Source organism: Flammeovirga sp. EKP202 (assembly GCF_014534745.1).
In the GTDB taxonomy this organism is placed as follows: Bacteria; Bacteroidota; Bacteroidia; order Cytophagales; family Flammeovirgaceae; genus Flammeovirga.
Map to the genome: position 1 here is coordinate 57,672 of NZ_JACVVP010000009.1, position 57,671 is coordinate 115,342.

Annotated in this window: 46 protein-coding genes (2 of these 46 cut by a window edge); 29 read left to right on the forward strand and 17 right to left on the reverse strand. The window is 33.5% G+C overall.

The annotated features are described in order from the left end of the window. The 4 genes from ychF to hemH all read left to right on the forward strand — a co-directional run. A protein-coding gene (gene ychF, locus IC221_RS07580) for a redox-regulated ATPase YchF (protein ID WP_188168378.1) crosses the window boundary here: on the forward strand, positions 1-382 show its final stretch. 719 nt of this gene lie to the left of the window's left edge; 382 of the gene's 1,101 nt are visible here — the last part of the coding sequence; the start codon falls outside the window, past its left edge; it ends in the stop codon at positions 380-382. Positions 383-524: 142 nt separating this feature from the next. Continuing rightward, positions 525-1,292 carry a GH25 family lysozyme gene (locus IC221_RS07585; RefSeq protein ID WP_188168379.1) on the forward strand — a complete coding sequence of 256 codons (768 nt, stop codon included), beginning with the start codon at positions 525-527 and terminating at the stop codon, positions 1,290-1,292. Between the two features lie 79 nt (positions 1,293-1,371). Then, a complete protein-coding gene (locus IC221_RS07590) occupies positions 1,372-2,577 on the forward strand; it encodes a hybrid sensor histidine kinase/response regulator (RefSeq protein ID WP_188168380.1) in 1,206 nt (401 codons plus the stop codon). Between the two features lie 138 nt (positions 2,578-2,715). Further along, positions 2,716-3,765 (forward strand): ferrochelatase, encoded by a 1,050-nt coding sequence (gene hemH, locus IC221_RS07595; RefSeq protein ID WP_188168381.1) that lies wholly within the window; start codon positions 2,716-2,718, stop codon positions 3,763-3,765. Positions 3,766-3,771: 6 nt separating this feature from the next. Here hemH and IC221_RS07600 read toward each other — a convergent pair whose 3' ends face one another. After that, positions 3,772-3,987, reverse strand: coding sequence for a hypothetical protein (locus tag IC221_RS07600; protein WP_188168382.1), 216 nt, complete (start codon positions 3,985-3,987; stop codon positions 3,772-3,774). Between the two features lie 127 nt (positions 3,988-4,114). On the opposite strand from IC221_RS07600, the gene IC221_RS07605 reads away from it, so the two are divergent. Further along, a complete protein-coding gene (locus IC221_RS07605; RefSeq protein WP_188168383.1) occupies positions 4,115-5,920 on the forward strand; it encodes a TrkH family potassium uptake protein in 1,806 nt (601 codons plus the stop codon). Positions 5,921-5,922: 2 nt separating this feature from the next. Then, on the forward strand, positions 5,923-6,660 hold the full coding sequence (locus IC221_RS07610) for a TrkA family potassium uptake protein (protein WP_188168384.1): 738 nt from the start codon (positions 5,923-5,925) through the stop codon (positions 6,658-6,660). Positions 6,661-6,666: 6 nt separating this feature from the next. Here the strand turns inward: IC221_RS07610 and IC221_RS07615 are convergent, their stop codons facing one another. Both IC221_RS07615 and IC221_RS07620 read right to left on the reverse strand, forming a co-directional pair. Continuing rightward, positions 6,667-7,935 carry a glycosyltransferase family 4 protein gene (locus IC221_RS07615; protein WP_188168385.1) on the reverse strand — a complete coding sequence of 423 codons (1,269 nt, stop codon included), beginning with the start codon at positions 7,933-7,935 and terminating at the stop codon, positions 6,667-6,669. Positions 7,936-7,957: 22 nt separating this feature from the next. Next, complete coding sequence (locus IC221_RS07620) at positions 7,958-9,178, reverse strand: NADH-quinone oxidoreductase subunit D (protein ID WP_188168386.1); 1,221 nt, start codon at positions 9,176-9,178, stop codon at positions 7,958-7,960. A gap of 266 nt (positions 9,179-9,444) precedes the next feature. Here IC221_RS07620 and IC221_RS07625 point away from each other — a divergent pair, with 266 nt between their 5' ends. Next, a complete protein-coding gene (locus IC221_RS07625; protein WP_188168387.1) occupies positions 9,445-11,310 on the forward strand; it encodes a DUF349 domain-containing protein in 1,866 nt (621 codons plus the stop codon). Positions 11,311-11,383: 73 nt separating this feature from the next. Here IC221_RS07625 and IC221_RS07630 read toward each other — a convergent pair whose 3' ends face one another. Beyond that, positions 11,384-13,417, reverse strand: coding sequence for a tetratricopeptide repeat protein (locus IC221_RS07630; protein WP_188168388.1), 2,034 nt, complete (start codon positions 13,415-13,417; stop codon positions 11,384-11,386). A gap of 464 nt (positions 13,418-13,881) precedes the next feature. Between IC221_RS07630 and ffh the strand changes: the two genes are divergently transcribed. Both ffh and IC221_RS07640 read left to right on the forward strand, forming a co-directional pair. After that, positions 13,882-15,252: a signal recognition particle protein gene (gene ffh, locus IC221_RS07635; protein ID WP_188168389.1), complete on the forward strand. Its 1,371-nt coding sequence runs from the start codon at positions 13,882-13,884 to the stop codon at positions 15,250-15,252. Positions 15,253-15,578: 326 nt separating this feature from the next. Next, a complete protein-coding gene (locus tag IC221_RS07640; RefSeq protein WP_188168390.1) occupies positions 15,579-17,576 on the forward strand; it encodes an LruC domain-containing protein in 1,998 nt (665 codons plus the stop codon). A 106-nt stretch (positions 17,577-17,682) separates the two neighbouring features. Here the strand turns inward: IC221_RS07640 and IC221_RS07645 are convergent, their stop codons facing one another. From IC221_RS07645 to IC221_RS07660, 4 genes are all read right to left on the reverse strand, one after another. Beyond that, entirely contained in the window at positions 17,683-18,069 is a 387-nt protein-coding gene (locus IC221_RS07645) for a methylglyoxal synthase (protein WP_044200822.1), read from the reverse strand. Between the two features lie 156 nt (positions 18,070-18,225). After that, complete coding sequence (locus IC221_RS07650; protein WP_188168391.1) at positions 18,226-19,506, reverse strand: hypothetical protein; 1,281 nt, start codon at positions 19,504-19,506, stop codon at positions 18,226-18,228. Positions 19,507-19,588: 82 nt separating this feature from the next. Further along, a complete protein-coding gene (locus IC221_RS07655) occupies positions 19,589-20,422 on the reverse strand; it encodes a hypothetical protein (RefSeq protein ID WP_188168392.1) in 834 nt (277 codons plus the stop codon). Positions 20,423-20,437: 15 nt separating this feature from the next. Beyond that, positions 20,438-20,902, reverse strand: a complete 465-nt coding sequence (locus tag IC221_RS07660) for a GreA/GreB family elongation factor (RefSeq protein WP_188168393.1) — start codon at positions 20,900-20,902, stop codon at positions 20,438-20,440. A gap of 165 nt (positions 20,903-21,067) precedes the next feature. On the opposite strand from IC221_RS07660, the gene IC221_RS07665 reads away from it, so the two are divergent. After that, on the forward strand, positions 21,068-22,477 hold the full coding sequence (locus IC221_RS07665; protein WP_188168394.1) for a lipopolysaccharide biosynthesis protein: 1,410 nt from the start codon (positions 21,068-21,070) through the stop codon (positions 22,475-22,477). Positions 22,478-22,504: 27 nt separating this feature from the next. Here the strand turns inward: IC221_RS07665 and IC221_RS07670 are convergent, their stop codons facing one another. Genes IC221_RS07670 through IC221_RS07680 form a run of 3 tightly spaced genes read right to left on the reverse strand, consistent with a single transcriptional unit; the run spans position 22,505 to position 24,858 of the window. Beyond that, positions 22,505-22,795, reverse strand: coding sequence for a YciI family protein (locus tag IC221_RS07670; RefSeq protein ID WP_188168395.1), 291 nt, complete (start codon positions 22,793-22,795; stop codon positions 22,505-22,507). A gap of 42 nt (positions 22,796-22,837) precedes the next feature. Continuing rightward, positions 22,838-23,332 carry a MepB family protein gene (locus IC221_RS07675; protein ID WP_188168396.1) on the reverse strand — a complete coding sequence of 165 codons (495 nt, stop codon included), beginning with the start codon at positions 23,330-23,332 and terminating at the stop codon, positions 22,838-22,840. 20 nt (positions 23,333-23,352) lie between these two features. After that, complete coding sequence (locus tag IC221_RS07680) at positions 23,353-24,858, reverse strand: MBOAT family protein (RefSeq protein WP_188168397.1); 1,506 nt, start codon at positions 24,856-24,858, stop codon at positions 23,353-23,355. A 191-nt stretch (positions 24,859-25,049) separates the two neighbouring features. Here IC221_RS07680 and radA point away from each other — a divergent pair, with 191 nt between their 5' ends. The 9 genes from radA to IC221_RS07725 all read left to right on the forward strand — a co-directional run bounded on the left by radA (position 25,050) and on the right by IC221_RS07725 (position 36,914). Next, positions 25,050-26,456, forward strand: a complete 1,407-nt coding sequence (radA, locus tag IC221_RS07685; RefSeq protein ID WP_188168398.1) for a DNA repair protein RadA — start codon at positions 25,050-25,052, stop codon at positions 26,454-26,456. Between the two features lie 5 nt (positions 26,457-26,461). Continuing rightward, positions 26,462-28,360 (forward strand): OmpA family protein, encoded by a 1,899-nt coding sequence (locus IC221_RS07690; protein ID WP_188168399.1) that lies wholly within the window; start codon positions 26,462-26,464, stop codon positions 28,358-28,360. 4 nt (positions 28,361-28,364) lie between these two features. Beyond that, positions 28,365-29,123, forward strand: a complete 759-nt coding sequence (locus tag IC221_RS07695; protein WP_188168400.1) for a hypothetical protein — start codon at positions 28,365-28,367, stop codon at positions 29,121-29,123. A gap of 106 nt (positions 29,124-29,229) precedes the next feature. Further along, positions 29,230-31,134 (forward strand): ABC-F family ATP-binding cassette domain-containing protein, encoded by a 1,905-nt coding sequence (locus tag IC221_RS07700; RefSeq protein ID WP_188168401.1) that lies wholly within the window; start codon positions 29,230-29,232, stop codon positions 31,132-31,134. Beyond that, the gene (locus IC221_RS07705; protein ID WP_188168402.1) at positions 31,101-32,246 is read left to right on the forward strand and encodes a hypothetical protein; all 1,146 of its coding nucleotides are present in this window, start codon (positions 31,101-31,103) and stop codon (positions 32,244-32,246) included. Before IC221_RS07700 ends, IC221_RS07705 begins: the two co-directional genes overlap by 34 nt. Beyond that, on the forward strand, positions 32,246-32,761 hold the full coding sequence (locus IC221_RS07710) for a GNAT family N-acetyltransferase (RefSeq protein ID WP_188168403.1): 516 nt from the start codon (positions 32,246-32,248) through the stop codon (positions 32,759-32,761). The genes IC221_RS07705 and IC221_RS07710 overlap by 1 nt, the downstream gene beginning before the upstream one ends. Before the next feature lie 11 nt (positions 32,762-32,772). Continuing rightward, the gene (locus tag IC221_RS07715) at positions 32,773-33,234 is read left to right on the forward strand and encodes a YdeI/OmpD-associated family protein (protein ID WP_188168404.1); all 462 of its coding nucleotides are present in this window, start codon (positions 32,773-32,775) and stop codon (positions 33,232-33,234) included. Positions 33,235-33,335: 101 nt separating this feature from the next. Then, positions 33,336-33,968, forward strand: a complete 633-nt coding sequence (locus IC221_RS07720; protein WP_188168405.1) for a hypothetical protein — start codon at positions 33,336-33,338, stop codon at positions 33,966-33,968. 207 nt (positions 33,969-34,175) lie between these two features. Beyond that, a complete protein-coding gene (locus tag IC221_RS07725) occupies positions 34,176-36,914 on the forward strand; it encodes a 4-alpha-glucanotransferase (RefSeq protein ID WP_188168406.1) in 2,739 nt (912 codons plus the stop codon). A 90-nt stretch (positions 36,915-37,004) separates the two neighbouring features. Here IC221_RS07725 and IC221_RS07730 read toward each other — a convergent pair whose 3' ends face one another. Together IC221_RS07730 and IC221_RS07735 are read right to left on the reverse strand one after the other, a co-directional pair. Next, on the reverse strand, positions 37,005-40,247 hold the full coding sequence (locus tag IC221_RS07730; protein WP_188168407.1) for a hypothetical protein: 3,243 nt from the start codon (positions 40,245-40,247) through the stop codon (positions 37,005-37,007). Positions 40,248-40,472: 225 nt separating this feature from the next. Continuing rightward, entirely contained in the window at positions 40,473-41,048 is a 576-nt protein-coding gene (locus tag IC221_RS07735; RefSeq protein WP_188168408.1) for a hypothetical protein, read from the reverse strand. A gap of 339 nt (positions 41,049-41,387) precedes the next feature. On the opposite strand from IC221_RS07735, the gene IC221_RS07740 reads away from it, so the two are divergent. The 5 genes from IC221_RS07740 (at position 41,388) to IC221_RS07760 (ending at position 46,065) form a co-directional block, all read left to right on the forward strand. Then, positions 41,388-41,897: an HIRAN domain-containing protein gene (locus IC221_RS07740; protein WP_188168409.1), complete on the forward strand. Its 510-nt coding sequence runs from the start codon at positions 41,388-41,390 to the stop codon at positions 41,895-41,897. A 36-nt stretch (positions 41,898-41,933) separates the two neighbouring features. After that, a complete protein-coding gene (locus IC221_RS07745; protein WP_188168410.1) occupies positions 41,934-42,575 on the forward strand; it encodes a YceI family protein in 642 nt (213 codons plus the stop codon). Between the two features lie 524 nt (positions 42,576-43,099). Next, the gene (locus tag IC221_RS07750; protein WP_188168411.1) at positions 43,100-44,236 is read left to right on the forward strand and encodes a DNA polymerase III subunit gamma/tau; all 1,137 of its coding nucleotides are present in this window, start codon (positions 43,100-43,102) and stop codon (positions 44,234-44,236) included. A gap of 65 nt (positions 44,237-44,301) precedes the next feature. Then, positions 44,302-44,916, forward strand: coding sequence for a hypothetical protein (locus tag IC221_RS07755; protein WP_188168412.1), 615 nt, complete (start codon positions 44,302-44,304; stop codon positions 44,914-44,916). 48 nt (positions 44,917-44,964) lie between these two features. Then, positions 44,965-46,065: a DUF4421 domain-containing protein gene (locus IC221_RS07760; RefSeq protein WP_188168413.1), complete on the forward strand. Its 1,101-nt coding sequence runs from the start codon at positions 44,965-44,967 to the stop codon at positions 46,063-46,065. Between the two features lie 94 nt (positions 46,066-46,159). On the opposite strand, the gene IC221_RS07765 is transcribed toward IC221_RS07760, so the two are convergent. Next, positions 46,160-46,633: an LEA type 2 family protein gene (locus IC221_RS07765; protein ID WP_188168414.1), complete on the reverse strand. Its 474-nt coding sequence runs from the start codon at positions 46,631-46,633 to the stop codon at positions 46,160-46,162. 368 nt (positions 46,634-47,001) lie between these two features. Here IC221_RS07765 and IC221_RS07770 point away from each other — a divergent pair, with 368 nt between their 5' ends. Then, the gene (locus IC221_RS07770; RefSeq protein WP_188168415.1) at positions 47,002-48,717 is read left to right on the forward strand and encodes a hypothetical protein; all 1,716 of its coding nucleotides are present in this window, start codon (positions 47,002-47,004) and stop codon (positions 48,715-48,717) included. Positions 48,718-48,722: 5 nt separating this feature from the next. Here IC221_RS07770 and IC221_RS07775 read toward each other — a convergent pair whose 3' ends face one another. Then, positions 48,723-51,158, reverse strand: a complete 2,436-nt coding sequence (locus IC221_RS07775; protein ID WP_188168416.1) for a PspC domain-containing protein — start codon at positions 51,156-51,158, stop codon at positions 48,723-48,725. Positions 51,159-51,420: 262 nt separating this feature from the next. On the opposite strand from IC221_RS07775, the gene IC221_RS07780 reads away from it, so the two are divergent. The 3 genes from IC221_RS07780 to IC221_RS07790 all read left to right on the forward strand — a co-directional run bounded on the left by IC221_RS07780 (position 51,421) and on the right by IC221_RS07790 (position 53,964). Next, positions 51,421-52,098, forward strand: a complete 678-nt coding sequence (locus IC221_RS07780; protein WP_223241326.1) for an FKBP-type peptidyl-prolyl cis-trans isomerase — start codon at positions 51,421-51,423, stop codon at positions 52,096-52,098. Positions 52,099-52,213: 115 nt separating this feature from the next. Further along, complete coding sequence (locus IC221_RS07785) at positions 52,214-52,654, forward strand: hypothetical protein (protein ID WP_044200773.1); 441 nt, start codon at positions 52,214-52,216, stop codon at positions 52,652-52,654. A gap of 182 nt (positions 52,655-52,836) precedes the next feature. Then, entirely contained in the window at positions 52,837-53,964 is a 1,128-nt protein-coding gene (locus IC221_RS07790; RefSeq protein ID WP_188168417.1) for a hypothetical protein, read from the forward strand. A gap of 230 nt (positions 53,965-54,194) precedes the next feature. Here IC221_RS07790 and IC221_RS29885 read toward each other — a convergent pair whose 3' ends face one another. Further along, complete coding sequence (locus IC221_RS29885; protein ID WP_188168418.1) at positions 54,195-55,103, reverse strand: DMT family transporter; 909 nt, start codon at positions 55,101-55,103, stop codon at positions 54,195-54,197. A gap of 124 nt (positions 55,104-55,227) precedes the next feature. On the opposite strand from IC221_RS29885, the gene IC221_RS07800 reads away from it, so the two are divergent. Then, positions 55,228-56,757, forward strand: a complete 1,530-nt coding sequence (locus IC221_RS07800) for a caspase family protein (protein WP_188168419.1) — start codon at positions 55,228-55,230, stop codon at positions 56,755-56,757. A gap of 62 nt (positions 56,758-56,819) precedes the next feature. Here the strand turns inward: IC221_RS07800 and IC221_RS07805 are convergent, their stop codons facing one another. After that, on the reverse strand, positions 56,820-57,671 hold the 3' portion of the coding sequence (locus tag IC221_RS07805) for an AAA domain-containing protein (RefSeq protein ID WP_188168420.1). 1,074 nt of this gene lie beyond the right edge of the window; only the last 852 of its 1,926 coding nucleotides appear in the window; the start codon falls outside the window, past its right edge — the gene reads right to left on this strand; it ends in the stop codon at positions 56,820-56,822.

Genomic DNA, 57,671 nt, shown 5'->3' on the forward strand with positions numbered 1-57,671 from the left:
AGCTATTGAAGAGCAAATTGCAGGTTTAGATGATGAGGACGAAAAAGCAATGTTCTTAGAAGAGTATGGCTTAACAGAATCAGGTTTAGATCGTTTAATTAGAGCTTCTTATGCATTATTAGATCTAATCACTTACTTTACAGCAGGTGAGAAAGAAGTAAGAGCATGGACTATCCGTAAAGGATGGAAAGCACCACAAGCTGCAGGTGTTATCCATACTGACTTTGAAAAAGGATTTATTAGAGCAGAAGTAATACATTATGCTGATTATGTTGAATACAAATCAGAGTTAGCGTGTAAAGAAGCTGGCAAATTACAAGTTGAAGGTAAAGAGTATACAGTTGAAGACGGTGATGTAATGCATTTCAGATTCAACGTATAATTAATAAAATACTATAAAGACCCACTATTGGAGTAAAAACCTGATAGTGGGTTTTGTTTTGTCTGAGTACTTATACAGCAACTACCATTTCAAAAATGGAACGGTGTTGGTATTAAAAGTAATTTTTGATTGAGTAATTAAAGTGAAAAAACTTATAATTCTCTTAGGTGTTGTAGTTGCACTACTGTCTTTGCTATTTTTTAATATAACTTTTAGAAAAAGAGTAGACTATAATGTGCATGGAATTGACATTTCCCATTATCAAAAAGATGTCGATTTCAAAGAAGTGGTCAATGATGGTTTTTCCTTTGTGTTTATGAAGGCTACAGAGGGTAAACATCTTAAGGATCGTCATTTTGATAAAAATTGGAAAGCAGCACATCAAGAGGGAATTATAAAATCAGCTTATCATTTTTTCAGACCAAAAGTGGACCCTTATGCTCAAGCAGATTGGTTTGTAAAGCATGTGAAATTGGGAAAAGGTGATCTGCCGCCAGTTTTGGATGTTGAAACTTTTGATGGTGTTCCAATTCATACTATTAGGGAAAATGTAAGTATTTGGTTAAACTTAATTGAAAAAAAATACGGTATTAGGCCAATCATTTATACTAATCATTCTTTTTATCACGATGTCTTCTATCATCGCAAAGCATTTGAGAAATATCCTATTTGGATTGCCGCTTATGGGAAAGTTTTCAAACCTATTTTGAAAGATGAAAGGAAAGATTGGAGTATGTGGCAATACACTGACAGAGGAAATTCACGTGGAATTGAAGGAGATGTAGATCTTAATGTTTTTCATGGCACCATTGAAGATTTGAAGCGAATGTGCATTCCCGGAAAGCATGAGGTAGAGGATTTAAAAATCCATATTCCGAAGTCATTGCCAAAAGTTGGGTATAGTAAGTAAAAAAAATATAATTTATTCGATTTACATCTATTTACTTTGTAATTTTGGCACCTAAGCGAAAAAGATAGAATTTATTTATATGGATAGTGTTCAAACGAAAAAGAGTAAACCAACAGTACTCTATGTAGATGATGAACAACAAAATTTAGTTTCTTTTAGAGCTGGATTCAGAAAGGTATATAAAGTGTTGATAGCGAATAGTGGAGATGAAGCCTTAGAAATCCTAAAAGAAGAACATCAAAATATTAGCGTAGTCATTTCAGATCAGCGTATGCCTAAAATGACGGGTGTAGAGCTTTTTGAGAACGTCAGAGAGTTGTACCCTGAAATCATGCGTATTGTTTTGACAGGTTACAGTGATGTTCAAGATATTATCAATGCCATTAGTAAAGGTGAAGTATACCGTTACATTACAAAGCCTTGGAACAGAGATGAGCTAATGGTTACGATTGATAACGCCATTGAAGCTTATAATCTTAAGGTTGAAAATAGAAGGTTATTCTACTCACTTCAGGAAGCCAATGAGAAATTGGAGGAAAAAGTGAAAAGTAGAACGAAAGCACTTCAAGTTCAAAATGAGGAACTGATTGAGTTAGATGGTGAGAAAAACCATTTGATTGGTATTGTTGCTCATGATTTAAAAAGTCCATTAAGTCAAATTGATGGATTGATTGAATTAATGAAGTTTGATATGGAAACATTCAGCTCTGAGCAAAAAGAATATATTTCCATGATTCAAGATTCTATTAAAAAGCAAGAAGAGTTAATTACTCAAATATTAGATCTCAATGCTTTAGAATCTCAAACCTCTAACTTGGCGATTCAACCTCTTGATTTATCAAAGCTAGTAAAAGAAGGGGTAGAGCGCTTTGAATTAACGGCTCAGAAGAAAGAGATCACAATTGAAGTTGATGCAGGGGAGAATTTGCATGCAAATGTAGATGAAACCTATTTTGGTCAAATATTACAAAACTTGGTTTCTAATGCTGTAAAGTTCAGTCCAAAGGGTAAAAAGATTAATGTTTTCATTCAAGAAGAAGAAGACAACCTGGAAGTTCATATTAAGGATGAAGGACCTGGTTTGAATGAGAATGATAAGAAAAAGCTATTCGGTCGATTCCAGAAGCTATCAGCAAGACCTACTGGAGGAGAGCATAGCACGGGACTCGGTCTTTCCATCGTAAAGAAAATGGTGGAAGATATGAATGGTACTGTTTCTTGTGAATCTACCTATGGAGAAGGAGCTGATTTTATTGTAGCATTTAAAAAAGTGAATGAAAATTAAAACTTTCATCACATATATAGGTTAGTTTAATAACAGTAGAATCTTTACTAAACAATATGATTTAGTAAAGATTCGTTTTTTATAGACATTAATCCACCTTTGATATATTGAGGTGGGTCATTTACTACATAACGACAAATGAAAAAAGGGGTATTACTAGTCAATTTGGGAACACCTGATAGCAATAATACAGGTGATGTAAGAAAGTATTTAAGAGAATTTCTAATGGACGAAAGGGTAATTGATATTCCTTTCTATAAAAGATGGCCATTAGTCAACTTAATTATTGCTCCTTTTAGAGCTCCGAAATCAGCCGCTGAATATAAGAAAGTATGGACGGAAAACGGTTCTCCTTTACTTTTTTATGGAATTGAATGTAAAAAGTTACTTCAAGAAAGGCTAGGAGAAGGCTATCATGTGGCTTTGGGGATGAGATACCAAAACCCTTCTATTGAAAGCGCCTTGAATGAGCTGAGAAAAAATGATATCTCTGAAATTGTTGTTGTTCCTTTATTCCCACAATATGCATCAGCTACCACGGGTTCTGTAGCTCAAAAGGTAATGGAATTGACACAGAACTGGCAAGTAATTCCAGATGTGAGTTATGTACAACATTATCACCGTCATCCATTATACATTAAGACATTTGCTGATATTGGAAATAAATATTTACGCTCTCATGACTATGACCATGTAATTTTTAGTTTCCATGGACTTCCTGAGCGTCAAATTATCAAGGCCGGTATTAAAACATGTTGTAAACTAAGAGGAGAAGGTGGAAAATGTAATCGCAAAAGTTACCCTAAAAATACCTTTTGCTATCGTTCAGCCTGCTTTGAAACAGCTGATCTAATAGCAAAAGAATTAGGTCTTTCAGATGATAAATACAGTGTTTGTTTCCAATCTAGATTAGGAAAAGACCCATGGATTCAGCCTTACACCGAAGATACCATCATCAATCTTACGAAGGAAGGTAAGAAAAGTGTCCTAGCTTTCTCACCAGCATTTGTTGCGGATTGTCTCGAAACAACGGTGGAAGTAGGTGAAGAATATAAGGAAGTATTTGAGGAAAATGGAGGAGAACATTGGCAATTAGTTGAAAGCCTTAATGATCACCCTATGTGGATAAAGTGTCTTGAAGATTTAGTAAAGGGTAATGAAGCACACGTTCCTGAAATGTTCGATTAGGAAATATTAACCCTTCCAGTCGACTTTAACTGATATATCTTTATGTTCTGATTTGAGGGCTAAAATGTGTTTTTTGACATTTTCTAATTGTTCTTCTGAAGAAAGTTCTTCTTCTACTGAATTGATTTCTTGTATTTTATCAATAAAGGATAAATCTTTCAATAACTCTTTAATGATAGATGCATTTTTATCATCTTTCACTGATACAATTAACTGTGTCATAATAATGAGGGATTTGTGAATTTTTTTTGTTAATCTTGAATTTATACGTTGTTTTTTAAACTCTGTTTAATGAAGACAATTATATTTAGTGAATAGACAGTTAAAATTCTTTAAGAAGATCTAATAAATGCCTGATAAACAGAAAATAAGATTGTTGAAGCTTGTCTTGACAATCTATAAAGTTGTTGTTGAGCAAAGGAATGTATGGATCAATAACCTACAGAACTGGTTAGAAAAACACAATCCTAAGATTGAATTACTATTAGGAATCGCCGCATTATCAACATTAATTTATACTCAGGGCTTTAGCTTAAATAAAGCCGAACTTGTAGAAGTGGTAAAGTATGATAGATGGATTGCCACAACATATGCGATTGTCATCCTGATAAAACTCTTCTTTTTAAAAGACAAGAAAATATTCATAAAGGAAAATGCAATAAATCTTCTTTTTATATTTTCTATTCTTGTGATACTAGTTGTCCGAGTATTCTTTATGGATAACTATCAAGAAGATAACGAGCATTGGGGATGGTCAACATATATTGTGGTAGTTCAGGTTATCATGATTGTCGCTAGTTTAGACTCACTAGCCAATAACCGTTCAACATGGTTATTCTTTACTGCAAATAGTACATCAATGATTGTGGGTTCCCTTCTTTTTATTATTGTTATGGGAACGGGATTATTGATGTTACCCGAAGCGACTTTACAACCAATTAATTGGGTTGATGCATTATTTACCTCCACTTCAGCTGTTTGTGTGACAGGTTTAGCTCCATTTAATATCAGCGAAGTATTTACATTCAAAGGACAATTGATCTTAATGTTCTTGTTCCAGATTGGTGGGTTGGGAATTGTGACATTGACAACTTTTATCGCCTTGACGATTCAGAAAGGAGTTAAAATTAGAGAAGAGTTTATGATTCAAGATATGGTTGAATCGGACAGTATTAGCTCTTCTGCAGATATTCTAAAGAAGATTTTTTATATCACTTTTACAATTGAACTAATCGGTGCTGTTGCATTGTATATTGCTTGGGGTGATTTAAACCTATCAAATACAGATCGCATCTTTGTTTCCATTTTTCACTCTATCTCTGCTTTCTGTAATGCCGGCTTTTCAAATTTCCCAAATGGATTACAGGGGAATGAATTCTCTACGGATTGGTTTTCAGGAACGATCATTATGTTGTTGATTATCGTTGGTGGTATAGGTTTCAAGACTTATAGTCAAGTTTTTAAGCGTAAAGAAAAATTCAAAAGAAACCTCTGTTTACAATCTCGTATTTCCATCAATGTAACAATCTTTTTGATTTTTTTTGGTGCCATAGGGTTATACATTACTGATTTTAATTTATGGAATAGTCAACCTGCATCGGATTCAATATTTCAGATATTTTTTACCAGTATTACATGTCGTACTGCCGGTTTTTCTGTAGTTGAGGTGGGAGATTTATCAGTAGGAAGTATTATGATGATGATTATGCTGATGTACATTGGTGGGGCGCCGAACTCGACAGCAGGTGGGATTAAGGTAACGACGGCCTACATTCTTTTGAAATATTTAAAGGCTCAAATAACAGGGCATAATCATGTGCATATAGGTTGGAATACCATTGAAGAATCTTCTATACGTAGAGCGGTCATTGTGTTTATGATGTCGATCTTGTTATCTTTCTTTGGTTTATTTTTGTTGGTAATTGCTGAGCCTTTATTGGAAACGGAAGATTTATTTTTCGAGTTTTTCTCAGCAATGGGTACAGCAGGGTTGTCAAGAGGTATTACTGCTGAACTTTCCATGTTTGGGAAATTGTTGATTGCACTTATTATGTTTTCAGGTAAAATTGGATTATTTACATTAGTATCATTATTAGGTGAAAATCATGATAACTTTAAATATCGTTATCCAGAAACATCAATTTTAGTTGGTTAGAAATGAAAAAGGTAGAAAAACGATTTGTATTAATTGGTATGGGTGCTTTCGGTATTGAAGTCGCCCTCACCTTAAGAGATAGTGAAGAAGACTTACTAATCATTTTACATAATGATTTTGAATCTGTAAGAGAATCAAAAGATAGTTTTATTACTCTGAAGAGGTTGAGAGAGATGGGCTTTGAATATCTTTACGAAACAGATACAACTAACCCATTAGCACTAAAAAAACACATTAAGCCTACTGATACTGTTATTTTATCACATGGTAAGAACTTTGAGACAAAACTATTGGCAATAGAGGCATTGAAAGAAATAGGTGTACATGAGATTTTTGCTCGTGCAACTCGAGATATGCATGCCAAAGTTTTGGGTAAAATGGGGATATCGAGAGTGATTTTTCCTGAAAAACAAGAAGGAAAGAGGTTTGCTTTGGAGTTGATGAATAATCAAGTGAAAGCAATGGACGAAGTGGCTCCTGGTGTGTACATTGTAGAATTGGACGTTCCGAAAGTGTTTCTAGGTAAGAGTATTAGAACTTTGAAATTTAGAGATAACTATCATGTATCCGTGATTTGTTTGAAAGAGAATTCACACTCAGTACATAAAAAAGTAGAGGAGCAAGAAGAAAAAGTCTTCATTCAAGACTTTAGAGATATTACACTTTGTGAGAATCATACACTAGTTCTAGCAGGAGCAAAAGAACGCTTGAAGCAGGTAACGGACCTTGTGGATCAATAAAGGTTTTTATGCAAATATAAGATGATGAGTTACGGTTTTCAATGCTTCATAAAACGTTGAGAACTGTAAATCCCTATCATAATGGTTTACAGCAGCTTTTCTTGATTGGGTTGATAAAAGTTGAAATTCTTGATCGGATAACTGCTGTAAAGTTTTAATATTGTTGGTCAATTGTACAAGGTCATTAGGTCTAGAAGTAAAGCCACATTGATGTTTTTGTACCAATTGTTCACCTTCCCCTTGGCCATGAAATAAAATAGGCATCCCTAAACTAAGACTTTCATACAATTTGGCGGGTAAAGTCCCTTTGACATATTTCTTCTGAGAAATAAGTGCTACATCATATTGCTTTACAACTTCAGGGACTTCTTTATAGTGGACCTTGGGATGTAAAATCACATTTTGGAGTTGATTTTTGATGATATAGTTCTTGATTTTATTTTTCTCTATACCATCACCATAGATGTGTAATTCGCAATTTAAAGCATCAAAAGACACTTTTTGAATGAGATCTAATATGCCATGTGCAACCCCTAAAACACCTGTATATACAATTTTTAATTTTTCACCTCTTTGTACATTTTTATGAGGATGAAAAACATTAATATCAGCACCAATTCTATAAAGAAAAACATCATTGAAGTTTAAATCTTGGATGTAGCTCTTTGTCTCATCAGATTGAGTAATAATAAAATCAGCTTTACTGTAATAAAATTTTTCAAGCCTATGCAAAATTTGATATGCGATAGAATTGGTTTTAATACTCCCTAAATCAACCATGGCTTGTGGCCAAAGGTCTGAAACATTAAGTACAAGTTTTACTTTTTGAATCCTTTTTAAAAGAATACCCAATAGAGGTAATGTGATAGGAGGTGTTTGAACGATAACAACATCAATTTGCTTTTTCTTAAGTAGGTTCATCGAAAAAAGCATACTTAATAGCATTGTTGTCATGCTTAATAGGCGTAATATCGCACTATTTTGTTGAGACGGTATTAGCCAATGCCTAAAAACGTCTATACCGTTGATCTTTGTGTGACGCCTTAACTTAAAGAAATCTTTACGTTGAAGTTTTCCTTTTGGATAATAGGGGTGAGAAGTCAAAACGGTGACGTTGTGTCCAATAGCATGAAAGCTTTCCGCCATATGCGCATACTGATGAGGTGCTGCTCCAAAATCTGGCGGATAGCAATGAGTGATAATACAAATGTTTAAGTCTGTATTATTACTAATGTATTCATTGATATTTTTAAACTTATTGGACTTTAATATCATTCTCTTTCAAAAATGACCAGTGTTAACGGTCTACTTCTCCCATAACAACATCAATTGAGCCAATTATCGCAATTAAGTCTGATAATAATACTCCTCTTGAAATTTCAGGTAAGACTGATAAATTACAAAAAGAACATGCTCTTACTTTTAAACGTTCAGGTATGTCAGATTTACCATTTGTTCTAAAGAAAAATCCTAACTCACCTTTTGGATTTTCAGCTCTGCTGTAAAAATCCATTGCTTTAGGTCGGATTTTCTTCGGAACCAAAGCTTGAGGGTCAAAATTACGATCTCTTTTGTGATCTGTAGTTAATTGTTTTAAACACTGTTTCATGATTTTTAATGACTCCCAGCATTCTAAAACCCTTACATTAGTTCTGTCCCAACAATCACCGACAGTACCCATTTTTCCTTCACCGATTGGAATTTCGAAATCTAATTCAGGATAAACAGAATAGCCATCTACTCTTCTCAAATCATGAGCTAGACCCGACCCTCTTAAAACAGGTCCCGAGGTGCCGTAATTAATAGCAACATCTAAAGGAAGGACACCTACATTAGCTGTTCTTTCTATGAATATTTTGTTATCAATAATAAGTTCTTTTAACTCCTGTAGCTTAGGCTCAAAATACTCAATAAACTCCTTGCATTTTTCCTCAAAACCGACAGGTAAATCATAATATAAACCTCCAATCCATATGTAATTGTACAACATTCTTGCTCCTGAAGTCCATTCTAATAAGCGAAGGATATGTTCTCTATCTCTCATCAACCATAAGAATGGAGTAAAAGCACCAATGTCTAATCCGTATGTTCCGATTGCGATAAAATGAGAGGCTAATCGGTTTAATTCAGCCACTAATACCCTAATATACTCAACTCGTTTTGGAATTTTCTCATCTATTCCCATCATTTTTTCAACACCCATGGCAAAAGCATGCTCAGAATTAATAGCAGCCATATAATCCATACGGTCTACGTAAGGGATAATTTGTTGAAAATTGAGGTTTTCGGCGTGTTTTTCAAAACAACGATGCAAGTAGCCTAAGTGAGGAACTGTATCTACAACATATTCTCCATCTGTTAATACTTCAAGACGTAATACACCGTGCGTAGAAGGGTGATGAGGACCTAGGTTGATCACCATTTCCTCCATTTTAAGTTTTGATGCATCGAATAAATTCTTTGAAGAATTAATTAGATGATCTTCTTGAAACTGATATTGAATTTGTCTTTTTTCCATATTTTGTTTGTCCTCAGATTTTCAAAATTGATAGATAAACATCAAAAATTCAAGAAAAATGAGAAGACCTTCCCTAATTCCATTAATAAAACTGTAAAATTGGGATCAAAATGATTGAATCATTATTATAAATAGCAAAAATGTTTAATTTTGTCCGAGAAAAATCTATCCCTTTTATGGGGTGTTTTTTGGCCAATGGTCCATCCTGCTCAATGATAATGGATGGTCAGTAGTATATATTGATGCACTTTTAACCGCTTTTTAAGATGGGTACACCACAAGATGAAACTCAGGCAAACGAAATCCAAGAATCTAATGCAGTTGAGAACACTGCTTCACAATTAGACGATGTCGCTGATATGGGTGATGACGTAGCAGATTTTGGTGATGATGAGTCTTCACAAACAGTTGAAGAAGAATTACAAGAAGATGTAGATTTCTCTAGCCACTCAAAAGAGGAGCTTTTAAAGGAAATCCAAAAGCTAGTAGGTAATTCTGATGTTGTTAAAGCTGAGAAAATCGCGAAGCAAATCAAAGAAGTTTTTGAACCTCTAAGAAAGGAAGAAGAAGCTAAAGCTCGTGAGGAATTCAAAGCTAGCAATGGTGATGTAGAAGGTTTTGAATATGCAGACGCTGACGCAAAAGCATTTTACGAAGCTTTCGGTACAATTAGAACAAGCCGTCGTCAACATTTTGAGCAAATGCAAAAAATGCGTGACGATAACTTAAAGAAAAAGCGTAGTATCATTGCCCAAGTGAAAGAGTTGATTGAAACAACTGATGACAAAGGGGTAATGAACAAAGTGAAGGAACTACAAGCTCAATGGAAAACAATTGGTGCGGTTCCTCAACAAAATGCTGAAGAAATCTATAAGACATATGGAGCTCTTTTAGACAGATTCTATGATCAAATGAGCATTGAATTTGAATTGAAAGAGTTGGATAGACAAAAGAACTTAAAAGCGAAAAAAGGTTTAATTGAAAGAGCTCAAAAACTTATTGATGTAGAAAATATCAATGATGCAGTAGTTTCTTTAAACCAATATCACGAAGAGTTCAGAAACATTGGTCCAGTTCCAAAAGAGGAGAAGGATAATATCTGGAATGCATTTAAAGAAATTTCAGATAAGATCTACGATAAAAAGAGAAAGCACGCTGAAGAATTCAAGAAAGTGTTAGAAGAAAACATGACATTGAAGCAGGCATTGTGCTTAAAAGTAGAGCCATTCTCAACTTTCGATACTGACCGTATCAAAGAGTGGAACGAGGAGACAAAGAAATTATTAGCAGTTCAGAAAGAGTGGGAAGCAATTGGTCCAGTTCCAAGAGAAGTGGCAAATGGCATCAACAAACAATTCTGGGCAAACTTCAAACAATTCTTTGCAAATAAGAACAAGTTCTTCGAAGTATTAGAAGCTCAAAGAGCCGTAAACTTAGAGAAGAAGAAAGCTTTAGTTGAAAAAGCAGAAGAATTAAAAGAATCTTCAGATTGGAATGCTACTGCTGATGCATTGATCGCTTTACAAAAAGAGTGGAAAGGTATTGGCCCAGTTCCTGAAAAATTCAGAGATTCTGTATATGCTGAATTCAAGGCAGCTTGTGATGCATTCTTCGAAAGAAAGCGTAACAAGCGTCAAGAAGAGTCAAAAGAGTTTATCGAAAACTTGAAGAAAAAAGAAGAGGTATGTTTAGAGATTTCTAAACTTGTTGCTGATAAAGCTGCTTTCGACCAAAAGTTATTGGACGAAAAAGCTGAAGCATTCTTCGCTATCGGTTTTGTACCTCGTAAAGAAAAAGATGCTATCGTTGACAAATTTGTTGCTGTAGTAGAGGAGTATGTAGGTAACTCAGAGGATTTAGACGAAAAAGGTAAGCTACAAGCATTGGCTACAGTATTCAATCACCTTCCAGGTGGTGGTAACCGTCTAAGAAACCAAGAGCAAAACATCAGAACTCGTATCAAAAACTTAGAGGATGATATTGCTTTATGGCAAAACAACTTAGCATTCTTTGCAAATTCTAAAACAGCGAACAAGTTGTTAGAGGAATACAACGTGAAGATTGATGAGGCAAAAGTTGAGGTTGCTAAATTGAAAGATCAATTGAAAGTGATCAGAAGCATGGAGTCTTAGTCTTTAAGATAATTCATATAAAAAAGGCATTCACAATTCGTTTTGTGAATGCCTTTTCTTTTCTAAAATATTATTAATTCATACAGAGATCTTCGTACTTCGATTCGATTTTAATTCCTAAAGCTTTCGCCTTTTGGAAGCCATTACAAGCTTTGTATTTATCTCCCTTTTGGAATAAAAGAGTTGCTTGAGTATAAAATAGCTCTCCTTTGATGTTTGAATAATCGTCTTTAAAGCCTTTTAATTGGCTAAAATCATCTGATTTCGCTAAAGCAATATCGATCTGAAGTAAAGCACTACTCACTTCATCTACCGATGCATATGCGATAGCTTGTTTATTTAAAACATCGATAAATTCCTTGTGGTTGCCATTAGCTTCATCAAAGCTTTTGATATATAAATCATATTGTTTGATGGCTTCAAAGTAATTTTCTTCTTGAATTTGAATATCGGCAATGATCAGATAAGCTTCAGGGTTAGTATCCGTATTTTTACTATCGACAGCCACTGAACGAGTCATGTACTGACTTGCGTAATTCATCGCTTCAGGTTGATTGCTGGCAGCAGTTACTTCGGTGGTTGTATTTTTCTGATAGGCATAAAGTTGTGCCATTTTTAAATAAGCATCTTGATTACCTAATGCAATTGCTTTTTTATAGTGAACTTCAGCCTTTGATAAATCTTGTGGAGTCTGGCATTTTCCATCTTTGTAAATATCACCTAAGTAAAGTTCTGCTTCAGCCGAATTTTGTCCAGCAGCTTTACTTAACCAATGGATGGCTGATATTTTTTCTTTTTTGTAATAGTATTTACCCAACATTAATTGAGCATCTAAATTACCTTGATTTGCTAAATATGTCGCATATTCAAGGTCGCTCTTGTCTAAGTACTTTGAGATGTCATATTGTTTTAAAGCGACTTTTGCCGAATAAACACCATGATTAGCAGCTTTCATGTACCACTTAATTGCCGTTGCTTCACTTTGTGCTACACCTTCACCCATAGCATACATATTGCCTAATAAGTACTCCGCAGAGTCAGAACCAACATAGGCAGCTTGTCTTCTCCATTTGAATGCCGATGTAGTACTTTTTTGGAGTGGGGGTGTACCATTAAAATATAAATCAGCAAGAGATAACATAGCAGGTTGATAATCTTGCAATGCTGCTCTCTGTAGAAATTCAACCTTTTTTAATTCATCCTCTTTGGATGGATTTGCTTTGTTAGCATATAATAAATAGAGCTCATATTGAGCCTCAGCGTCATTGTCTGCTAAAGCTTTATACTGAACGTAATCAAGGTTATTAGGATCTACAAAAGTTTTGACGTCCATTTTTGACAACAGTTGAATGGCGTCTTTATTATTATTGTTGGCTGACTTAAGTAATAAGGCCACTGCCTTTCTAGAATCTTTACTTCCTAAAAGACCATTTTTATAGAATAATGCCAATTCATATTGAGCTTCGGGATGATTTTTTTCTGCTGCTTTTGTCAGTAATTCAAAACTCTTATTAAGGTCTTTTTCTACTTCATCTCCGTTTTTATAGGCTAATCCTAAAGCGTATTCAGATTGAGCATTACCGCTGTTTCCTAAATACTTTTGATAAAAGATATCTTTATTCTTGTTAGAGTAAGCGTCAAGATCTGCTTCTTTCAACAGTTCTCCTGCATCCTTAAAATCTTGATCCCATGCTCTAAGTAAATGATAGATCGCTTGATCTTGGTCTTTCCCTACGATTTGACCTTTGAGATAGTATTTTCCTAAAATATAATGAGCTTCAGCATTTTTACCGTTGGCTGCAATGTTATACAGTTTGATAACTTCAGTAGTCTCACCTTTTGCTTCTTTGATTTTAGCTAAATGCAATGCGGCAGCAGGGTGGTTTTGGATCACCGCTTTTTCATAATATTGAGTCGCTTTTTTGATACTTTTCTTCTCAACCAGACCTTCTTCGTAAGTTAGTCCTAATTGGTACCAAGCTTCAGGGTCATTATTAAATTTGGCTTGCTTTTTTAATGACTCAACGTCTTGGGCGAAGGAACTAACAAATACTAAAGAAAAGAAAATTACAAAAGTATACAGATATAATCTACTATTATATATCATTATAGTTATGAATGTGATATTTCAGTGAATTTTGTGCTTTGTAGTGAGTTCTATTTGACTGACAAAAAAGATATACCATGTACAGGACAAAAAACACAAGCTATTTATTTAAGATTGACAAAAATAATCTTATACTACTATAACACAGATTAATTGTATTTTCTTGTATCGAAGACGAATATTTTTTCAATTTTTTGAAGATTATTTTTCATTCTACTTTTATGTATTGTTTATCGATGTTTCTAATCCGCTGATTTGCAGTGAAAATCAAAATATTCACTCTTTGGTGTTGTTTTTTGTAATTCCCTTATAATAAGGTAGCTAAATTATATTGAATAATGTTGATTTTATTTAATTCAAAATAATCATTATTGAAGTGGAGTATTTATTGTAATTGATCCCATTAAATTTTATTTTTGCAGACTAATTAGAAATAGTATTAATACAAGGAATTCATATAATATATGTTTGATAATCTTAGTAACAGGATTGATCGTGCCATTAAAAACCTAAAAGGTGAAGGTTCGATCAGTGAAATTAACGTTGCTTCAACTGTAAAGGAGATTCGTCGTGCTTTACTAGAAGCCGATGTTAACTTTAAAGTAGCTAAAGAAATTACGAATGAAATTCGTGAACAAGCTTTAGGAGAGAACATTCTTATTGACGTAAAACCAGGTCAATTATTCACGAAAATTGTTAGTGATAAATTAACAGAGTTGATGGGTGGCGAAATGGTTGCTTTTGCTCCACAAGGTAACCCGGCAACTGTTTTGATTTCTGGTCTTCAAGGTTCTGGTAAAACTACTTTTACAGGTAAGCTTGGATTAAGATTAAAAAAACAAGGTCAACAAGTATTATTAGTTGCAGCTGACGTTTACCGTCCTGCCGCTATTGATCAGTTGGAAACATTGGGTGAGCAAATTGGTGTTGATGTTTACACTGAACGTGAAAACAAAAACCCTGTAGAGATTGCTCAAAACGCTGTTAAGTTTGCGAAACAAAACGGTAAAAGCATTGTTGTAGTCGATACAGCAGGTCGTTTAGCTGTTGATGAGCAAATGATGGCAGAGATCGAAGCTGTAAAGAAAGAATTGAACCCGTCAGAAACACTATTCGTAGTGGATTCGATGACTGGTCAAGATGCCGTAAATACAGCGAAGACCTTCAACGATCGTTTAGATTTTGATGGTGTTGTTCTTACAAAGTTAGATGGTGATACTCGTGGAGGTGCAGCTCTTTCTATTCGTAGAGTAGTAGACAAGCCTATCAAATTCATCTCAACTGGTGAGAAACTTGAAAATACTTTAGATGAGTTCTACCCAGATCGTATGGCTCAGCGTATCCTTGGTATGGGTGACGTTGTTTCATTAGTAGAAAGAGCTCAGCAAGCTTTCGATGAAGAAGAGGCGAGAAGATTAAATAAGAAATTAAGAAAGAACCAATTCGATTTTAATGACTTATTATCTCAAATCCAACACATCAAAAAGATGGGTGATTTGAAGGATTTGATTGGTATGGTTCCAGGTTTGAACAAAATGGTGAAAGATCAAGAAATTGATTCCGATGCATTCAAGCCAGTAGAAGCAATCATTCAATCAATGACTCCTTACGAAAGAATGAATCCAGATAGCTTAAACCAATCTCGTAAGAAGCGTTTAGCAAATGGTTCAGGTACTTCAGTGCAACAAGTAAATAACTTGATCAAGCAGTTTGAAGAAATGCGTAAGATGATGAAGAAAGTAAACAAAATGTCTGGTATTCCAGGTATGAGTAATAAAATGAAAGGTAAAAAGAAAGGATCTTTACGTAGCCGTTTAGGTGGTAAAAAGAGATAGTTTTACCTCATTGTGATATTTAAGAACCACTTTAATTTTAAATTAGAGTGGTTTTTTTTGTAGTATGAAAACTGTATTTCTCATTTCTTACATTAGATTTTAAAGTGCTTTAAACCTTTTTCATGTGAAGAAATAAAAGTGAAGGGACTATTCGTTTGATTATTGTATTATTTCAATATACATCATTATTATTAATGAAATTTGGGTTATTAAATTACATTATTCTTTTTTAAGAAGTTCAAACTTACATAATTGGAATGAATAATACTTTTGAGGTGTTATGTAAATGCGTTTGTAAACATTTAAAACCTAATAGTTATAGCTCAATGAATATCCAATCCTTTATTAAAATAGGTTTGATATTATCTCTTATCGGATTTTCTTTTTCATGTACTAAAACTGTTGAAGAAGAAATCAATGACGATTTAAATAATGATCCAACCCCCCAAACTAACAGTAGCGTAGATGATATTGAAGTACCTGCTGATTTTAACTATGATGTAACTCAATCTTTTAACATTGAAATCTCATCTTCTGCTTTTACAGGTAAAGCATTGTATTCTATCTATATGATAGATGATCAAGGTAATTACACCAAACTAGGGAATACTATTTCAAGTGAAGAAGGTAATTCTAGTTACAGAGTAACTTTACCTTCATATGTAGAAAGACTATATGTTGTCAAAAGACTCAAAGGTAAAGAGTGGTACAAGTTAGTGACAGTCACCAGTAATGAACTTGAAGTTGATTTTGATAAATTGGCTCAAGAAATGACTTCATCCAATAGAAGAGCTTTGGCAAGTTGTGAGGATTATGTTTATGCAATGAATCACCAAGGAGCCTTTTTTAGTATTGCCATTGAAAGTGATACGTATGACCAAACCGATTATGGTACCATCAACACTGGAGGCTATGCGATGGCTTACGATCAAGAAAATGATATTTTCTATTATGATGTAAATGGAACACTATATTCTTACAATAAAGATACAGAGACCACTTCTACCATTAAAAAGTTAACAACAGGTATAAGTGGATTAGATAACGGCTACCCAAGAATGGCTTTTAACAAATGGGATGGCTTACTTTACATTGGTAACGGTTCTAATTATGCCATGATTGATCCAACCAATGGTAATGTAGTCAAAACGCTTACCGGAACAGGAATTTCAAATAGTCAAAATGGAGGAGGAGACCTTACTTTCGGGTCTGATGGTACAATTTACCAAGCATGTTCGGGTGGTTTATTTAGATTGGCTGTAAATGAAGATAGTACAAACTTGGTTGCTACTAGGGTCAGTGCTGATAACTTCCCTTATTATCTTACAGGTGTGACGATAGACCGCTTTGACTATATCTATGCTTCGACAAATGAATCAAATAGTAAATTGATTTATATGGATGTAAAAGATGGTTCATTTATAGTAGTAGCTTCAGTAGGAAGAAAAATGAATGACCTTACATCGTTTAGATGTAGTGAGAGTGACTTTGAAGGAGAGGATTCTGATAATGATGGTATTGTAGATGGCTTTGATGATTATCCGAATGATCCTGATAAAGCTTTTGATCAATATACACCTGGTGAAAATGGATTTGGAACTTTTGCTTTTGAAGATTTATATCCACAAAAAGGAGATTATGACTTCAATGATATTATGGTACAATACAGACACAATTTTGTTGCAAATGGACAAAATAAAGTGGTGAAAGTGTATTCTACTTTTGTTGTGAAGTCTGTTCGTTCTGACTTACCGTGTGGTTTTGCTTATCAATTACCAATTCATGCGGATTCGATAGCTAGTGTGACAGGCTCTAAAATATTGACAGGAGTAGTTGCTTTAGATGCTAAAGGATTAGAAACAGGAATTGATCCTGCAGCACCTGTATTGATCGTTTTTGATAACCACTTTGGTTTGGTGAAAGGAGATGGTAATATTAAGAAAAGTGATGAATTCATTATTGAAACCACATTTGTCAATCCAGTGGACATGAGTTCGTTCCCAGTAGAGGGTTTCAATCCATTTATTTTTATCAATCAAGTGAGATCAAACGAATTGCACTTGGCCAATGGGACACCAACAGAAAAGTACGATCAATCGTTAAGAACTGCTGGAGAAGATAGTGGAAATTATAAAACGGCAGAAGGGCACCCATGGGGATTACATATTGCTCATAGATTCCACCCGCCAAAAGAAAGTATAGATATTACAAATGCATATGTAAACTTTAGAGAGTTTGTTGAAAGTGCTGGCGTCAATCGAAAAAATTGGTATACCGATGACGCAGGGAATCGAGAGACAAGTTTAATGTATTTTGATGAGTAACATAACCACAATGAAGAAATTACTTCTTCAAACTCACAACTAGTTTAATAAAAAGTCACCATAATTAATTTTATGGTGACTCTCTTTTTTACAAAGTTTTGTACAATTACTTTGAGAATTTTCTGATACCTTCCATGAGTAAGTGTCCTGAAGCTGGGTTTGTAGCTAATGGCACATCATATAAATCACAAACTCTCATCAACATCTGAACATCTGGTTCATGTGGGTGCTTTCCTAGTGGATCTCTGAAGAAGAAAACTGCATCTACATCACCTTCTGCAACTAATGCAGCAATTTGAGCATCACCACCTTTTGGTCCAGAAAGTTTACAATCTACTTCTAAGCCTGCTTTTACTAAATGACTACCTGTTGTACCGGTAGCAACAATTTGCTTATTTTCTAGTACATCCATGTGATCTTTGAAAAAGCCCACCATCTCTGCTTTTTTGCCATCGTGGGCAATCATTGCTACTTTTTTGAATTCAGTATGCATATTAATAAGTATCGAGTTTATTTGATTTAGCTCAAAAAAAGAGCACGTAATGAGTACATCCTCAAAACATGCTCCAAAATACAATACAATTTTTATAAAATTGAATGATCTATATTACTAAAAGTAATTTGAAATCAAATTTGTTCAACTCTGAATTTATTTGTCTTCTTGAACCGTTTCTGTTTCCAATTTTTTGTCAGATTCGGCATCTTTTTCCTCTATCCACTCTTTATAAAATAACAATCCTTGCTCTAGTGCATACATATAGAATGACAATACAAGAATAGTCAAGTGAATATTGAACAAGGTATAAGAGATGACTGACATTACTGCAAAATAAATCAGATAGAACAAGGAATCTTGAAGTAGTTCAACAAGGAAGTGATCTGATTCGAAGAATTTCTGCATAAATACAGTAATTGGATCTTTAAACGTAAGTGCTTTATGAGAGATAAACGTAAAGCAGATAAATATAAAGATAAAGAAGCCAATTGTGATTTTATTATAGCCTTTTTCTAATGTGATAAAGGCATTCGTTAGAATCAGAGGACCAGGCATAAATCCATAGATTGTCTTATGAATATCTCGGTCTTCAAAATCACCTAATACAATAATTCTATCTTTAGTAAAATCTTCTACTAAAAAAGGAGGCATACTCAGTAATTCGTGCATCTGAATGTAAGTGTAGTTATTCGCTACAAACAAGTCATAAGGTCGAATAGGGTAATCTAAAATATATCCATTGAGCATATAATTACCTCTAAATTTACTGAAGAAGTATCCTCTTTCTAAGGTGTCACCATAAATTTGTTCAGCCATCAAGAGGGGTGTAGTTTTCAAAGAATCACCTTGCATCAAATGATACTTCAAAGTAATAGTTTCTTCATGGTTTAGCTCTTGCACTTGCAAATCGGACAAACCGAGTGGAACATCTACTACAGGATATTTTGGAGCATTATTAGCTCCTTTATGATAGGAAACAATGGTATTTTTAGCTTTTTGAAATTCAGCTTCCATCAAACTATCATCCTCTGATTTATCATAAAAACGAATATCGACTAATAGAAATTCGTGATTGTCGGGCTTTTGGTTCAAAAGCGATAGAAATTGTGTAATGGATTTTCGATTTGTGATATCTACATTTCCAATCACAAAATCATTGGTGTCTACTTTAGCGGTGAGATCTTTTTCCCAAGAACAGTTGACAAAAAGGAAACGGTCTTTAGAAGGCTTTTCTTCTGCTTTAAATAATGCATTTCGTGTGGCTGACATTAATTCAATCAGTAGAATTTCATCAGGCATTACATATACGATAGTCATATAAAATAATAGCCCTACCATCATTATTATTGCATTAATGGAAGATAATCCCCACATCAGAGATTTGTTCCTTTGCATTCTAAAAATTAAACGTTTGTCTTTTTTTTCGGAAGTCATGTTGTACTATTAAAAGTCTTAAATCATAAAAAAAGCAAGACAATAATAATGCCTTGCTTTTTTTGCAGAATATATTTTTTGATTAAATAATTCCTTCGTCTTTGATCCATTCATTAAACATCTCAAAATCTGTTTGACCATAGATGTCTAATACATATTGATAAAGTTCAGCCTGAATTTCTTCTGCTTTTTCAGTCTGATTTGTAGAAAGGAATGATTTTAAAGAAATCAACTCTTCTTTTAATTGATCTTGGTTGACAAAAATAGGATTGAAACTTCCAATGTGATCAATTTTTCTAGAAGCTTTTACTACATAGTAAACATCTACGGTTTCAATCTCATCTAGGCTTGCACCTTCAAATAATCTTTCTTTCTCTAAAAGAAGTTTGTTGTCTCCATAGTTAGGGATCCATCTGTTGAAGATCTCTTCACCTGATGTAAATCTTAAAGCCATTTGCTTCTCTTCGTTAAGAGGATATTTTTCTTGATTAATATCTAGGATGATTGAATCTGTGATGAAAACATAGGCGTCTCCATTGAAGTAATCACTAATATTGGCTACTGATTCAAAAAGTACGCTACGAGTACTCATTTGCTTGTTGGATTGAATCGGAAATAAAACTTCAGAAACTAAGCTCATAAATTCACCAGTAGGTGATTTTTTACTTTTACTTCCATCTAAAAGCATTTTACCAGTGCTTTTTCCAATAACGATGGCTTTTGCGTTGTTGGAACCAAATGAAAGAGAGGCATCTTTACTGATCATATCGCCTACTTTCAAGTTTACATTATTGGTAGTATTTAAGATGTCACCACTAACATGTAAAACGTAAAGATCTTGGGCAAGAGTAAAGTGAGAGATTAACAAGGTAATCAGTGTACTAAAAAAAAATCTTTTTGTTATAAAGTTCATCATTGTACTTGTATGTGGTTAATATTTAACCTTAAGAATTGTAAATATTTTTTTGCCGGCTGGAGTAACTACTTCTACTGAGTCACCGACAGATTGATTCAATAATGATTTTCCGATTGGAGAAGCAATACTAATACTTTGCTTTTTGATATCAGCTTCATCAGGGCCTACTAACCTCAATGTCATTTCCCTGTTGGTTTGGTCTTTAAACGTTACATAAGCACTAAACATAGCTCTTGTATCGTCTACCTTTTGATCAAAAACTTTTAATGTATTGATTCTTCTTCTTAAGTAAGTTAAACGTCCATCTATCTCACGAAGTTTTTTCTTACCATAAATATATTCAGCATTTTCAGAACGGTCGCCCATTGCAGCTGCGTCACTTACAGCTTGAGTAACTACTTTTCGTTCTTCCCAAATCTCCTGCACTTCGTTTTGCAGAGACTCCATTCCTTCTTTTGTAATATAAGTAGATTTATTCATTCTCTTTAAATAATTAAAAAACAAAAATATGAATAAATAAGACAATTATGATAAAGCACTTTGAATTTTTAGGGAATCCTATCATATAGAATCATATTAATTGCTTTTTAACTTTGAATACAATTATTATTCCTATTTAATTTGCTAAAGGATCAACATTAATCTATGCTTCAAAAAGTACTTTCTAATTCCTTTATCTATGGAATAGCACCTCAGTTTATAGGGGTAGTAAACATGCTTTTACTTCCTCTGATTACACCTCATCTTACTGCTTTTGATTACGGCCTTTATGGAGTGGTCAATGCTTTTATGATGGGTATTGGGCTATTTCAGTTCTTAGGGTTAACGATAATAGTAATGAATGCCTTTTACAAGCACCCCCAAACGTACATCTGGATTTGGAGAAAAGTACTTGGAGTATTAATAGTATGGAATTTTCCTTTTATCATATTTCAAAGTATAGTTCTTTTTTTGGTGATTCCTGAAGATGCAGGAAATAATAAATTAACCATTGTGACTTTAGCTGCATTACCCATATTATTCAATTCAACGTTTACTTTTTTAGGTTCTATTTATCATCAGTTACAACTGAACCCTAAAGCATTATTTTTTAGGACAATTGGAGTTGGATTGTTGGTGGCATTCATGAATTATCACCTTATTGTACAACTTCAATTGGGGTATATGGGATGGTTTTACGCCAATGCTGTAGGAGCTATTTTAATGGGATTGTCTTATATATCTCTTTTTATTAAAATAAGACTTTATCCCGTTTTTAGATCCTTTTCTAAAGTAAAGACAATGCTAAAGCTAGGTATGTCAACAATGCCTCATCATTTTTCAAATTATATTTTGGATTACTCTGACCGTGTGTTGATGGAATTTATGAATATTCCAATTCACGCAATTGGTCGGTACAACTTATCCTATTCTATTGGAGATAGAGTCTTTCAACTGAGTAAAGGTGTTGGTTTTGCAGTAGTTCCGGTCATTATTGATTTATATAAAAAAGGGAAAATTAATGAGATACAGAACATCATTCGAAAACTTACAATAATCTTTGTTTTAAGTACAATTACAGTGAGTATTTGGACTAAAGAGATTTTTGAAATTTTGGTAAGAAATGAAAGCTTAAAAGATGTATATCACATTGCGATTGTTATCATATTGTCAATGAATTATAGACCTTATTTCTTGCTTTGCACATCAATTCTTGAATATAAAGAAAAGACGAAGTTTCTGTCCAATTTATCAGTAGGAGTTACAGTATTTAATGTAATGTCAAATTTAGCGTTGTTGCCTATTTTTGGAATTATGGGCGCAGCTGTCACTACTTTTATCAGCTATTTTATTTATGGTTTTGTAAGCTTTTTTATCTCCCAATTCACCTTGTCTGTTTTCAATAAGAAAGAAATAATTTTCACAATGATAGTGATCTTACTAGCATTATATTTATCAATAAAAATTGTAGTGGTTTCTATCCTAATAAAAGCGATTATTTCAGTTATTATGACAGGACTGATACTCGCAATATACATATCCTCTAAGTGGACAAAACCTGAAACAACCACTTAATACATGATAAACTTATTAAAAATACTCCTATGACTTCATTAAAAACTTCAACTCATCACAAGTTTTGCTAGGGACGAATTCAGTGATATCATAATCAGCGAGTTCATTCTGATGAAAAGGATCCTTTTCAAGGATGGCTAATAATTCAGTTTTTGACTCAATATTGGATAAAATTACTCCACCGGTTCTTGGGACTTTTCGGCCTGAAGCAAGAAAGTGCCCTAAATTATATTGCTCATTGAGGTATTCAATATGTTGCTCAAGGTATTGGTCAACCTGCTTTAAGTCAGCTTTATAGGTTAGATTGATGATAAACATTTTATTGTATTTTAGTAGTTCGTTTTTATTTGATTATTTCAATCAACTCAATTTGAATAACTCAGAAACTTTATCGAGATCAGTAGATGAAGTGACCTCATAAAAATAATTGAGTTGCCATTTTTGAGTTTGTATTGCTTGTTTACTTGTTACTACATCCCAAATTGGATAAACTCTAAATCCTCTTTTTCCTTCTTGTTTGTCAGAACCCATTATTCCTTTTTCAATAAGTGTAGATTTGGGAAAAATAAACTGTCCAAGCCTCATTCCATATTGTACAGTAATGATATAAAAGTCTATTGTATCTGTCGTATGGAAAGGAGTAGTATTTCCTTTTTCATCTCTTTTCCAAAAAGTTACAAATTGCCCTACTTTTTTGGGAGTGACTTTCGCTTTCCTGTAGGTGATTTCATAACTGTTAAGTTTGAAACGACAAGCATCGTATTCTTTTCCTTCTATTTCAGTACTTATTTCGTCGAGAAGAAGGGAGCACTTATCATAAATTGAAGTTTTTATGCTGTTTAGACAATCATTCATTGGTCTGTTAGATCATTATCTTAAAATTGGAAATAGATAAATGGTTGGATCTCAGAAGATCGACTTTGGAAAAGAATAAAACCAATGAAGAAAAGGAAAGATGCCTTTGCAAAATCAGGCATAGCAATAAATTCAATTGCAATTTTATCTTTCCATGTCTGAGGCATCCAATGTAAAAAGAAACCTAATACCATCACTCCAAATACTTGTTTGTAGGCAACAATTACTTCCCAAGCAATTGAAAGATCGATGTTTGTTAAAATCTGATTGATCATACTTTCGGCATGTTGCATATCTTCAGCTCTAAAATAAATCCACGCATAACACACAAAATGAAATGTCACAAAGCCACCAATAGCTTGTGTAATTGGAGTATTTGGAATTCTTTTTTTTGTGATTTCACGCCAAAGTTTATGAACTGCAAGCCCGACACCATGTAGAATACCCCAATAAATAAAACGGAAATGAGCACCATGCCACAAACCTCCCAATACCATAGTAATAATCAAATTGATGTAGGTCCTTATTTTTCCTTTTCGATTTCCTCCTAATGGAATATAAAGGTAATCTCTCAAGAAAGACGAAAGGGAAATATGCCATCTTCTCCAAAAGTCAGTAATATCAGTTGCTTTATAAGGAGAGTTGAAATTTAGCGGAAGCTTAAAACCAAGTAATACTGCAACTCCAATAGCAATGTCGGTATAACCAGAAAAGTCACAGTAAATTTGAATAGCGTAACCATAGGCTGCCATCAAATTTTCAAAACCTGAGTAAGACCAAGGCGATTCAAATATTCGATCTACAAAGTTAATGGAGATATAATCAGAGATTAAAATCTTTTTGATTAACCCACCTGCAATTAAAAATAAAGCATGTCCAAATTCAGTTTCTCTTACTTTATAAGGTGTATAAATCTGAGGAATAAATTCTGATGCTCTAACAATTGGTCCTGCAACAAGCTGAGGAAAGAAACTTACAAAAAGAGCAAAATCCCAAATTGAATCCACAGGTTTTATATCCCCACGATAAATATCTACAGAATAACTAATGGTCTGAAAAGTATAAAAGGAAATTCCAATCGGAAGGAAAATATTGGTAGTGTCCATAGCAGTTCCAAAAACTGAATTGAGGAAAACAGCCAAGTAATTTTCTTGTTCTAAATCTAAATGAAATAATTCATTGACGCCTTCAGTAAAGAAGAAAGTATATTTAAAATAGGCTAGCAAACTGAGGTTAATCAGTGCACTCAGGAAGACTAATTTCTTTCTTTTGGATGGGTTTGTTGAATTGAAAATAGCATCGCCTATATAGTAATCCACTATTGTTGAAAATATCAGTAAGACAAAATAGAAGCCACTTGACATATAATAAAAATACAAACTAGCACAAAGTAACAAGAAGTTCCTGGCGGTTATATTTTTATAGATAAACTGATAAGTGATGATGATCGCTCCAAATAGTACCCAAAAAATGACTTGTGTAAAAAGTAATGGGCTATTTTCTGAATAGGTAACCAATTCAAGCATTCGTCTGTAAGATTATTTCAAAAAAATAGAATTCAAAAAGTCAACTTCACCGAAGTTACCGCATTTATGAATATAAACGCAAAAGTGCTCTCTTTTTTTGAAAAAAAAGAATATTGAGAATAGAATAATTCTAATAATTCCTTTTTGATAATTAACTTCGGAGGGATTAAAGTGAAAAATTAAGTAGTACGATGGCAAAGAAAGTAAAGACGGCCTATTTCTGTCAACATTGTGGTTTTGAATCACCAAAATGGCAAGGGAAATGCCCGTCGTGTAATGAATGGAATTCATTTGTAGAGGAAGTAATTCAAGACGAAACGCCAAAGAAGGGAAGTTGGAAAATGACTTCTAGTAATGATAGAAGTGGAGGGTATGTTAATTCTAAACAGGAAACATCAAAGCCCGTAAAAATAAATGAGGTGAAATACGAAAAAGAAGGTCGTATTGTTACTCAAGATGAAGAATTAAACAGAGTATTAGGGGGAGGTATTGTTCAAGGATCAGCTGTCATGATTGGTGGTGAACCTGGTATTGGTAAATCAACCTTGATGCTTCAGATTGCACTATCTTTAAAAGATAAGCAAGTTTTATATGTATCAGGAGAAGAAAGTGGTCAACAAATTAGACAACGAGCAGAGAGGTTGCCTTTCTCTTCGGAAGAAACCTATGTGTTGACCGAAACAGATACTTCGAAGATATTCGCTCATGTTGAGAAAATGACGCCTGACGTAATAGTCATTGACTCCATCCAGACGCTGGTTTCACCATTATTGGAAGCCGCAGCAGGTAGTGTTTCTCAAGTAAAAGAATGTGCGGCTGAGATGATCCGTTTTGCAAAAGATACGGGGACGCCAGTATTGATGATTGGTCACATTACGAAAGAAGGAAGTTTGGCAGGACCTAAAGTATTGGAACATATGGTAGATACTGTTTTGCAATTTGAAGGGGATCGACACATGAGTTACCGTATTCTAAGGACAATTAAAAATAGATTTGGCTCTACTTCAGAATTAGGAATCTATGAGATGATTGCAAGTGGTTTAAGAGAAGTGAGTAATCCTTCAGAAATATTGCTTTCTCAAAGAGATGACGGATTGAGTGGAGTGGCAATTGGTACAGTTATGGAAGGTAATAGACCGTTGTTAGTAGAAATTCAGTCATTGGTTACGCCATCTGTCTACGGTAATCCTCAAAGAAGTCCTACAGGATATGACTCTAAAAGGTTAAATATGCTTCTGGCTGTTTTAGAAAAAAGAAGTGGTTATAAACTTAATTTTTCCGATGTTTTTCTAAATGTTGCAGGTGGATTAAGAGTAGAAGATCCGGCTATTGATTTAGCAGTAGTTGCATCTTTAATTTCTTCCTTTGAAGATATATCTATTGAATCTACTACATGTTTAGCAGCAGAAGTTGGTTTAGGTGGTGAAGTGAGAGCGGTGTCAAGAATTGAAAATAGAATAGTAGAGGCAGAGAAGTTAGGGTTTAAAGAAATGTATATTTCGAAATACAATGTGAAAGGCCTCGATCTCAAAAAGTATAAAATGAAAGTGGTTCCTGTTGGAACAGTAGCCGAAATGGCAGAAAAGTTATTTACTTAGATTCAATGAAAAAAAGCTTAGTACTTATTCAATTGCTTCTTGTTTTGTCTTCGACTGTTTTTGGACAATCGTCAAAATCAGTGAAACTTTTTCAAAAAGGAGAAAAGGCAGTGGCTGAAAGAAATTTTGGTGAAGCCAAAGTTTACCTCGAAAAATCTATTGCAGAGGATAATACCAATGGCGATAGTTACTATTTATTAGCCTATTTAAATATCCTTGAAAAGGACTATGAAAGTGCCAGGCAACTGTATAGAGAGTTGATGGAATGCTGTAGTAAGAATGCAAAGTTCATGTTAGCTCACTTATCTTTAGCGGAATATGAATGGTCTTTGGGAAACTATGAGAAAGCAATTGGATATGCTGAATCTTTTTTAGCTTTTAATCCAACTAGAAGGCAGTATAGAGAAGTAAAGAGGGCCAATAAAATTTTGGCGTCATCGAATTATGCATTACAGCACATACATATTGTATTGCCTTACTCTTATGAAAATATTGGTGATCAGGTCAATGTGAAAGATCAACAATATTTTCCAGCAATTACTGCTGATGGAAAAGAACTTTACTTTACAGCTCGCAATGAAAGAGAAAATGAGGACATATTTAAGTCAAGCTTTTTTAATGAAGAATGGTCAGCTCCCCAAAAGGTCGAAGAGTTAAATACACCTTTTAATGAAGGAACTTGTTCTATCTCTGCGGATGGGACCATTATGATTTTCACTTCTTGTGAATCTACAAGGGAAAGAATGGGTTATGGGAGTTGTGATTTATTTATTACTCAAAAAGTAGGTGATCGATGGTCTAAACCGCAAAACTTAGGACCCAGTATTAATTCACGAGATTGGGAGTCGCAACCTTCCTTGTCAGCGGATGGAAGAACGCTTTATTTCGTATCTGACCGAAAAGGAGGGTATGGTAAAAAAGATATATGGGTTTCTCACCTGAATGCTTACAATGAATGGACACCAGCCGAGAATTTAGGAGAAACTATCAATACTTATGACGATGACATCTCACCTTATATTCATTCTAATGGACATACCCTCTATTTTTCTTCAGAAGGACATTTAGGTTTTGGAGGCTTGGACCTTTTTAAATCAGAAAAAGATGGACCGAATTGGACTACTCCAAAAAATTTAGGTTATCCCATCAATGATCATGCAGACCAAGTTTCATTAGTAGTTTCTGCCGATGGCAAAAAGGGATACTTTTCTAAAGAACATATTGAAGGCAATAAAAGAACCAGTAAGATTGTATCCTTTGATCTTCCTGAAGAAATTATTCCTCAATCTTTAAGTACTTATTTAAAAGGTGTCGTTTATGATGCGATCACTAAAACACCCATCAAGGCTCAGTTAGAATTAAAGCTTTTAGACAAAGTAGAAACAGAATCAAAGGTGTTGTCAGATGGAGAAACAGGTAAATACCTTATCGTTTTAAACCAAAATGAAGAATACGCATTACATGTATCAAAACCAGGATATTTGTTTCAAAGTTTAACTTTTGATATGCATAATGCAGGTGTGGAAGGTGTCACTTTAGATATTTTTCTCCAAAGAGTAGATCATGGAACGAACATCACACTGAGCAATATCTTTTTTAATTCTAATGAATATGTATTGCAAAAGAAAAGTGATGTGGAATTGAATAAGATCAAAGACTTTTTGATTTTAAACCCAAGCTTAAGTGTGGAAATCTCTGGACATACAGATGACATTGGTACCAACCAATATAATTTGGATCTGTCGCAAAAAAGAGCTGAAGCGGTTACAAACTATCTAATTCAAAGGGGTATTGACTCAAGCAGGTTGAAAGCAGTGGGGTATGGGGAAAAGAAACCTATAGCTGATAACAATACAGAGTTAGGGAGAAAAGAGAACAGGAGGATAGAGTTTGAGATTTTGTAGAATCATGAAAAATCAAGTAGACCAAGAAGAAAAAGTAATTGAATCTTTCATTTCATTGTTTGAAGATGATCTAACTTTAATAGAGCGAACTTTAGAGGATAAACCAGATAGGGTAGTTAAATATCAAGGCAAAAAAGTTGGAATAGAGATTACAGAACTTTACAGAGAATTTAATGGTAAACCTGTTTCTGAAATTGATGCTTTTAGAACAAAGTTTTCGACAAAAGCATTTGAGTATTATTTATCATTCGATTTGGAACAGAATCATTCTTTTTCTCTTAGGTTTTGTAATACCCATTTAATTACAAAGAACAATGAAAGAAAAGTTCTTGAAGAGGTCAAAAGATGTATGAAATATATTATTGAATTAGAGCTTTTTAAAGCTCATCAACCAATGAGGATTGAATATATACATCCTCTTAATGCCGAAACACCTCAACTACCTAAAGAAATAAAGGCCATACACTTTTATCCATTAAAGAAGCAACATAAAAGTTATTTAAGCCAAGGAGGAGGAGGAGTACAACCAAACTTATCTTCTGAGAAATCATTCTTTAAGGATTCCTTAAAAGTTAAAGATTCGAAGATAGAAGGATATGAAGAATGTGATGAATACTGGTTACTCTTCAATGAAAAACATAGTATAAACATTGGTTGTTTCGATAAACTCGATATAGATGATTTTGAGACAAAATACAATAGAGTATATGTATTAAGACCATTTAGTGATGAAAACGGTAAGCGATTGATAAGAATGAAATAATTTCTTGTTTAAGTAACTAATACCTTTTTCTTATAAGAACCTCATCAACCAATTATTTAGATTAACCGTTTTTTACTAATTTGCGAAAAAAAATTAGCAGAGAAAGATGAATTTAATATCAGTTGATAGTGCAACTAAATATTGGGGAGAAAAACCTCTCTATGAAAATATAAGCTTTGGGATTCAAAAAGGACAAAAAGTAGCATTAGTAGCAAAAAACGGTGGAGGTAAGTCCACTTTACTGAATGCTATTGTTGGGAATCAGTCCTTGGATAGTGGGACGATAGCTATCAATAAAGATATTACCGTTGGTTTATTAGAACAAGAACCTCAATTTGATCCAGAGCAATCCGTTTTGGATTATGTACTTTCAAGTGATTCGCCAATTATTACGGCAGTTCGTGAGTACGAAAAAGCATTAGCAGACAGTGGTGCAGATTATTCAGATGCTACTTTAAAGCAATTGGATAAGGCGACACAGAAAATGGAAGAATTGAAAGCGTGGGATGCGGAAGCGAGAGTGAAGCAAATTCTTACAGCTTTTAAAATTGAAGATTTATCTGCTCCAATGAAATCACTTTCGGGTGGTCAACAAAAGAGGGTGGCATTAAGTAAAATCTTAATTGAAGAGCCTGGTTTATTGATTCTTGATGAGCCTACCAACCACCTTGACTTAGATATGATCGAATGGCTGGAAGAGTATTTGACAAGAGCAAAATTGTCGATTCTTCTAGTAACGCACGATAGATATTTCTTAGACCGTATTTGTAATGAAATCTTAGAATTAGAAGACGGTGTAATCTATAATCATAAAGGAAATTATTCTTACTATATCGAGAAGAAAGCAGAAAGAGAAGCCAATCACGCGGCAACAGTAGATAAGGCGAAGAACTTAATGCGTAAAGAACTCGATTGGGTAAGAAGAATGCCAAAAGCAAGAGGTACAAAGCAGAAATTCAGAATGGATGCTTTCCATGATTTGAAGAAAACAGCAAAGAGTGGAAAGACGGAAGAGAAAGCTGAAATAGCTGTAAACATGTCTCGTTTAGGAAAGAAAATCCTAGAGTTTGAAGGGGTTAACAAAGCTTTTGGTGATAAGAAAATCGTAGATGATTTCTCTTATGTCTTCAAGCGTAAGGAACGTGTCGGTATCGTTGGTAAAAATGGTGTCGGAAAGTCTACTTTCCTAAATATGTTAACGGGAAGCGAGTCGATCGATTCCGGGACAATTACAAAAGGTGAAACGATTGTTTATGGATATTATACTCAAAAGGGTCTTTCTTTTGCTGAAGATATCAAAGTAATTGATGTCGTTCGTGATATTACTGAAAATCACGCAATGTCAGATGGTGCTACACTGACACCTCTTCAATTATTGAATCGATTCCTTTTCACTCCAGAAAAACAACATTCGTACATCTCTACATTGAGTGGAGGAGAGCGTAAAAGATTGTATTTGTGTACTGTTTTATTACGAAATCCTAATTTTTTAATACTTGACGAGCCTACCAATGACTTGGATATCCCTACTTTAAGCGTTTTGGAAGACTTTTTGGAAGAGTTCCAAGGATGTGTTATTGTTGTAACACACGACAGGTACTTTATGGATAAATTGGTCGATCATTTATTTGTTTTTGAAGGCAATGGAGTGATCAAAGATTTCAATGGCAAGTATTCTGAATACAGAGCTTACATGGATGAACAGGAGCGTTTGAAAAAGATTGCTGCTCGTGAAGAAAAAGAGAAAAAGCTACAGCAAGAAAAGAAAGAACGTCCAAAAACAACCACTAAAAAGCTTTCTTTCAAAGAAAAACAGGAATACGAAGCCTTAGAAAAAGAAATTGAAGTACTTGAAGAGGAAAAGGAAAATTTAGAAAGTAAATTATCAGATGGTTCAGTCACTGACGTTGATGAAATCAGAGAGATTTCTGAAAGACTCGGTGTGGTGATGGAAGAAGCTGACGATAAGATGATGCGATGGATGGAATTAGACGAAATAGCCAATGGCTGATAGTTTTTATATTATTTTTTACCGTTGATGGGTGGGCACAGTCTGCCCATCAACTGTATTTTCGTGCCTCTTATCGTGATGTAGATCAAGTCTTTTTTGATTCTACAAAACATTTTTTTACCCTTCCCATGGATTATGGTCAATTCGAAATCAATGAATTGCCCGAAGCCAAAGAAATTAGCCGCTTACAGATTGATTCTGTTCAATTAGTATATACAGATCATCCCAAAAACTTTGACTTTTCAAAACTTAATACCAACAGAATAGAACAGTTTACCCATTGGTTTGATGGATCTATTGATGATCCTATTATTCGTTGGAGAATTATACGTCAGACCAAAGGAGAAACCAAAGCAGACTTTGAGGCTATGTTTCATGGAATTGTAGCTTATTATAGTTTACGTCCACGAAAACCTTTATTGCCAGAACAAGAAGTCATTCGTAAAAAGAATATTGATAAGAAGTTCGAACACCTTGTTAAGAAAAAGCTAAAGGTGGAAGATGAACTTATTCATATCACCTCAGAAGTCTTTGAAAAGAATAGAGATAATTGGAATAAAGCCGTTATTGTCAGTGATTGGACTGGTAGTATGTATCCTTATACTATTGATTTATTGTCGTGGTTGATCAAAGAAAGAGCACAAGATCAGGTGATTGGTTTTGTTTTCTTCAATGATGGAGATACTAAAATTACCTCACAAAAAAGCATCGGTAAAACAGGTGGTATTTATACAATAAGAGATAGTAGAGTAATTCCTGTTTTTAATTTGATGACCAAAGTAAAAAACAATGGAGATGGAGGAGATCTACCTGAAAACGATATTGAAGCAATCATTAATGCTCAAAACGAGTTTAAAGATGGCAACACATTTATTTTAGTAGCAGATAATAATTCCGTTATACGAGATCTTTCTTTGATTTCCCAAGTCAAGCACCCCATTGAAATAATCTTGAACAGAGCTGATTTGAATTCTAAAGGCTTACCAATTGTGTTGAAGGATTATGTTGACTTAGCCTTAAAAACATCAGGAAGCATCTATGTAGAAGGTCAGGAATTTAAATCAAGAAAAGCTTTGTTGTCACTTCCAACGAAAAGATTGACCAATCAATAATGAATCAAATTGTAATTAGAGAAGCCTACCAAAGTGAGTACCCTCAGATTGGAGAAATGATGGTGCAGGTTTATTCATCCCTAGAAGGTTTTCCTCAACAAGAAGAAATGCCAGAATACTATGAGATGCTTTTAAATGTAGGGGACCTGACGGAAAAAGAACACGTTTCAATTCATGTTGCTTTAGAAGATAATCAGATTGCCGGGGCTGTTGTTTTTATAAAAGAAATGTCAGACTACGGTTCAGAAGGTGTTGCTACTGCTGTACTGAATGCTTGTGGCTTTAGGCTTTTAGCCGTTGATCATCAGCATCAAGGAAAAGGGGTAGGAAAAAAGTTAGTTGAATATTGTTTGGAAAAAGGCAGGGTTTTAAAACGAGAACGTTTAATCATACATTCCACTAAACCTATGAAATTAGCTTGGTCTATGTATGAGAAAATGGGTTTTGTCAGAAACGAGGAATTGGATATCAATAAAGAGGAAATTCAGGTTTATGGCTTTAATTATTACTATTAATTAAGTACAAAATGAAATTACTTGTAGAAGGGAAATATCAACTACAAAAGTTTTCGGGGAAAGGAGGTTGGACATATGCAGAACTGCCCACTATTCCGATGGATAAAAACAACCCTTTTGGTTGGGTTAGGGTAAATGGCTTTATTGACGAATATGAATTGAAAAGTTATAAACTCATGCCAATGGGGAATGGAAATGTTTTCCTGCCGGTGAAAGCTCAAATCCGAAAAAAAATAAAAAAAGAGGAAGGTGATGAAGTCTCAATCAGACTTTATCTTGATGAAGCAAGCATAGTTGTACCTGAAGAAATTAAATCTTGCTTAGAGTTGGAGTCTAACATTGTGCAGGAGAATTTTAACGGATTATCTGATGAAAAAAAGAAGGAATATGTCAATTGGATCTATAATACTAGAAATGAAGACATTAAAGCAGAAAGAATACTAAAAATGCTAAAAGACATGGAGAAATATTAATATTTTTTATTATTAGAGTTCAATTATAAACTATTAAGAGAAAAAATTGGTTTTTAATATAGAGAAAAACAACATTTGCCTAAGAACTATATTTAAATTCCATGAAACCAATAGCTTATCTACTAATAAACCTATTTTTTATTAGTACAATTTTCGCTCAACAACCAGATCAATCTACTTATGAAAATGTCTCTTCAGATCAAAATTTGAAAGGAAGTGTAAGTGGAAAAGAAGTAATGCTTACTTTTCAAAATTCTTTTACCGTCGATGACGGAAAACTTTTTATTCAAGGGTCTGATGACAACGAAGATTGGTTTAAAAAAACCGAACTTGAAACCGCAAATAGTGTCAATTCTAATGTGGCAATTCGATTTTTAGACCATTACCCATCAAAATATTATAGAATAATAAAAGTAGAAAAAGACGGGTTTACAGAAGTAGTTTCCACTTTAAATCTATCAATGGAATCTTATTTAGAGGTTTTATTGTATACGAGTGAAAATAAAAATAATCCAATTAAACTGCAGTTGGAAGCGGTCGACACAACTACAAAAATTCAGTTTAGTATTTATGACAAAGAAGGTTATTCGGTCTATAATACCAATATTCAAACACCTAAAGGCGAACGTGTTATACAGAGCTTTTATTTGTCTGAAATTTTAGAAAAAGGAAGCTATTGGGTCGAGCTGAAACAAGAAAAACGAAAAGACATCAACCTCATCAACGTCTTTTAAAAAACATAAAATTAAAGGAAAGAGGATCATTAGAAGAATAAATTTGATGATTTTAATCATGCACCCCGTAACGCAAACCGTTGCGAAAAAAAAAACTTAAAAATGTATGATAAACCCTTTTTAATACGAATAACATTATAGTAATTTAGCTAAGCAAAGTGGTGTTGAAAACCATTTAAACTGGAAATTCTATTAAATCGTTCTTTAATGAAAGCGACCTTTAAAATACATTATGATACTCAATTTGGTCAGCAATTACTGATTGTTGGTTCTTTACCAAGTTTGGGGAAAAACAAAAAAGATGAGGCCCTAGAAATGTCATATTTAGGGGGTGGGGTTTGGTTTGCAGAAGTTGATCTGTCAAAAACTAAAGCCAAAAGTTTTACTTACAACTACCTTTTGGTTGATAAGTCAAATGGCATTGTGTACAAAGAGGATGGAGCTCCAAGGAAAGTGGAACTAGACAAAACTTTGTATAAAAACTACATCTTACAAGATGCATGGAACCCTTATCATGAGACAGAAAATGCTTATGATACTGCAGCTTTTGATGTGATTTTCCAAACGTCTGCTCCAAAGAAAAAAGCAGCCAAAAAATCAACTAAAGATGCAAAGTATACTTTTGAAGTGAATGTACCTCGTATTAACAAGGACATGGTGGCAAAAGTAGTTGGATCTGTAGATGAGTTGGGAAATTGGGATATCAATGATGCACTTCCAATGAATTATGACAAAGAGCGTAACCTTTGGACAGTAACTACTCCTCTAAAAAAGAATCATCACAAACTAAAATATAAATATGTATTAGTATCAACTAAAGATGCTAATCATGTGGAATTAGAAGGTGGGTATGATCATGTTTTTGATATTCAAGAAAATGATCCTCAAACTTACGTTCGTTTTGCTGATCATAGATTCTCTTATGACAAAAGAGCTTGGAGAGGAATGGGTGTAGCCCTTCCTGTATTCTCATTAAGATCTGAGCAAGGTCTTGGTGTAGGAGAGTTCTTGGACATTAAAGGATTAGTAGATTGGTCAAAAGAAACAGGGATGAGATTGGTTCAAATCCTACCTGTTAATGATACGATGGCTACATACACTTGGGTAGATTCTTATCCATATGCTTCAGTATCAGTATATGCCTTACATCCTCTTTATATTAACCTAGAAGCAGTAGGAGCTTTGAAGGATAAAAAGAAGATGACAAAACTTGCTAACCTTAAGAAAAAGTTAAATGCATTAGATACTGTAGATTATGAGGCAGTAATGAATGCTAAAATGGATTACCTTAAGGAAATTTGGGCTGAGAAAAAAGCAAGCTTCTTTAAGGATGCAAAAGTAAAAGCATTTATCAAAGAACAAGAAGAGTGGCTATTACCTTATGCTGCTTTCTGTTATTTAAGAGATAAATATAAGACACCAGATTTCTCAAAATTTGAGAAGTTTGCAAAATACGATGAGAAAGAAGTTGCAAAGTTATTTGCTGCTAAGTCAAAAGTAAAAGATGACGTAAACTTCTATGTATTCGTACAGTATCATCTACATGCACAATTACTAGAAGCTTCTGAGTATGCTCAAGATAAAGGTGTTGTCTTAAAAGGTGATATTCCAATTGGAATCTACAGATTCTCAGCTGATGCATGGACGGCACCGCATTTATACAATATGAATGGTCAAGCAGGTGCACCACCTGATGACTTTGCTGTCAATGGTCAAAACTGGGGATTCCCTACATATGACTGGGATACAATGAAGAAAGATGGTTATGCATGGTGGACAAGTAGAATGACACACTTGTCGCAGTATTTCCAAACTTTCAGAATTGACCATATTTTAGGTTTCTTCCGTATTTGGGAGATTCCAATTGACTCTGTACAAGGTCTTTTAGGTCAGTTCAGACCAGCTCTTCCTTTACACATCAATGAGTTTGAAAGTAGAGGTGTAAGGTTTGACTTTGATCGTTTCTGTAAGCCGTATATTCGTGAGCATTTCTTAGGTGAAATGTTTGGAGCTGATACAGATTGGGTGAAGGGAGAATTCTTAAAAGAAAAATACAGTGGAGCTTATGACTTCAAAGAAGAGTATGATTCTCAAGTAAAAATTCAAGCTTACTTTAATGATCTTAAAGCTTCTGATGAGGCAGATCAAGCGAGATTAGATGCTGTAAGAGATAACTTATACAGTTTACACAATGAGGTATTATTGATTCCTGCATTAGGTTATGATGATGGAATGCACTATGCTCCTCGTGTAACAATGGATAAGTCTAGAACATTTAATGAGTTAGAAGGGTATCAAAAGCATACTTTCTGGGATTTATATGTAGATTATTTCTTCAAACGTCAAGAAGACCTTTGGGCTTCGCAAGCAATGGAGAAATTACCAGCCATTAAAGAAGCAACAAATATGTTGATTTGTGGTGAGGACTTAGGTATGGTACCTGATTGTGTTCCTGGTGTAATGACTGAGCTTGAGATTTTAAGCTTAGAAATTCAAAGAATGCCAAAAGATCCTACTATTTCCTTTGGTCATCCTGGTAATTATCCTTACGAATCAGTAGCTTCTCCATCTTCACATGATATGTCAACTGTAAGAGGTTGGTGGACAGAAGATAGAGGTGATACTCAAAGATTCTATAACGAAATTCTAGGGAATTGGGGTGAAGCTCCTGAGCATTGTGAGCCTTGGATTGCAGAGCAAATTTTGGTGCAACACTTATATGCTGATTCAATGTGGACGATCTTCCCATTACAAGATCTTTTGGCTATTGATGGCGAATTAAGAAGAGAAAACCCAGAAGATGAGCGTATTAACGTGCCTGCAATTAAACATCACTATTGGAGATACAGAATGCACTTCTCTTGTGAAGAGCTTGTAAAACAAAGTGCTTTCAATTCTAAGTTGAAAGGATTAATTACAGCTTCTGGTAGAAACACGCAGTATTAATACATACTGATTTTAATAGATAAAAGGCTGACTCAACATTAAATCGTGAGTCAGCCTTTTTGTTTTTAAGCTTATTTGATCAGCTCTCACTTATTCTAAAGCGACTTTTTGTAGGTTGATAGATGTACGGAAAGCTCTTCTAACATTGTCCATGATAATTTCTACCATATGCATATCGGTCGCTAATAGTAAGAAGAATGATTTCTCATCAATCTCATACACATAACTATCGGTGAGGGTATACATATTTCCAATCCAAGCATCTGCTTTGGTTGAAATATAAGTTCCAATCATTGTTCCTCTCTTATACAATAAGGTATGAGCATCCCCATTTCCAATGGCAATTTCTCCTTCTTTTACAACATAAAGGCCTTCCTCTTTTAGTTTTTCAGCACTGACAATTGTTTTGCCCTTTTCAATAAACCTTAAGTTAGAAATCTCTGCTAAGTCAGAAAGTTCGTCACCGGAAAGGTTATGGAATTCAGTGATATTCGAGAAAAATAAAGCTTTTGAAAAAGTGAATTTAGGGGTGGTCTTCCAATCTAAGCTATCTACATCTCTTACAAGTTCCCTTAAGTCTGATTCTACCTTATGTTCTAATCGATGGAAAGATTCCTCTAAAACATCAGGGAAGTTCACTTTTAAGATCCAGGCTGATAATTCAGAAATTAATTTATTCGTATCGAAAAGGAATCCAACCAACATATTCGGATTACAAATTCTAGGTTTATGTGCTAATGCATATAAAGCCGTAGCTCTCACCCAAGAAGAAAGCCAGTTTGGATCTCTAGTTGCAAGTCTGACTAAAGCATAATCACTTGTATAAGCTTCTCTGTAATACAAATCTTGAAGCTTTTTAACTCTTTCCTCAGCAGAAACATCTTCAAACAACGGAAGTACATAGCTTTTGATATCTTCATCAATTAAAACATCAAGAAGTTCAACAGCATAACCAATACTATCAGCAGTACCCAATTCGTAGTTTCTACGAATTAGTTTTAATGAACCTCTATCGTAAAGCATATCTAACAAGAGGAACATCTGATTATAATTGCTGATAATTTCAGATTGAATAGCTCTTTGTACTAATACATTTTCTTTGTTGTCTTCCAGTTCTAATGAGACAGCTATATTCCAATAACAGTTGTTCGCTTCTCGTTTTAACGCCTCTTTTAAGAATAAAATTTGATATTCATCCTCAGCGTTCCATCCTAAAGCACTTAATAAAGAAAGGGCCTCGTAGGATATACGTCTTTCTGGAGAAGTAATTTTTTCCGATAAAAGTTGAACAGATTCCTCACTGCCAATTTTAGCATATGCTTGAAGAATTAGTCGTTTCGTTTGTTGAATTTGTCCATTTTTGTGAAAGGCATTTTCTAATATTTTTGCACCTTCTTTACCCACTGCAATAATTGCAGATAAGGCAACTCTTTCATCACCTTTAATGGATAAACGCTCAACTAGTACAGGAATAAGGCTTGCGATTTTATGATAACCCACCAACGACATAGCTTCCACTCTCACATCATAATTGTAATCCCTGATGAGTTTAGAAACTGTATTCTCCAATTTTTCATCATAACAATTGAAAATTAGTCGAGAAGCCTTCATTCTCTTTTTAGGATCAGGAGACTTCGCCAATTCGATGATATTATCAATGTCACTTTCAAGAAGTACTTCTGCTTTTAATTCGGTAGCTAATGATTCAGCGACTTCAATTAATTCATCATCATCAAAAGTTCCATGAACAAACTCGTGTAGAGCATCAGTACTTTCATAAATTCGATATTCCTTAATTTTACTTAAAGCAATTCTCTTATTTACGAACCTCAAAAGATTTCCTTTCTCTGATAAAATTGAACGGAAAAGAAAAATATCAAGGCGCTCAATTAATTTAAAGAGAAGAGGAGATAGTTTTGTTGAAACAGAGTTCCATCTAGTCTGTAATAAGTTTTGAATTTTATTGTTTTGGAATCTTTTTCCTTGTTCATCTAAATAATCATTCTCAGTGGAGTTTGCAGCCAGTAAGTTTTGAAGGGAAATACGATATTGGGCGTACATTTTAAAGGTAATGAATACCCAAAGCCCCACAATAGCAAAAATGACGAAGTTATTGTACAAAATATTGTAGCCTCCCATTCTTGAGATAATGATCATCAGTATACCTGCACCTAAGGTTGACATTTGAGCTACAGTTCCTTCTACTAAGGTTTGTGCTTCATATCTAATTTCCGTAGGAAGAGGGAAGAAGAATATCTTGACAGTGGGACTTTCTAAAGAATCCCTCAATGCATCTGTCACGAGTTTTGACATTGAAATAATAAGGAAAAACATGAGAAAGACACCTGATTCTTTACTATGTCCAAATAAACCTCCAATTACTAAATCAATCACACCGAAGAAAACCAATATTCCGGGTAGTAACATTAATGAATATTGAAGTCCATAAACTTCTAAGATTTTATCATTCAGGAAAGTTTGTACTAGGAAGGAGACGATGATGACGAACGCTTCAAAGAAGGCAAGGAAGTTGGCTAATTCTTGTTCCTTTAAAAAGTATTGTGGCGTGACGGTCACAAAAGAATAATCTACAAAGGCAGCAGAGAAACTTGAGCACATCACAAAAGTACTAATAATTAAAAAGTACTTTTTATAATCACGTAGACGTACCCTTTTATAAGGCTCCGTTTTATGTTCATCAACTGTCAATGCTTCAGCAGCATGCATTTTGAACTTTCTTAAAATATAAATAGTTGAGACAAGGCATCCTAAATAGGAGACTGCACCTACAAGTGATAAATAAGAAAAGGAGGGAAGTAAGCTTTGAATGATAGGAACAGAGAAAAAGGCTAAAATAGTTGCTACAGCTTGACCTGTATCAATGCCACCTGACAGACGTTTACTTTGAGAAAAGTTAAAAAGACGTCCAAAAGCTCCCCAAAAAATCAGTAAGGAAATGGATGCAATGGGTCCAAGAGTTGCAAATCCAAAGAATACGACCCATTGATTTTCATCAAGAAGGATTAAAGCTCCGGTGATACTTCCAATAATTGCAAAAATGATAAATGAGGTATAGTACACAAGAGTACGGAAACCTATGATATTTTGCAGTCTGGAGAAAAGAATAGTGAAAATGATACCCAATACACCCTGAGTAACCAATGCTAAAGGGAAATCATCTTCGTTTCCAAACTTAGATATGAATAAGGTATTGATGGCAACACTGTAGCTTGCCATGAAAATACCGGTAAAAAAACCTAACGTTAAAAGTGCTGCTATTCGAGACCATTCTGATGAAAGGCCTCCAACCATACTGAGCAATATTTTTTTCATAGTGTGTAAAAGTAGTATTGAGCTCCTACATAGGGTATGTTTGGACTATCCTTAAAAATTAAGCAACCGTTCAAATATTCAGAGGATCAAAGATGATAACAATTGAAGTATTTTAATATTTGAAGATTAGAGACAACATACCCTTATTTCTAAAAAAATAATCGATCTCGATTTGTGGAATTGGCTTTTTGCTACCAATCTTTTATTAATATTCTATCTTAATACCTATTCGTGCTTTTTCATTAAGATTTCATTCATAATAAAAGCATCTCTGATTCTATTAGGGCTCTTAAATAATTGGGCCACTTTCTTCTTCTTTTTTGGTTTTCTTCTTTTTGTAATGGATTTGCCCTTTTCTATTTTCTCTTTGTCAAGATCGGCATTTGAAAAGTCATCTTGCCATTGATAATCATCTTGATCATCATAATATTGATCCATTCCAGACTCATAGGTCTCTTCAGCAACATTGGTTGGGCTGTATTGATCAAGATCGCGTAATAATCTTTCCTCCGATTTTTGAGGATCTAATGGGTTGATATCTCTTTGTCGGGATTGAATTTTTCCCGGATCAGATAGAATGTTCAATAAGTCGGTAAACGAACTTGGTGCTTTGACTTCTTCTCTTTGGTAAGTTTTGGTTTCTTCGGTTTGCTCTAATCCTCCTTCATTGGTTGGAGGAATGATAGTTTCTTGATTGATATTTCTATTCTTATTTTTATCATTCTTTTTCTTTCCAAGATTTGATAAATACCAGTAAATAACTAAGCCTATAACTGAAAAAATGAGTTCTTGAATGTCCATTATTTAAATAATCTTGTGGTTCGTACTAGGATCACTATTTTCGGGGTATTTAAGGAAGAAACATTTTAAGATGTAGTCAATCAAAAACGTTTTTACTTCGTTCTAAACTATTCATTTATCCCGTTTAATTATTGTCCAGGTGCTTATTAACCATAACAAATGCTTTTTCTACGATTAAAGATAATGATAATACAAATATTTTTTACAGAATTGTTTATAATTTGACCGATAAACATCCAATTAATTTAATTTTTTAAAGAATTATTCAATATTTATATTTTCCTATTTTTTGACATTTAATAATCTATTATTTTCGAACAAATTTAAACTAGTAAATTTATGTCGCTAACCAATTGGTCAATATTAATTGCCGTAATTATCATTTTTATTTTCTTTCTGAGGTTAAAGAATAAGTCAAAAAAGCAAGCTCTTAAAAAACAAGAGGAAGAAGCAAAGAAGAAATACCAACTTTATCTTAAGCGATTCAATGATGTTTCTAATCTCAAAAAGTTAGAGCCTCAAATCACTAAAGTAGCAGGTACAAAATACGACAATGAAGACACGGGTGTTAACAGACAAGAAATAATCAAAAAAACCAAAGAGGGAGAATTATTGATGTTACTTCCAGATGAGTTGAACCGTTTTGATAGTTCTGCTATAAAAGTAGTAAGGTTGAATGATGAACAAATCGGTTTTCTTGATATGGATATTTCAGTAGAAGTTAAATCAAGATTGAAAAGTCAATCATTAGTGGAGGCAAAAATCTTGAAAATATATAAAGAAAAAGACAACTTTGAAGTTGAAATAGCTTTACAACGCTATAGTCGCAAATTAAAACAACCACTTTAAACAGTTTGTAAAACAACTAAATAATCTATAAAACAAATGAGTAAGTTAGTTAATTATCTTATCGGAGCTTTATTAATTGCAGCAGTAAGTTGCTCAGCACCTAATCAATCAAGTGAGTCATCATCATCTTCAACTTCAAATGAAGAGGTGAAGTCAGAAGCAAAATACTCTTATGACCCTAATGGAACTGTTGTTTCGTTTACTGCATTTAAAACTACTGATAAAGTAGGTGTTGGAGGAAAGTTCTTAGAGTTTGATGTAACGCCTAAAACAGCAGAAGTTAGTAATGCTATTGATATTTTACCAGGTTTAACTTTTTCAATTCCTGTAAGCTCTATTGAGACGAATGATAAAGGAAGAAACGGTAAAATCGTTCAATATTTCTTCGGTACTTTAGTAAATAATGAAACAATTAAAGGTGAAGTAAAGTCAGTGAGCAATGGTAAAGCAACCGTTAGCATCACAATGAACGACATGACGAAAGATGTTGAGCTTGTTGCGAAAGCGGATAAAAACGTTGTTGTGATGAAAGGTTCAATTGATGTTGCAACTTGGAATGGCCTAGATGCAATCAATGCGTTGAATAAAGTGTGTTATGACTTACACAAAGGAGCAGACGGACAATCAAAGTTATGGTCTGATGTTGAGCTATTTGTGAAAGCAAAACTAGCACAATAGATAAAACTATTCTTCTTGAATGAGAAGGTAGAAAAGAAGGAGAAAGAGTTGACTTTTTATTTGAAGTCAGCTCTTTTTTATGGTTAAGGCAAAAAATAAAGGCCACTATTAAATTAGTGGCCTTTTGATTAATTGAAAGTTTGTCTTTTTAAATTAGATTATTAATCTTCAAAAAGTCTGATTAGTAAAGTTCTAATTTTATATCTTTATAATTAGTTGGAAATTTGTTACTAGTCGTTTATAAAAATTATATCTATTCGATATCAGATTCCATTTGTTGTAAAAAGTCTTAGTGAAAAGATCTTTTTGTTACAATACAAATTTAATAATTATTTTCCTTAAATAATATATCATTATAAAATATATTTAAATAGTACAATGGAATTGGCAATACAAGTATTCTTCTATTAAATATTCATCAAATTGTTATACTTCGTTTGAAAAGAAAAAGGAGATAAACATTTCAACTGACTCACTTTTTTTTAACTTTGTACTCAATATTTTTAGAAACTGAAAAGGATTTTATGGATAATTTCGTTGTTTCGGCTCGTAAGTACCGTCCCAATACATTCCAAACTGTTGTTGGTCAAGAACATATCACAAACACATTAAAGAATGCTGTATTAAGTAATCACTTAGCACAAGCGTTTTTATTTTGTGGTCCAAGAGGTGTGGGTAAAACGACCAATGCCAGAATCCTTGCCAAAACAATCAATTGTGATAACCTCTCTAAAGAAGGAGATCCTTGTAATGAGTGTGCTTCATGTACAAGTTTTAATAATAATGCCTCATTAAATATTGTTGAACTTGATGCAGCTTCTAATAACTCTGTAGAAGATATTAGAAACTTAATTGAACAAGTAAGATATGCTCCTCAGCCAGGGAAGAAAAAAGTGTATATCATTGATGAGGTACATATGTTATCCACGGCAGCCTTTAATGCCTTCCTTAAAACATTAGAAGAACCGCCTTCTTATGCTATTTTCATTTTAGCAACAACTGAGAAGCATAAGATTTTACCTACAATCTTATCACGTTGTCAAATTTTTGACTTCAATAGAATAACGGTGAAAGAAATTGTGGGGCAGCTTTCTAAAATTGCTAGTAATGAAGGTATAAAAGCAGACAATGATGCGCTACACCTTATCGCTCAAAAAGCGGATGGAGGTATGAGAGATGCATTATCAATGTTTGATATGATTGTTACTTTCTCCAATAATAATGTGATTGATTATCAAACTACAGTAGATAACCTTCATATACTGGATTATGATTATTACTTTAAATTAACTGATTTCTTAAATAGAGGAGATGCATCGCAAGCATTGATGATTTTTGATGAGATTTTAAGAAAAGGGTTTGATGGTCATAATTTTATTAATGGGTTGGCAGAGCACTTCAGAAATATTTTAGTGTGTAAAGATGCAGTGACACTAGAATTACTAGATGTTTCTGATTCTGTAAAGCAACGATACGATCAGCAAGCGAAAGAGGTTCCAATGTCATTCATTATGACAGCATTAAATATTGGAAGTGATTGTGATACTAAATACAAAGAAAGTAAAAACCAACGCTTGCATGTAGAATTGGCATTGATGAAAATGGCTCATGTAAATAAAGCCATTCGTTTAGCTCAGATTGAAATAAAAAAAAAAGACTAGCTGAACTGAAAGCCAAACAAAACGCATTAAATAAAGAAAAAAAGACTATTGAGAAAAAATCTCTTGTGAGTGAATTAACAGAGCAAGAGAATAAAATACATATTCAAACGACCACAAAAGTATCTGGTAATTTAGAGCAATTAAAATCAGGTCTGTCTAATAAAGCAAAGAGTATTAAGGCTTCTGAGCAAAAGAAGACAGCTGCAAGTTCAATTCCAAATACACCTCAGCAACCGACACCTCCACCTGCACCTTCTCGTTTTGGGAATGCAAAGCCTAAAAAGGGTAAGGCTATAATCGGACAATCTTTTACGTTAGAGCAGGCTAAAAAGGTTTGGACGTCTTTTGCTGATCAGTATAGAGAAAATGGTAAAAGTAAATTTGCCAGCATTCTTTTAGATGAGAATGAAATTACACTCGATAGTCAACTAAATATTATTGTTGAAATTACAAATACCATTCAAAGTGAACATTTGAATATCGTAAGGCCTGAGTTGTTAAGGCAGCTTAGAACTGAATTGAAGAATGAAACGATAGAAATTTCAACAAAATTGATTCAAATTGAGGAGAGTAAAGAACCAAAACGCTTATATTCGCCTCAAGATAAATTACAATTCTTGCAAGATAAATACCCTGCTTTGAAAACATTACAGCAGAAATTAGGTCTTGACTTTGATTGATAACTAAATTCATCCCCGTCATTTTCAGACTCACAGACGTACTATTTATTGAAAACTTATGTACTCATATTAACTTTATCACTAGCAATTTGTAATAGTTATTATACTATTTATGCACAAAGTGACTCTATCCAAACCGTTTTGGATCATGACACTACGTATTATAAATCTTACAATACTGATTTACACTTAAGGCTGTACTCAGTTTACAAGTTTAACAGTTTAGTAGTTACAGGTAATAACAATAATTCTCAAAGGATAGTGTATTCCCCTAATGGTAACTTAAACCTTGGTTTTGGCTTTACCTATAGAGGGTTAGGAGTCAATATTGGTCTAAACTTCCCTTTTATCAATGACGACAATGATAAATATGGAGAGACCAATAAACTAGATATGAGAACTTATGTTTATGGTAGAAAGGTGGCTATAGATGTCGGAGTACAATTTTACAATGGTTTTTATGTTACTGACTCTCAGAATTTAGGTACTCCTAACAGTAAAGAACCGACCGAGTTAAGAGGGGATATGACTGTTAATACGTATGGGATGTCGACTCTTTTTGTACAAAATTATGAGAAATTCTCATTCCGAGCAGCCTTTGCTCAAACAGAAGTGCAAAAGAAAACAGCGGGTTCTCTTTTGTATGGTCCTTATCTTAATTTCGTTCAAATTAAAGCAGATTCTTCTTTGATTCCTTATGATATAAGAGATAAGTATCAATTGAAAAATAATATTGTAAAAGGTCTTTATGGAAGTGGAGGTGTTATGGGCGGTTATGCTTTTTCACTGATCATGAATAAACGATTCTTTTTTACAGGTGCTTTGGCGGTAGGGTATGGTTTGAACTATGGGAATACCACATATGAAACACCTAATGAAAGAATAAATGAAGATGTTTGGAATACTGGTTTCAAATTAAATTCCAGAGCAGCATTGGGGTATAATAATAGGAGATATTTTATAGGAGTTTCTGCCGTAATTGAATCTTATAATATCGCAATCGAGGATGATTCATCGGAGCTCTACTGGATGGGGCAATTTCGGGTAAATATTGTGAAAAGGTTTGATTGGGGTGTACCTCCTTTAGATTGGATTATGGATAGATTACCTATCTTGAAAAATTCAGCTAATAAAACTTCTGATAGATAATTAATGCTTTTGATTTGTGAAAATCTAAAACTTCAAAAATAGAAAAGGTTGGTTCATATTTTAAATTGAACCAACCTTTTCTATATGATATTATCTAGTCAAGAATATTCAATCCTAGTGTTTCTTTTTGGTCAAAAGGAACTTTAAATGATACACCAAGAGCCTTTGTTTTAACATAGCCAGTATACCTTACCTCAAAGTCTTCACCTGTTGCCATATTCAGAATGCCGCCTAATAAGTTTGAAAATAAAGCTTTCGGAGGAAACTGAACTTCGAGTGGTAAAGAGAACTCAGATTGTTTTTTTGCCTCTGAAGTAAGGTTTTGGTTCACTGAACCTATATTATTGCCATTCACTAACACGTCTACATGTATTTCATCTATAGTGATAGAAACACTGTTAGGATTATAAAGAACTGCTTCAGCTTTAACAACAAAATTCCCATCTTCAAGAGAGAACATCTCCATATTTTTTAATGTGACAAATTCTGGAGCTTCTGGCCCGCATGAAGTAAGAGATAATAATAATAAGCTTGTTATAAAGTATTGAAATAGACTTTTAAAGTTCATTTTTTTAGAGTTTAAAAAAGTTCAATTAATTAAGAGTTGACATGTATGATATTGTAACATGCCCTTTTGTCAAAAATAAGGTATAATTCATAAAGCACCTAATGTGACGAAAAGTTACATTTTCCGAATGAAAACAAATGTAAGTTGTTCTTTCTTTTAAATCAAAAACCTATCCTACATTATAATCTATCCAAGAAATACTATAAATTAAATGCTTTAAAACAGGAATATAAACTAGTCTTTTTCTTATAAAGTAAAGTAAGAGCTAAATTGACACAAAATAATCAGATCGTTTATAACTGCTTCAATTTAGATAGTAAGTCTCATGTGAATACATGTTAACGATTTATTAATCTATTCTTTATTAAATGAATTACATTAAATTTGCAGCCAATAATAATCCAAGGTTTGCTAAAAAAAATATGACTATATCATCGATGATTCAACCTGATAAAAGAAACATTTTTTTCCAAATTATTGAGTTTTCAGTTTATCGTTTTTATTCTTTATTAAAAGAAGGAAAAGGTGATATTGGAGATGGCAAACAATGTTTTAAACTTAAAGGGAGAGGGGTAAACTTGTATTCAAAGAAGGATTTTATTGAATATAATGACCTTGATGAAATAATTTTTGATGATATTTGCCTTGAGTTGTATTCTTTGTCGAATAGAACTCCAAAATGGGACATGGATAGATTATTTGCTTACAAAAGTGAAATTGTAGATAATTATTCTAATATTTTGGAAGCAAAATCCGTTAATGATGTTACATTATTTGTCTCGGATACTAAAACAGCAAACTTTATTTTTGCTTTGATGATGAATTTACAAGAGTCTGATCATGAAGATCAGAAGGATGAAAATAGTGAGATAGTGGATGTAAAGCAGGAGTCTAAGACTTCTATGGATGAACCTATCAAATTATTACAAGTTGAGTTTTTACAGAGATTTCAAATTCTTGAGCAAAGAATTAATGATCTTGAAACTGAAAATAAAAGATTGGATTCTAAAGAGAAAGAAGATCAAGAGAAAATCATGATCTTAGAATCAAGTCTGAAAAAAATAGAAAAACTAGAGGAACAAATTGAGATTTTACAGAAGTCAAGAAAGAAAGAACTAACAGAAGTTTTGGATGCTCTTGAAGAAAAATTAAAAGCTGTTTCTGATCAAATCTCTGAGGTCAATGAATCTTCTTTTAATAAGGAGTCCGTTCGTGAGTTTTTCTCTCGTCTGGATCAAGTTGAAAGAAATATCATTGATATCAAGGATGAATATGTTAAAGACGATGCCCTTCAATCATTTTCAAAACAACTTGAGAAGTTAAATAAAGAAATTAGCTTCCTGACTGATGATCATGGGAATGAATTGAAGAAAATTGATCTTAGATTTACAAAAATCAAAGGTGAACGTCTGGAATTAAGAGATAAGATGAATCTAATTGAAGAAAATATTTCAGAAAAGATTGATCAACTTAATTCTAAATTCGATAATGAGGTAGTGCAAGTTAACACTGTGTCTGATGAAATGACTAGAAGGCAGCAGGAGTTGCAAACTATGTTGAGAGATGAGATTTCGACCAACAAATCATATATTGATAAACTTACTGATAAAATTAATAATTCGTTTTCAGAGGTAAAAGAGAAACAACATGAATTGTTTATTACAGTAAACGAAATCAAAGGTAAGAAAGGGGAGTCTTCATCGGTAACTAGTAGTGTTTCAAAACAACCAGTAATCACTACATCAGAGGAAGATGAAATCACCAATAGCAATTACATAGAAATATGTTACGCAGAGCCAGACGGTAATGGTTTCTTGACGAATCTATCTTCGAAGAAACTAACCTACAAGCATGTTTATAAAGTAAAAGTGATCGATGAAACATCTGCAGATTTTGAGTTTGTTGATGAAGAAGACGCAAAGAAAACACTAAACATGAACCTTGCAATGATGTTTGACGAATACATGTCTGATAACGGTACAAGTGGCCCTAAAATATCATTATCAAGTTATGGTGAAGCTAAAAAGGTGAGAGGTTTAAATGCTTGGAGAGTACACAGAAAAGCGATTGTAAACCGTTCTTAGCAATATTAACGTTGTGTGTGTTTTTCAAAGTGAACAGGGTCTCCCAATATTGTTACTTTGCTTAAAGGAGTTTGAAAAATAGTAGCATTCTGTTCAGCAGTAATTTCTATTTTTGAAACTCCTTTTGCTTTTGCTTTAACTTCTTGCGTAATAAAATCTTTTCCTTCAATTTGAGACCCATCATTCGCAAAAATAAATGCTTTTTGGCTCTTGCCATTTAAAGTAAGGTTAGACGATCCTATAAGTGTTGTATACAAGAACTCACTCTCAATATCAACATTCGCCTCTATATTTCCATTAAGTTCTAATTTAACGGTATCTACATTACATTTGGCCAAGTCCAAATCACCTTTGCCATTAAATTTAATAAATGCGATGTCTTTTGGAGAGGATATCTTCAAAGTATGTTCATCGTCATTGTTAAGTTCATCTAAAGGATAAATTTTGAGCGTTTTATTAATCGTTTTGACTAAGTATTGATCACTATTAATATTGATGTTTGTGAAGTCAATGTCCTCGTCAAAGTCAATATCCACTTTAAAGTTACCGTAAATTTCAAGCGAGTCAGTAGGGGATATTTTTATTTGAAGCTTTTTCTTGTTGGAAGATAAAGAAGCATCAAGATGTTTCAGTTGTTTATTTTTACGACGTGAAAATTTGATATTGTTCTGGATGTCATATATATCCTCTTTATCAAACGTGTGGCAAATATCATCTGTATCGAAGATTAAAAATCTATTTTTCTCATAGTGTTTAAACTCGATATCTTGTTCCTTAATCTTCTCTTTGATTTTATCATCAATTGTAAATTCTTTACCATGGGGTACATAGATAAAAAGTTGCATGGATTGCATTCTGTATTTTACACCTCTCGGAAAAGAGAAATGGGAGCCCAATGTGATACTGTTGGCTTCGACCTTTGAAGTATAATCGATTGCTTTGGCATTGATAATAGCTCTTTCCCTTGTCTTACCCAATGCTTCTTGCAGGAATACAAGTTTTAATTTATCTCCGTCATAACCATTGATATATACTTTAGTCTCGTTTAGCGGTATGTTACCAAGCCTTTCCATTTTTAATTCTAAAGGCATAGCATTGAGTGGTAACATCACTTCTTCTTTATGAGTAGCTTGATTGTCAAAGTTGTGTACTGACATGTTCAAAGCCGTTAAAAGTAAGATGGTGAAAACAATGTTTGAAGTAATTAATCCAAAAAGGAAGCTGTTATTGACATTCTTTTTAAAGGTAATCAAAGAGGTGCTTATGACAAATAACAAGATCGTGAATACAGTAAATTGTAAGGCACTGATGATCGCAGTGGTATTGGGTATACTGTATTGGATGGTATTGAGTAAGTTATGATCATACTCAAATAAGACCTCATTGGCAATGTCTTCACTGATATAATCAAAGATGGAGTATAAAGGAATAATCTTTAAGCTAATACCTAGTATTGGAATAGCTGTAAAAACCATTGTGATTGTTGTGATAAATAATACAGCCCCAACCAGGAAGCAGAAACCTCTTAAAAGCTTATAAAGTAAAGGACTTGCATTTACTTTAAAGTTGGTGTTCTCAATCTTTTGATAGATGCTATTAAAGTATTCGCCAGAGAAATTAGTGTTTTCGAAAGTTTTAGTTAGATATGCTTCGATTTCTGTAAGGTTAAATTGCACACCCTTACTTTGGAATTTATCTTTTAAACTTCTTGAATAAGGTGTAACAGTCCATATAATGGCATATATAAGTATTAACTCATTAAAAAAGTAAGTACAGAAAATCAATCCTAACCTGATCCAATTAATATCAATACCAAGATAATTACTTAAACCTGCAGCAACACCACCAAAGATTTTTTTCTCTTTATCTCTAAAGAAGATTCTCACATTTTCGTCTCTTTGAATATTTCTTTTTTCAGGAAGTAATAACCAACCCACAAGATATGCAATAGAAATTGTCAACAGTGGCCCTTTAGTTGTCCCTAAGATAAAGAGAGGTAAAATCAATAAAAGTCTGATCCATAAAGGATCAATTTTTAAAGAATCCGCGATGCCGGCAGCAACTCCTCCAATTTGTTGTCTATCTATATCTCTGTAGAGGTTTTTAAACTTTTGAGATAAAGTAGAAACGGTTTCATTATAAATTGATTGTGATTGAGTTTCTGACTCTTTTTGAAGATCAGGAATAGTGTATCCATCAGGAAGACCTATTATTAATATAGCTTGTTTGACATCATCTTCTTTAAGAAAGTCAAACTCACTTTCTATATAGGGTAGTAGAAGTTCAGCCAATTTGTACTCAATCTCTTTGATGATAATTTCAGAATTGTTGAAATTTTTCAAATGTTCATATAAGGCACTTCTGTAACTATCCAAAAGTGATTTAGCATCTCCTGTGATTTTGAAGACATTATTTCCTATATGTACATTATTGTGAATCATAAAAAGTGATTAAGTGATATGGTTTTCAACTTATAAGTATAAACAATCAAAACTAAAATTTGACCAATTTTATCGATTTGTCTGCTTGTGGTTGTTAAGTGGTTGATATTCAGTTGTTAAACACTATTTTTCACGTCAAGTATATATGAATTGTAAAATTTGATACTGTTCATTTTTGTACATTTTGAACACAATTTTCTTTAATATTTGATAGCTCTTGTATATTTGATTTAAAATATTTGAATTACGCATTAATTTAGACATGAAAAATTTTTTATTCCTAACAACAATTCTTTCGTTCATTTTTTCAGTTTCAGCTTATGCTCAATGCGATAAGTGTAATCCGGCATCAGAAGAAGTTGATTTTTGTTATACTGATACTCGTTTTGAGGGATTATGTGCAAAATTTAAAGAAGGGAAATCCTATTTTTATATGGATAGAAAAAAGAAAGAACTTCGAATTGATTTTAATTTTGACAAGTCATCAGATCCTCTTTCTTACAAAAAAATGGTTACCAATAAGAAATTAAAAATTTCTGCACTTGAATTGTTATTCATTCAGACTGCCATAGAAGTTTGGAATGATGAGAAAATTAAAATCGGTTATGACTTTTTACCTTCTGGTTTGGGAATAAAGGTTCTCACAAAGGGTGATGGAGAAAAGCCACAAAAAGGACAGAAAGTAATAGTTCATTATACAGGCCTTTTAGAAGATGGTAAAAAGTTCGATTCTTCAAGAGATAGAAACAGACCATTTGAATTCAATGTAGGAGTTGGTGAAGTAATCAAAGGTTGGGACGAAGGCGTTATGAATTTACCTGTAGGATCAAGAGCAATGTTGTTGATTCCAGCAGAACTTGGGTATGGCTCTAGAGCAATTGGACCTATCCCTGCAAACTCAACGTTATTCTTTGATATTGAGGTGATTGGAGTGAAATAGTGTTAATGCTCCCTAATACTTCAATTCAAAGAAACTTTTTCATTTAAATAAGAATCTTTTTCCTAATAAATCCGTTTATATATAGTGTTAAAGGAACATTTAAACCCGGACTTTTATGAAAAAGATATTTTTATTGGCTTTGTCTATTATTGTTTCACAATTTTCTGTTGCTCAATCTATAGATAGTAAAGATTATTTGACTGATGTCACAAAAGATATCATCACTACTCTTGAAAATGGAGAAGATCAAGATCCAACGGTTTCTTTTGTTGTTCCAAAAAAATCAGAAATAGAGTACACTGAGTTTTTAGAAAAGCAGTTTGAACATAATAATACAGAGCATATACATCTGTCGGTTAAAGATATTGAAGATTTCACACCTGTAGTGACTGTCAATAATTCTGGTAAATCGATAATGAAGCTAAAAAACGAAGCGATGCCAATGTCGCAGACAGACGGGACGCATGTTTTTTATGCTGGAACAGATAAAATGATCAGTTCTCAGAATGCTTTAGTAGGTGTAAGGGTTGCAATAATTTCTATCAATAAAAAATAAAAACATCCAAAAATATATCGTGAGGGCACATTTTAGGTGTCCTCTTTTTTTTTAAGTGATAATTTATACTGTTGCAACATAGTTTAAATTATTTACAACACTACTGAAAAGGAGTAGAGCGAGTGAGTGGTAGATTTGCATCATATTATTAGTAAAATGATGATTAACTAATTACTATTACAATGAATTCGCTCGAAACAAAAAGTCCTTTGGTTAGGGATGTGTACGCTTTACATGAAAACAATTTTTTTGCTGAACCATCTCTGGCTAGTTGTGTATTAAAAAACAAGATTTGTCTAATCGGTCATAAAGCTTTGATCGTGACGACAGTTCTATCTTCTTTACTTTTTTTGGTTAGTAATACTACCGCCACTGTTCTTATGCCTTCAATTATGATTGCTGCTTTATTTTTAGATTTAAAGCTTATCAAGCATAGAAGGTATGAAATGTCTATTCAGCTCAATGCGATTTTGATGACCTTTATAGGTATCTTTTTTACGTTGATTGTGCCATGTACAGTTTTAGAAAGTTTTATTCTACTTTCTGCGATGATCTTAATGGTCTTTCAAAAGCAACAACAATTAACTGGAAAAACAATTTTTATTATTTCTTCTATGATTTTATCTGTTGTAGTCATCAAAATTCTTTTTCCTGTCAAATTTTATATTGATATTGAGAACTGGCAGGCCACTATTTTTCATATTGGCACAATAGGTGTAGTCTTAGGAATCATATTCTTGACAATTAGAGTTTATCAAAATCACTCTAAAACTGTAGAACATGAAGCCTTCAATGAAAAGAATCAAATTCTCAAAAGTACTGAGAAAGAAATGGAGGCTCGTAACAATGAGCTAAGTATCCAAAACCAAGAATTAGAAAATCAATTATCATTAAAGCAAAATGATATTGAAAGTATCAATGCCAATGTATTGGTACAAATGAAGAATAAAGAAAAGGTACTTCAACAGCTGGAAGGCCTTACAGGTAAAAGTGAAGTAAAGAAAGAGCTTCAGAAAATAATTATCGAATTGAGGTCGCAATTAGATACCGATAAAAAGCTACATACGCTACAGGGAAATATCAAAGACGTCAATGCGGAATTTTCAGTAAGACTGATAGAACAATACCCAGTCTTAACTAAGAATGATAGAGAATTATGTGCATACATGAAATTAGGAATGTCTTCTAAAGAAATTGCACAATTAAGAAATACAACGGCAAATGCCATCAATGTAGCAAAGTCTAGATTGAGAAAAAAAATGGGGTTGTCTCATAATAAAGAGATTGCCGAAAGACTATATCAATTATAATTTAGAGTATATTTTATAAATGCCCATCAAATTTTGATGGGTATTTTTTTGCTTAATTTTAATTCTTTCAATAATAAACAGCTCATTGTCAAAAAAGTTTTCTATTTAGGACTTAGTAGACAAGGAAGTCTTTTCTAAAATACAAATTCCTTATCACCTATCCATCACTTAAAATGGACAGATGATAAGGAATTATATTAGTAAAATACTATATATAGGCCGTTACTCTTTTAGTGTTCTAAAACTGCTTTTTTAGATTTAATTTTCACACTATTGATTAATAAACCAATGATGACGAGTAAACCGCCAAATAATTGAGGAGTTACAATTTTTTCTCCTAGAATGAATGAAGCAGAAGCTCCAAATACTGGAACTAAATTCATAAACAATGCACTTGTTTCAGCACCTATTTCTTTAATGGACACAAACCAAAAAGCACCACATAATGCTGTAGATAGTGCTCCCATGAAAAATAATGCTCCTAAATATTCATAATCTGTAGGCATTATAAAATCTTCGAAGAATACACTAAAGCCAATAAAGCAGATACATGCCACTACAGTAACCAATGTTGTGAGCCAAAGAGGAGCAAATCCGCCTAAATATTTTTTGATATAAACATTACCAAAGGAGAAGCTAAGATTAGCACAAAGTATATAGATGTCTCCTTTTGAAAAGGAAAGATTGGTGATAACACTAATATCTCCTTTCGATAAAACAAACAAAATACCTAAGAACCCGAAGAGCATAGCTACAATCTGTCTTATAGACAATCTTAACCCTAACATGGGTATGGAGATCAAAGCTGTATTTAAAGGAGTAAGACCAATGATGAGTACGCCATTAAAAGCCGAAGTATATTTCATTCCTTCTAAAAAAAGAATATTATATACAAAAGCACCTACCACTCCGACAAAGACAATACTTTTCCACTTCAGAATTGCATCTTTAATGTCTTTCTTCGTTGGTTTTTTTAAATACATGATGAGTACTAGCAGTATTGCTCCTAAAGTGTAACGGTAAGTTCCCGTTAGCATTGCAGAAGTGTATCGTAGTGCTACTTGGGTGATGTGGAAATTTATACCCCAAATGAAAGTAGTAAATACTAGAAAGAAATAATATTTATTGAATGTTCGCACTGTTAATTTGAAAGTTGATGGAAGTTTATTTTTTCAAATATCGAAAAAATTAGCACGATTATAGTAATTATTTAGACTTTAGATACTTTTTACCCCTTAACATAAGCTTTACAAGATAGATACTATGACTTTACATTTTCGAAAGATATTATTTTTATTGTATTTCTTGCTGTTCAACCTTCTGCTTTCTAATGGACAAACGACTCGAAGTGTTGTAATTAACCCTGCATATGAACATGAGTTTCAGGGGGAGATTACATCTCGTAAATATGCTTTGTTTATTGGTACGGACGATTATGATTATTTTAATACCTTGAATAATCCTATTAACGATATAGAAGAGGTCAGTAGATTATTGGCAGATAAGTATGCGTTTAATACCAAAATATTAAAGAATCCTGATGCGAACCAAGTACTTTCTACAATAAAACAATACCGTACTTTACTTAAGCCTAATGACCGGTTTTTACTGTACATCGCAGGTCATGGAACATACGATAATATCCATTATAAGGAAGGCTTTTTGGTGATGAAAGAAACCAAAAATGAAGCACTTGATCCCAATCTTTTGACTTATTTGCCATTTCAGTACATCAAAAATATTACGGACAATCTTCCTTCTCGACAAGTGATGTTAGTAGTTGATGTTTGTTTTGGAGGGGCTTTCAATGATCAGATTCAACGGAATAGAAGTGGGGCTTCGCGAAATTATCATTGGAATGCGAATGTATTTTTGACTAACCAATTAAAAGAAAAAGGAAGGTTTGTAATGAGTTCGGGGAGATTAAACCCTGTTCCTGATGGAGATTATGGACAACATTCCCCCTTTGCAGCTGATTTTATTAAAGCTCTGGAAATTAATGCAAACGATAGTATTGTTACCGCTCAGAAAATTCAATTAGAACTGCAAACTTTAGCTTCAAACCCCATTTTTGGGTATTATGGAGAAACCAAAGGGATTACCGACTTTGTTTTTAAAGCGAGGAGTTCAACTTCTAAAGTAAACGAACAAGAAAGGATAGATATCTTGGTCAATATGTATTATGCTTATTTAAAAGGTTTGTCATTAGAATTTTCAAAAAAACTCTTTTTGAACTCTGTTCAGCTTCAAAAAATTGCAAATGAGTTTTATACTATGGCCCGTAATGGAAATGTAGAGGCATCGTTTTGGGTGACCTATATGAATCATTGCAGGCATGGAATACAATTGAGTCAATCAGAAGTGAGGAATTTTTCTACGTTGGCGTATGAAACTTTTAAAAAAGAACATACTGAGATGATGAATGATGAACATATTTTTCAGTTGACAATCTTACAGTCAGAAGGAATTGTACCTATTGAAAATCATCAAATATTGCAAGAACAGATTACATCATCTGTCAATATTGGAAGTTCTATGAGTAGTTTTTATGCAGGAAGATATTGTAAAAAGCGATCTAATTTAAAACGTGCTTATTTTTACTTCTTAAATGGAGCCAAGGAGGGCAATGCTTTTTGTCAGTATGAACTTTCTTCGCTGATTTATAGGCAAAAGGAAGAGTTAGAAAAATTAGGTTATGTTGATTTAGATTATAAAAAATGGCTTCTTAAGGCAAGTCAAAATGGACTAAGACGTGCTAAAGATGTTATCATATCTCAGGGGCTGACAGAATAAAAAAATAGCATGTTTGATCATTATTTTAGTCAAACATGCTATTTTACTTTAACGTTTTTCTTCTAATACATTAACTCAAAAGCACTTCGATAAGCACCAATTTCTTGTGTGTAATCCACAAACTCTTTGTAGAATTTATGTCTGCAAATTGTACTTGAATCTCCAATCACTACAAGTTTCTTCTTTGCTCTGGTCATGGCTACATTCATTCTTTTAGTATTTTGAAGGAATCCTATGATGCCATCTTCATTTGAACGTACTAAACTGATGTAGATAATATCTCTTTCTTGCCCCTGAAAGGAGTCTACAGTATTAACATTAATCTTGTTTTTGATATCTTCAGAAAAATCTAGATGATAAAGTGTATTTTTTAGTTCTTTTACTTGTGCCTTGTAGGGAGTGATTACTCCGATGTTTTGTACCTCCTCGAATTTATTCATTTGCTTAATTTCATCGAAATACACACTCATATGTTTTTGAAGAATATCGGCTTCTTCACGATTACTTGTGCTTAAAGATTCAGGGTCAGTGTAATCATTGAAACCTGTTCCCGCAGTATCAATAAATTCTAGTGGTAAATCTCCATCAAAAATGAGATGATCTTTTACATTTTCATTGGCAATAAGGCTGTTGTTGTAAAAATAGGTAGATGAAAAATTCATGATTTTTTCATTCATCCTATATTGTTCTTGGAGCATCACATCCACCTTCTTGTTCGTAATAAGCTGCTCAAATAAAGTCGTTTCTAATCCCTCTTTTGCCGCTTTTATAGACTTAATAGTAGGAGGTAGTTGTTGGTGGTCACCAGCGAGAATTATTCTGTCAGCTCTTTGAATCGGAATCCAAGTTGCCGCTTCTAAGCCTTGTCCGGCTTCATCTATATACACAGTTGAGAATCTTTTTCCTCTTAAAAC

Bases quoted from the DNA above. Each gene is read 5' to 3' on its own strand.
- hemH (WP_188168381.1), top strand. From the start codon at position 2,716: ATGAAAAAAGGGGTATTACTAGTCAATTTGGGAACACCTGATAGCAAT.
- IC221_RS07590 (WP_188168380.1), top strand. From the start codon at position 1,372: ATGGATAGTGTTCAAACGAAAAAGAGTAAACCAACAGTACTCTATGTA.
- IC221_RS07735 (WP_188168408.1), bottom strand. From the start codon at position 41,048: ATGGACATTCAAGAACTCATTTTTTCAGTTATAGGCTTAGTTATTTAC.
- IC221_RS07800 (WP_188168419.1), top strand. From the start codon at position 55,228: ATGACTTTACATTTTCGAAAGATATTATTTTTATTGTATTTCTTGCTG.
- IC221_RS07740 (WP_188168409.1), top strand. From the start codon at position 41,388: ATGTCGCTAACCAATTGGTCAATATTAATTGCCGTAATTATCATTTTT.
- IC221_RS07650 (WP_188168391.1), bottom strand. From the start codon at position 19,506: ATGACTTCCGAAAAAAAAGACAAACGTTTAATTTTTAGAATGCAAAGG.
- IC221_RS07770 (WP_188168415.1), top strand. From the start codon at position 47,002: ATGAATTACATTAAATTTGCAGCCAATAATAATCCAAGGTTTGCTAAA.
- IC221_RS07670 (WP_188168395.1), bottom strand. From the start codon at position 22,795: ATGTTTATCATCAATCTAACCTATAAAGCTGACTTAAAGCAGGTTGAC.
- IC221_RS07660 (WP_188168393.1), bottom strand. From the start codon at position 20,902: ATGAATAAATCTACTTATATTACAAAAGAAGGAATGGAGTCTCTGCAA.
- IC221_RS07700 (WP_188168401.1), top strand. From the start codon at position 29,230: ATGAATTTAATATCAGTTGATAGTGCAACTAAATATTGGGGAGAAAAA.
- IC221_RS07645 (WP_044200822.1), bottom strand. From the start codon at position 18,069: ATGCATACTGAATTCAAAAAAGTAGCAATGATTGCCCACGATGGCAAA.
- IC221_RS07780 (WP_223241326.1), top strand. From the start codon at position 51,421: ATGAAAAATTTTTTATTCCTAACAACAATTCTTTCGTTCATTTTTTCA.
- IC221_RS07680 (WP_188168397.1), bottom strand. From the start codon at position 24,858: ATGCTTGAATTGGTTACCTATTCAGAAAATAGCCCATTACTTTTTACA.
- IC221_RS07655 (WP_188168392.1), bottom strand. From the start codon at position 20,422: ATGATGAACTTTATAACAAAAAGATTTTTTTTTAGTACACTGATTACC.
- IC221_RS07710 (WP_188168403.1), top strand. From the start codon at position 32,246: ATGAATCAAATTGTAATTAGAGAAGCCTACCAAAGTGAGTACCCTCAG.
- IC221_RS07600 (WP_188168382.1), bottom strand. From the start codon at position 3,987: ATGACACAGTTAATTGTATCAGTGAAAGATGATAAAAATGCATCTATC.
- IC221_RS07765 (WP_188168414.1), bottom strand. From the start codon at position 46,633: ATGAACTTTAAAAGTCTATTTCAATACTTTATAACAAGCTTATTATTA.
- ffh (WP_188168389.1), top strand. From the start codon at position 13,882: ATGTTTGATAATCTTAGTAACAGGATTGATCGTGCCATTAAAAACCTA.
- IC221_RS07615 (WP_188168385.1), bottom strand. From the start codon at position 7,935: ATGATATTAAAGTCCAATAAGTTTAAAAATATCAATGAATACATTAGT.
- IC221_RS07620 (WP_188168386.1), bottom strand. From the start codon at position 9,178: ATGGAAAAAAGACAAATTCAATATCAGTTTCAAGAAGATCATCTAATT.
- IC221_RS07790 (WP_188168417.1), top strand. From the start codon at position 52,837: ATGAATTCGCTCGAAACAAAAAGTCCTTTGGTTAGGGATGTGTACGCT.
- IC221_RS07695 (WP_188168400.1), top strand. From the start codon at position 28,365: ATGAAAAATCAAGTAGACCAAGAAGAAAAAGTAATTGAATCTTTCATT.
- IC221_RS07625 (WP_188168387.1), top strand. From the start codon at position 9,445: ATGGGTACACCACAAGATGAAACTCAGGCAAACGAAATCCAAGAATCT.
- IC221_RS07690 (WP_188168399.1), top strand. From the start codon at position 26,462: ATGAAAAAAAGCTTAGTACTTATTCAATTGCTTCTTGTTTTGTCTTCG.
- IC221_RS07640 (WP_188168390.1), top strand. From the start codon at position 15,579: ATGAATATCCAATCCTTTATTAAAATAGGTTTGATATTATCTCTTATC.
- IC221_RS07705 (WP_188168402.1), top strand. From the start codon at position 31,101: ATGGATGGAATTAGACGAAATAGCCAATGGCTGATAGTTTTTATATTA.
- IC221_RS07605 (WP_188168383.1), top strand. From the start codon at position 4,115: ATGCCTGATAAACAGAAAATAAGATTGTTGAAGCTTGTCTTGACAATC.
- IC221_RS07630 (WP_188168388.1), bottom strand. From the start codon at position 13,417: ATGATATATAATAGTAGATTATATCTGTATACTTTTGTAATTTTCTTT.
- IC221_RS07745 (WP_188168410.1), top strand. From the start codon at position 41,934: ATGAGTAAGTTAGTTAATTATCTTATCGGAGCTTTATTAATTGCAGCA.
- IC221_RS07720 (WP_188168405.1), top strand. From the start codon at position 33,336: ATGAAACCAATAGCTTATCTACTAATAAACCTATTTTTTATTAGTACA.
- IC221_RS07785 (WP_044200773.1), top strand. From the start codon at position 52,214: ATGAAAAAGATATTTTTATTGGCTTTGTCTATTATTGTTTCACAATTT.
- IC221_RS07725 (WP_188168406.1), top strand. From the start codon at position 34,176: ATGAAAGCGACCTTTAAAATACATTATGATACTCAATTTGGTCAGCAA.
- IC221_RS07730 (WP_188168407.1), bottom strand. From the start codon at position 40,247: ATGAAAAAAATATTGCTCAGTATGGTTGGAGGCCTTTCATCAGAATGG.
- IC221_RS07775 (WP_188168416.1), bottom strand. From the start codon at position 51,158: ATGATTCACAATAATGTACATATAGGAAATAATGTCTTCAAAATCACA.
- IC221_RS07675 (WP_188168396.1), bottom strand. From the start codon at position 23,332: ATGAATGATTGTCTAAACAGCATAAAAACTTCAATTTATGATAAGTGC.
- IC221_RS07610 (WP_188168384.1), top strand. From the start codon at position 5,923: ATGAAAAAGGTAGAAAAACGATTTGTATTAATTGGTATGGGTGCTTTC.
- IC221_RS07715 (WP_188168404.1), top strand. From the start codon at position 32,773: ATGAAATTACTTGTAGAAGGGAAATATCAACTACAAAAGTTTTCGGGG.
- radA (WP_188168398.1), top strand. From the start codon at position 25,050: ATGGCAAAGAAAGTAAAGACGGCCTATTTCTGTCAACATTGTGGTTTT.
- IC221_RS07665 (WP_188168394.1), top strand. From the start codon at position 21,068: ATGCTTCAAAAAGTACTTTCTAATTCCTTTATCTATGGAATAGCACCT.
- IC221_RS07750 (WP_188168411.1), top strand. From the start codon at position 43,100: ATGGATAATTTCGTTGTTTCGGCTCGTAAGTACCGTCCCAATACATTC.